The organism is Pseudomonas sp. ARP3 (assembly GCF_001029595.1).
GTDB lineage: Bacteria > Pseudomonadota > Gammaproteobacteria > Pseudomonadales > Pseudomonadaceae > Aquipseudomonas > Aquipseudomonas rhodesiae.
On record NZ_LEKF01000010.1, the window covers coordinates 1 to 55,925 of the forward strand.

Here is a 55,925-nt window from a genome sequence, read left to right on the forward strand (position 1 = left end):
GGGTGGGGGGATGCGACGGATGGACGCGGGTCGTAGGTGGGGATGCATACGGCGGCAGCTCTAGGTCAAGGCTATGAGAAAACCCGTGGGCCGTTTTAAAGTCTTTCGGCTACGTAAAGTCCACGAGCTATTGGTTGATGCCCTCGACTTTGCTTGAGCGTCGGCAGCTCTCTTGATGAACGCCGACCAATCTTATGCTGGGCTGTGGCAGCAGACACAAAGCTTGTTACCGTCAGGGTCTCGAAAGTACGCGCCGTAATAGTCGGGATGGTAGTGAGGCCTTAATCCAGGCGCGCCCTCACACGTTCCGCCTAAGGCCAGTGCGGTTGCGTGGCTTCTTCTTACCGCCTCCCGATTGGGTGCAAGTAGCGCCACCATATTTCCATTGCCGGGCTCGCATGCGTTGCCGTCAAATGGCTTTCCTATGACGAAAAGGGGGCGAGATGAGGTTTTTGAGACCCAACCGGCCCACGGCTTACTCGCTTCGCAGAATTTTAAAGTGAGGTCTAAGTCGGCCATTATTTTTGAGTAGAAACAAAGGCCCGATCAAAATCACCTACGCCTAAACAAACATGGGAAATCATGGTGGCTACCACTGCGGCTATGAATACGCATGAGTCTGGCCCGAAACGACTACCGGTGAAAGGGCCCAATCGGGCTCGCATCGCAGGCTTCACCGCGAAAGGCCCAGGTATCTACATCAGTCTCAAAGACTGAAAAATAAATCTGTGGTGAGCACAGCAAGTCTGCTCATCACAGGAACCTCATCTCTCAGGTGATGTTTTCACCCAGGAGGTGTAGATACCTCTGCCCCGATGGGATCAAAAATGATCCCGTACAACCAAGCTACAACAGTTGCCCGCCCGAGATATCAAACGTCGTCCCATTAGCCCAGGCCATGTCATCGGACAAGATCGCTGCAACCGCAGCGCCTATATCATCCTGCAGACCAACGCGGCCCAGGGAGATACGGCTGGCGATTGGTGGCCCAGCGGTCGTTTTTCCGCAATCCAGCTTGGTATTGCCCGATATCACCCCATAACTATCCCCATATCCACCAAGCGCAAGGACACACCATGACCAACCCAACCGAAACCGCCATCCTCGCCGGCGGCTGCTTCTGGGGCATGCAGGACCTGCTGCGACGCTACCCCGGCGTGCTGCGCACGCGCGTCGGCTACACCGGCGGCGATGTGCCGAATGCCACCTACCGCAACCATGGCAACCATGCCGAAGCGATTGAAATCGTGTTTGACCCGGCGGTGATTTCCTACCGACAGATCCTTGAGTTCTTTTTCCAGATCCATGACCCCAGCACGCCGAATCGGCAGGGCAATGATCTGGGGCCAAGCTATCGTTCGGCGATTTACTACCTGAGCGAGCAGCAACGGGAGATTGCCGAAGACACCGCGGCTGACGTGGATGCTTCCCAGCTATGGCCGGGGCCTGTGGTTACGCAGATAGAGCCTGCAAGGGAGTTCTGGGAGGCGGAGCCGGAGCATCAGGATTACCTGGAGCGGATACCCAACGGGTATACCTGCCACTTCATTCGGCCGAATTGGACGTTGCCCAAGCGGAGCTAAGCGTGAGTAGCGCTGGGGAGAGGCCGTGAATTCCGTGGTGAGCAGGCTTGCCCTGCGTTGGGCTGCGAAGCGGCCCCACTCCAGGCAATGTGGTTTCATCTGACACTCCGAGGTGCCTGGGTTTGGGGCCGCTTCGCAGCCCAGCGCAGGGCAAGCCTGCTCACCACAGCGAGCCCGTTCACCACAGCAAGCCCGCTCACAGGGTTATGCGTCAGCCTTTAAGACTTGTGTGGATACCTGTGTCTATCGGAGCAAGTCGAATCGTCGCTCCGCCCCTTCCACATTTATCCGCTTTACCTGAAGGCTTCAGCGCACCAGGCAAGGCTGCTTATTATCAAACCGCCACCCCGGAATCAGGAACTGCATCGCCACGCTGTCATCCCGCGCGCCGAGGCCCATGCCTTTGTACAGTTCATGGGCGTGGGCCACGGCGTCCATGTCGATGTCTACCCCCAGGCCGGGCCGGGTCGGCACCTTCACATAACCCCCTTCGATTTTCAGCGGCTCGCGGGTCAGGCGTTGGCCGTCCTGCCAGATCCAGTGGGTGTCGATAGCGGTGATGTCGCCCGGTGCGGCGGCGGCCACTTGGGTGAACATCGCCAGGGAAATATCGAAGTGGTTGTTGGAGTGCGAACCCCAGGTCAGGCCCCACTCGTGGCACATCTGCGCCACGCGCACCGAGCCTTGCATCGTCCAGAAGTGCGGGTCGGCCAGGGGGATGTCCACCGATTGCAGCTGGATCGCGTGGCCCATCTCGCGCCAGTCGGTGGCGATCATGTTGGTGGCGGTCTTGAGCCCGGTGGCGCGGCGGAATTCGGCCATGACTTCGCGGCCTGAGTAACCGTTTTCGGCACCGCAGGGGTCTTCGGCATAAGCCAGTACGTGGTGCTGGTCGCGGCACAGGCGGATGGCTTCTTTCAGCGACCAGGCGCCGTTGGGGTCGAGGGTGATGCGTGCCTCGGGGAAGCGTTCGGCCAGTGCGGTGACCGCTTCGATTTCGGCATCGCCGCTTAGCACGCCGCCCTTGAGCTTGAAGTCATTGAAGCCATATTTGGCCTGGGCCGCCTCGGCCAGGCGCACTACCGCCTCGGCGGTCAGGGCGGTTTCATGGCGCAGGCGGAACCACGCATCATCGCTGTCGGCCTCGTTGCGATAGGCCAGGTCGGTGGCCGTACGGTCGCCGACGTAGAACAGATAGCCCAGCATTTTCACCGCATCGCGCTGCTGGCCTTCGCCGAGCAGTGCGGCCACCGGCACTTCGAGAAACTGCCCCAGCAAGTCGAGCAAGGCGGCTTCCATGGCGGTCACCGCATGGATGGTGATGCGCAGGTCAAAGGTCTGCAGGCCACGCCCGGCGGCATCCCGCGAGGCAAAAGTGCTGCGCATGCGGTTGAGGATGCGCTGGTACTGGCCGATGGGTTGGCCGATCACCAGGCTGCGCGCGTCTTCCAGGGTTTCGCGGATGCGTTCGCCGCCGGGTACTTCGCCGACGCCAGTGTGGCCGCTGCTGTCCTTGAGAATCACGATATTGCGCGTAAAAAATGGCCCATGGGCGCCGCTGAGGTTGAGCAGCATGCTGTCGTGGCCGGCCACGGGGATGACCTGAAAGTGAGTGACGATTGGCGTAGTCATGGCAGGTTCCTGGTTGAGCTTAAAGAGGTTTGCTGAGGGCGGCGCTGGGCACGCTGCCGGGCGCGGTCAAGGTGGACGAGGGCGAGGTCTTGGCGAAGAACACCAGGATCGCCGCCAGTACCGAGGTGCCGGCCAGGCCGTAGAGGCCGCCTTGGATCGAGCCGGTGGTCTGCTCCAGGAACCCAAACGTGGTTGGCGCAACAAAGCCGCCCAGGTTGCCGATGGAGTTGATCAGCGCGATCACCGCCGCGGCGATGCGCACATCCAGATAGCCCTGGGGGATCGGCCAGAACAGCGAAGACGCCGACTTGAAACCAATCGCCGCGAAGCAGATCGCCACAAAGGCGAAGATCGGCCCGCCGGTGGTGGACATGAACATGCCCGCCGCCGCAATCAACAGCGCCGCCGCGACCCAGGCCTGCTGGAATTTGAACTTGCCCGACAGCGAGGCGAAGGCATACATGGCGATGATCGAGATCAGCCACGGGATCGAGTTAAAGAAACCCACCTGCACATCGCTGAGGTCGCCCATCTTCTTGATGATGCTCGGCAGCCAGAAGGTTGCGGCGTAAATGGTCAGTTGGATGCAGAAGTACAGCGCGCAGAACAACAGAATCTGGCGGTCTTTGAGCAGTTGGCCGAGGGTCGGCTTGACGCTGGTCAGTGCCTCGCGCTCGCGCTGTTCCTGGTCGATGGCGTCCACCAGTGCGTCCTGTTCTTCGCGGGTCATCCATTTGGCGTCGTGGGGCTTGGAATCGAGCCAGAACCACACGAAGAACCCGATGGCCACCGAGGCCAGGCCTTCGATGGCGAACATCCACTGCCAACCGTGCAGGCCAAACCCTTCGATCTGCAGCAGTGCACCCGACAGCGGGCCGGAGATCAGCGAGGCCACCGCCGAGCCGCTGAGGAAAATCGCGATGGCTTTGCCGCGCTCCACACCCGGCAGCCAGCGTGTGAAGTAGTAGATCACTCCTGGGAAGAAACCAGCCTCGGCCACTCCCAGCAGAAAACGCAGAATGTAGAAGTGGGTTTCGTTCTGGATAAACGCCATCAACGTGGCGACGATGCCCCAGGTGAACATAATGCGGGTCAGCCAGATACGCGCGCCGACCTTTTGCAGCAGCATATTGGAGGGCACTTCGAAGAGGGCATACCCCATGAAAAACAGCCCGGCGCCAAAGCCATAGGCGGCCGCGCCGATGCCTAGGTCATGCTCCATGTGCGTTCGCACGAAGCCGATATTGACCCGGTCGATGTAGTTGAGGATGAACATGATCACGAACAGTGGGAGCACATGGCCCTTCACTTTGCTCACGGCGCGCGCGAGGACCGGACTGCGTTCTGAAGCAACAGCTGCGTGGTTTGAATTGTTCACAATTCAAGACTCCCCCTGATTATTTTTATGCGGGTTTGTGCGTTTTGTTGATAGACATCATACAAGTAGTTTTCTTGGGGTCGCAATGCACTGCTCGGGATTTGTTCTTATAAAGCCCGCCATTCAGTGAGTATTTTGGTTATTTATCAGCTTTCGTTGGGTTTTTTGGCGGTTGTTAAGCCCGGAGTGTAGTCTCTCTCAAAGGACCCTAATAGGTCTTGATGTGTAGTGTTGTCATACAAGTGAGAGGGTTTCGGATTCGTGTCACGCCGAACAGGCAGAATGTTAAGCTTCTCCCCAGCCCAACCCCGTGGACCCGTCGCAATGCCCATCCAACCCCCAGCCACCCCACGCAAACGCTCCACCAACCTGGCTCAAGGCGTGGTCGATGATCTGACCCAGCGCATCCTGTTGGGGCAGTTGAAACCCGGTGAAAAACTGCCGTCCGAATCCACCATCGTTCTCGAACACGGCGTGAGCCGCACGGTGGTGCGCGAAGCCATTTCCAAGTTGCAGGCGTCCGGGCTGGTGGAGACGCGCCACGGCATCGGCACCTTTGTGCTGGAGCCGCGCGCCCAGCAAGGCTTGCGTCTGCATGTGGACACGGTAGCCAGTGTGCGCAACATGCTGGAGCTGCGCCTGGGCCTGGAGGTGCAGGCGGTGGCGTTGGCTGCGGGCCGACGCTCCGACGCGCAACTGGCCCATATGCGCCAGGCCCTGGATGACTATCAGGCGTCCCTGGCCAACAACGACAGTTGTGTGGAAGAAGACAAACGCTTCCACCAGCTGATTGCCGAAGCCACCGGCAATACCTTCTTCACCGAGATCATGCAGCACCTGGGCAGCGCTATGATTCCGCGCAGCTTGGTCAAGGGTGCCGAGCGCGGTGGTGCGGACTTCGCAAAGCTGGGGCAGTTGGCGCACCTGGAGCATGAGGCGATTTTTAACGCGATCAAGCGTCAGGATGCGGACGCGGCCCGCGCAGCCATGGTGCTGCACCTGACCAATAGCCGGGACCGGTTTTCCGGCGAGTAAGACGCTCGAACGCGCCCATAGGACCCTCAATTGAACGAACACACTTTATCCATGCGCCTGGAACGCGTGGCGGCGAACGTGCCGTCGGGCGCGCGCCTGGCCGATATCGGCTCGGACCACGCATACCTGCCGGTAGCCTTGTTACGTCGTGGCGCGATCAGCGCGGCGGTTGCGGGGGAGCTGGCGAGCACGCCGTTCCACGCGGCCCAGCGCACCGTGCGCGATAACGACCTGCAAGCGCACATCAGCGTGCGCCAGGCCAACGGCCTTGCGGCCATCGAGCCCGACGACGGCATTACCGCGATCAGCCTGTGCGGCATGGGCGGCGAGACGATTCGCGACATCCTGGACGGCGGCAAGGCGCGCTTGAGCGGCCGCGAGCGCCTGATTCTGCAACCCAATGGCGGCGAGGCACCGCTGCGCCATTGGTTGATGGATAACGCTTACACGATCCTCAACGAAGAGCTGGTGCACGAAAACCGCTTCTACTACGAAATCATCGTCGCCGAACGCGCCGGGCCGGTGGCCTACAGCGCCGAACAACTGTACTTCGGCCCACTGCAGATGCAGGCACGCAGCCCGGTGTTTTTGGCCAAGTGGCAGCGGGCGTTGCGTCTGAAGCAAAAGGTGCTGGCAGGCCTTGAACAGTCGGAGCAGGGCGCTCTACACGGCAAGCAACAACACATCGCCCGGCAGGTGCAATGGATCCGTGAGCTGCTGGGTTAAGCACACCTCATCGCGTCTTCAAGTTTGCGCGGTAGGCAGCCGATAGCCTGCCTATGACGGCGGATGGTTGAAGCGTGTGCTTGTCCGAACATCCCCGTGCTTGTCGTCCCCGGCGGTGACACCGTCACTGCCAGGACTGAGTGCTTTCGCCCCATTTTCGAGCACGCTACGGCGCGTTTTTGCACATCGCCTGCCCTGTTTCGGGGCTGTGGCTCAACGGCCCGTATCTTGCTAGTCCCAGAATAATCAATGACATGGCGTTTTGCCGTTAGTCATTTCAAGGTTTCCCCCAGCGCTGCACCGCCTGGGTGGTTTGAGGGAGTAGTCGGACATGCACAGTTTGTTATCACCCGGTATCCGCCTGCTCGGACAGTTTGGTTTCGCGCGCAAATTCCAACTGCTGTTTTTGCTGTTCATGCTGCCCTTGGCGGGTAGCCTGTGGATGATCGGTCAGGACTACCGGGACAAATTAAGTGTGATTTCCAGCGAGCGTTCCGGTGTCAGCCAGTTGTTGGCGCTCGATAGCCTGGACGCGCAATTGACCGCCCAGCGCAACCTGGCTGCGCGCTGGAAGGCCGTGGATCTGCTGCGCGAGCCCACACCCGCTGCGAAGGCTGCCATGGCCGCCTTGGATGCCAACTACGCACCGATCCAACAAAGCCTGCAAACCTTGGGTGAAACACTCAAGGCGCAGAACGTCAGCGCGGACATTCAGGCACGCTTCGACACCTTGCAAGGCGCGGTCAAGGGCCTGGACAGCCAATCCCTGCGCGCCGTGGGTTGGTGGCCGGATGGCTACGACCGCTTCACGTCGGCGCTCGGTGCCATGCAGGCATTGCGCGAGCAGATCGCGCTGGATACCGGCCTGATCCTCGACCCCTGGTTGGAAACCTACCTGACGATGCAAATCGCCACGCAGCAGACGCCCGACCTGATCGAGCGCATCGGCCGCATGGCGGGCATCGGCCAGTCGTCCATCGCGTCGGGGCAGTTCACTTTGCAGAGCCGCTTGCAGATGCGTGACCTGCGCAGCCGCATCGGTGATGCGCGGGATCAACTGATCAAGGCCGCCGTATCGCTCAAGGCCAAGCCTTACGCGGGTATGGAGCCGTGGACCGCGCAGTACGACAACAGCCTGCAGGTGCTGGACAACGAACTCAAAGTGCTAGACGACGGCGTGTTCGGCGGCACGATCAAACTCGACACCGCTGCTTTCGAGCGCAGTGTCGACGCCATGCTGAGCAGCCTCGGCGCACTGCGCAACCAGTCGCTCAATTCCCTGGACGCGCGCCTGGCGTATTACCACGATCGCTCACTGCAGCAATTTATCCCGGTGGCGGCGACATTCGGCTTGCTGGCCTTGGCGGCGCTGTACCTGTTTATGAGCTTGCAAGCTTCTATCCGGCGTAGCGCCAGTGGCATCACGACCCTGGCCGAGTCCCTGCGCGACGGCAATCTGTGCGTGGAAGTGGCGGTGCAGGGGCGTGACGAATTGGCGGCGATCAGCACGGCATTGAACGTGGCGGTGATGCAACTGCGCACTAGCCTGTTGGGCGTCAATCACGAAACCCAGCAGCTCGGCTCGGCGGTGATCACCCTCAACACCCAATCGGGTAGCACCCTCAGTGAAGTCGAAGACCAGCAACATCAGATCAGCCAGATCGCCGCCGCCGCCACGCAGCTGGCCGCTACCTCCATGGGGGTCGCCAGAAGTTGCGAACAGGCCTCCGGCAGCGCCCAGCAAACCCGGCGCATCGCCGAGGACAGCAGCCGCGACAGCGAACGCACCACGGCCAGCATCCAGCAGCTCAACCAACGCCTGACCGACACCGCCGCCGCCTTGCAGCAAGTCAGCGATCAGGGCCAGCAGATTCAATCGGTGGTCGACACCATCCGCGGTATCGCCGAGCAGACCAACCTGCTGGCGCTCAACGCCGCCATTGAAGCGGCGCGCGCCGGTGAGCAAGGGCGCGGCTTTGCGGTGGTGGCCGATGAAGTGCGCAGCCTGTCCCAACGCACTCAAGCATCCACCGCGCAGATCGCCGGCACGGTAGACAGCCTGCGCGCCACCGTGACCCAGGCCGTCACCCTGATGGGCGCCGCGTGCGAACAAGCACTGAGCGATGCCGAATCGGTCACCGGGCTGGGCGTGCGATTGGGCGAGATCGCCGGCGCGGTGCAGAACGTCACCGACACCTTGGCGCAAATCGCCACGGCGGTAGAGGAACAAGCGACCACGGCGGATGAAGTCAGCGGCAATATTCAACAAGTCGACCAGGCCGCCGGGCGCTTGCTCGACGGCGCCCGCGCTGTGAACCGCGCGGCGGACACCCTGAGCAAGGGCAGCCAGGCGCTGAGCGATAACACGGCGCGGTTCCGCCTGGATTGAGACAAGCACCTGACGGAGATTGCGCGCCACTCCCACGTTTTAGGCCAGACCGGTACGGCGTGATCACCCACCCAGGATGCAGGCTGAGACCCGCGAACGCATTGTAGTGAGCGGGCTTGCCCCGCGCTGGGCTGCGAAGCGGCCCCAAGACCGGCAACGCGGTGTACCTGAATCAACGCGGCGTGTGTAAGAGGGGCTGCTTCGCAGCCCAGCGCGGGGCAAGCCCGCTCACCACAGAAGACGCGCTCGCCACAAATAAAACGCATGGACGTACACCCTCCCAGATGTTCCAAAGCCCGCTGAGACATCAGAGCCAGGCGGCGTCCCATAACGAAAAATCTCCAACCCGCTCCACCAGGCCGGCCCGCAGGGGATTGGCAATGATGTAACGAGCCATCTTGCACAAATCGTCCTGCGCACGCACCGCCCTGTCGTGATAACCGGGCTGCCAAACCCGCTCCTTGCTTTGGCGGCGTCGGTTGATGGTCAGCGTACTTCGTGACTTCACGCGCCTTATCACATCGGGCAAATTCCGTTGCTTCAACTCAAATAGCCAATGCACATGGTCTGGCATCACGACCCAGGCCAAAGAATCAACTAGGCCCAGTTCATGCGCCTGCCGCAGCTCGGCAACCAGCAGCCGACCCAGATAGAGGTTAGTGAACAAACGGCGACGGTGGTTCACAACGAAGGTCACTAGGTAGCTACGTCCATGGTCGGAATAGCGACCGTGACGCAGGCGATGGGATTGAGGGGGGAAGCGCATTGCGTTGCTCTATATGACTGTTCTGAAGAGCTTTAACGCTAGCCCGAGATGAGTGACGAGCATCTGTCAGTTGATGACCAGATGTATCCAGACTTGCTCGCCTGCAGCCCGGCAAGCTGACCGTAAGCAGCGATGCCCTTTCTGTTGATCAGACTCGTTATGGTGAACGGGGCTTTTTGTGGTGAACGGGGCTCTTGTGGTGAAGGGACTTTTTTGTGGTGAGCGGGTCTTTTGTGGTGAGCGGGCTTGCCCCGCGCTGGGCTGCGAAGCAGCCCCTCATAAGACCACCACGGTCACCCAGACAAACCGCGTCGCTGGTTTTGGGGCCGCTTCGCAGCCCAGCGCGGGGCAAGCCCGCTCACCACAGAAAGCCTAAAGTCCGCTCACGCCATCAAGCTCTCTCAACCAACAAGGCTGTTCATAGCAGCAAGTCCTCTCAGCACAAACAGAGGTTCGGGTGTCGTTTCAGGAACCTTCGAGTCTGAGGGGGCTCACTTGTTGGGTCGCTCTTTTTTGCTGAAAGGACTCCGCATGCCTTCCACCCCGCCAGCGCTCCCTGAGCACGGCCCTATCAAACGCGAGCTGAGCCTGCGCGCCGTCGTCACCGGTACGCTGCTCGGTATCCTGCTCACGCCTTCCAATGTCTACGCCGGGCTGAAGATCGGCTGGTCGTTCAATATGTCGATCATTGCCCTGCTGGTCGGCTACGCGATCTGGCAAGGCCTGGCCCGGCGTTCGTCCCAGGCGCTGCCGTGGACGTTGCATGAAAGCAATATCAACCAGACCGTCGCCTCGGCCGCCGCGTCGATCATCTCCGGCGGGCTGGTGGCGCCGATTCCGGCCTATACCTTGCTGACCGGCAACCAGTTGGACGCGTTGCCGATGATCGCCTGGGTGTTCTCGGTGAGTTTTCTGGGGATCTGGATCGCCTGGTACCTGCGGCCCTCGTTGCTCAATGACAACGCGCTGAAATTTCCCGAAGGCATGGCCACCCTGGAAACCCTGCTGCACATCTACAACCATGGCCGCGAAGCCGCGACGCGCTTTAAAGTGCTGCTGGGCGCTGCGTTGCTGTCCGGGCTGGTCAAATGGGTGGACACGTTTCTATGGACCCTGCCGCGCTGGTCGCCGAGCGCCCACTTGGAGCGCCTGACCTTCAGTGCCGACCCGTCGCTGTTGCTGGTGGGGTTTGGCGGCATCATCGGCATCCGCGTCGGCCTGACCCTGTTGCTCGGCGCCGTGCTCGCCTGGGGTGGGCTTGCGCCATGGCTGCTGGCCGAAGGCTTGGTGATCGTGCCCGCCGGCAGCACCGGCCCGCAGTTTGCCGCGCTGGTGGAATGGCTGTTGTGGCCGGGCGTGAGCCTGATGGTGTGTTCGACCTTGGCGTCTCTGGCCATTCGGTTGTGGGCGCTATATGCTTCCAGCCGCTCTACCGGGGCGCAGGCTTGGCGTGTGCCCAAGCCCGGTCCGGCCGCTGGATTCGTGCTGGCGATTGCCTTGGTGGTCAGCCTGCAGGCGCTGTTGTTCGGCATCAACCTGTGGATGGCGCTGCTGACCATTCCGTTGGCGATCTGCCTGGCCGCGGTGGCCGCGCGCGTGGTGGGCGCCACTGGTATTCCGCCGATTGGCGCCATCGGGCAGTTGTCCCAGCTGAGTTTTGGCATCGTCGCGCCGGGCCAGGTGCCGATCAACCTGATGAGCGCTAACACCGCAGGCGGTTCAGCCGGGCAGTGCACCGACCTGATGAATGATTTCAAGGTGGGCAAGGCGATTGGCGCCACACCGCATAAACAGGTGATCGCGCAAATCCTGGGGATTTTTATCGGCAGCATCGTCGGCGTATTCGCTTACCTGGCGCTGATCCCCGACCCACAAGCCATGTTGTTGACCGAGCAGTGGCCTGCTCCGGCCGTCGCCACCTGGAAAGCCGTGGCGCAAACCCTGACCCATGGGCTTGACTCGTTGTCGATCAGTATCCGCTGGGCGATTGGGTTGGGCGGCGTGATCGGGGTACTGCTCGGCATTCTGGACAGCACCTTGCCCGCGCACCGTGCGCGTTACCTGCCCAGTGCCGCTGCGTTGGGCCTGGCATTCGTACTGCCGGCGTCGGTCTCGCTGATGATGGCCCTCGGCGCCGTGCTGACCTGGCTGGTGAGTTGCCGTTGGCCGAGCCTCACCGAGCGCTTTGCAATCACCGCTGCGGCGGGGTTGATCGCCGGGGAGAGTATCACCGGGGTCGGCGCTTCGCTGTGGGCGATGGTCAACGGCTGAGGTCGATACGGCTCGGCCTGCACCGAGCCGCTCGCCACACTCACGCGGTTGGTTAATGCACGGCACTCGGCCGCGTTGGCGTAGTCTGTTGCTACACACCTACTGTCGCCCGCGGAGTTTGTATGATCACTGTCCACCATCTGAACAACTCGCGCTCCCAGCGCATCCTGTGGCTACTGGAAGAACTGGGCCTGCCCTACGAGATCAAGCGTTACCAGCGCGACTCCAAGACCAACCTCGCGCCGCCTGAACTCAAAGCGGTCCACCCACTGGGCAAGTCCCCGGTGATCGAGGACGGCCCCCATGTGGTGATCGAGTCCGGCGCCATCGTTGACTACCTGATCCGCCGCCACGGCCAGGGCCGCTTGCAGCCCGATCCGGCCAGCGCCACCTATGACGAATACGTGCAATGGCTGCATTTCGCCGAAGGCTCGGCGATGCTGCCGTTGATGCTCAACCTGTATGTCGGCCGCCTGGGCGAGGCCGGCGCGCCGTTGCATCCGCGTATCGAATCGGAACTGGCCAACTACCTGGGCTACCTCAACGACGTGCTGGCGCGCACCCCGTACCTGGTGGGTGAAGCCATCAGCGGCGCGGATATCCAGATGAGTTTTATCGGCGAAATCGCCCAAGCCCAAGGCAAATTGCAGGCTTACCCGCATCTGGCGGCGTGGCTGCAACGCCTGCAAGCGCGCCCGGCCTACCGCAAAGCGGTGGAGCAGGGTGGCGAGTACGCGTTCGCCAAATGACCGTGTGATGCAGGCGGCATTGTCGGCGAGGAATGTTCAGATCCACACATCATTCGTCGCCGTGCGATCGCCGCCTTCATGCCCGGTGTTCAACACGCCACGCGGCTCGATCATCAGCAACCGGGCTTCGCCCTCCGCAGCCGTGCGGTGCTGCATGCCACGCGGTACCACATACAGCTCACCTGGCGCCACATACACCGGCCCGTCCGGCAGATCGATGCGCAAGGTGCCTTCCAGTACCAGAAACGCTTCGTCGGTTTCCGGGTGGGCATGCCAGATGAACTCACCTTCAATGCGCACCACTTTGAACTGGTAGTCGTTCATTTGCGCAACGACCCTGGGGCTCCACTGTTCAGGGATAAGCGAAGCTTTGTGGGCGAGGTTGATCGGTTGTGCGGTGGGGTTTGACTGAGCCATCACGAAGCCTCTGATCATTTATAGGATGACCAGACTATCGACGCGACGGCCACACGGGCTTGCACGATTGTGCGCGTCAGCGCACCCGCGTGCGGCTCTGCACCGCCAGGTCCAGGGCCTTTTGCATGTCCAGGCGGGCCGAGCGTCCTACGTCTTTGTCGTCAAGCTGGTAGTTGCGCTCCGAGGGCAGGATTGGCGCGGTGAGGTCTTGGGCGTCGCTGCGTTCGAAATCATGCTGATCACCGATGGTCATGGCGCTACGGCGCAGCAGCATGCGCAGTTGCTCGGGCTGCAACTGCGGGTTAATCGACAGCATCGCCGCCGCGAGGCCGGCCACCATTGGCGTCGCGTACGAGGTGCCGCAATGCACGGTGCCTTGTTCGTCGGCCCCCGGCGTCGAGGCGCTGGTGCAGGCGATCTGGGGCGTGGCGCCGCAACGGCACGCATTGGAAAGCGTGGCCAGGCCGTTGTCACAGGCCAAGGATTGAAGCGCGGCGGACGAGTCAACGCCGCCGGCGCGATTCAAGCCCTTCGAATACCCCCATGCCCACCAGCATGGCGAGTACGAACACCAGCACCTGCCACTGCCCCGTCAGCACCAGCGCTATCGCCGGCCCGGGGCACAAGCCGGCAATCGCCCAGCCCATGCCGAACAGCAGGCTGCCCAGCACCAGGCGTTTGTCGATGCGGGTCTGCGTGGGCATCTGCATCGGCGCGCCCAGCAACGACATGTTGCGCCGTCGGGCGAAGTAGAACAGCACGCCGCTGACCATCAGCGCACCGCCCATCACCCATGCCAGCGAAGGGTCCCATTCGCCTGCGAGATCCAGAAACCCCATGACTTTGGCGGGATTGGTCATGCCGCTCAGGTACAGTCCCAGGCCGAAGATCAGGCCAGTCAGTAACGCCGTCAGTCGACGCATGTTCAAACCCCCAGCCAATGGCGGATCACATAGACCCCGACAAAGCCACTGCCCATAAAACACCCCACTGCCACCATCGAACGTGGCGACAATCGCGACAGCCCGCAGATCCCATGCCCGCTGGTACAACCGGCGCCATAGCGCGTCCCGATCCCCACCATCAACCCTGCCACCACCAACCCAAAACCGCCGACCGGAAACGACGAAGCCGGCAGTTCACCGAACAGCGACCACAGCCACGGAGAAACCAGCAGGCCGGTCAAGAACAGCGCTTTCTCGCCACGGCCCTCGCCATGGCGTGACAGCAGGCCGCCCAACAACCCGCTGATACCGGCGATGCGGCCGTTAAACAGAATGAACAGCCCGGCCGATAACCCAATAAGGGCACCGCCGAGCAGGGAGGACCAAGGGGTGAAATCTGGGGAGAGGGTCATGGGGTAGGACCAGTGGGGGAGGGTGATGTACCGCTAGCATAGTTTGGATGCTTGAGCCTGTGAAAGCTGGCTTTCGGTCGCATCCTTGAGACGTCGCCAGCAGAGGGGACCTTCACGATGACGGCGCATCAGCCCCCCTGCCTCAAGCGCAGTGCCGACGGTTCAGCAAGCCTGCGCCACCAACCCATTACTGACCCTGCGCCCCAACACCAGCACCGTGGCGAAGCCCAACACCACCAGCCCCGTAGCCATACTGAGCAGCACCGAGCTGCCCATCTGATCAACGATGCGCCCACCAAAGAACGAGCCCAGGGCGATGATCACCTGGAACAAGGCGACGAACAGCGGCATGCCGCGCTCCACGTCCTTGGGGGCGACGACGAACATCCAGATACTCGCGCAGGCCGGAAAGGCGCCGAAGGCGAAGCCCCACAGAGCGATCAGCATGGCGGCGCCGGTCAAGCCGGTGGCGAAGTACGGAAACAGCGCGGTGCTGGTGCCGATCATCAGCGCCACCAGCAACAAAGTGTGGCGCACGCTGCGGTTGGCGGCGAAGCCGGCGAAGATATTGCCCATCACGCCTGCCACGCCATACAGCAATAACAGCGAGCCAATGGTCGGCCCGTCGAAGCCGGAACTGTGCTTGAAGAACGGCGCCACATAGGTGTAAGCGGCAAAGTGCGCCAGGCCGATCAGCAGCACGGCAATCAAGCCGACTCGGGCCTGTGGGTTGATGAACAGCGCAGGTAGATCACTGATGCGAATGGCTTTCTCCGGGGTGAGCCGGGGCAGCAGGAAGATCTGCGCCAGCAGCACCGGCACGCCCACCAACGCGGTAACCAGAAACGTCATGCGCCAGCCCATCAGGCCGCTCAGCCAGGTCCCGACGGGCACGCCCAGCACGGTGGCCAGGGTTATGCCGACCATGATGATCGAAGTCGCCTGCGCCACGCCGACCCCTTTGGGCGCCAGGCGCCCGCTCAGCGCAATGGCCGTGGCCCAGAAGCCGCCGATGCTGATGCCCAGTAACACACGACCGAACAGCAACAAGCTGAAGTCGCTGGCATAGGCCACGACGGCGTTGGCGATGATCATGATCAGCGTCAGGCCGATCAGCAGATAGCGCCGGTCCATCGCGCCGATACTCACCGACAGCAACGGCGCTGCCAGCGCGGCCATGATGCCGGGCAGCGTCACCATCAGCCCGGCGTGGCCGGCGCTGATGCCTAAGTCGCTGGCGACGTCATTGAGCACCCCCACCGGCAGAAATTCGCTGGTAACCAGGGCGAAGGCGCCCACGGCGACCGACAGAATCGCCAACCACTGTTGTTTGACGCTTTGCTGATTATGTTCGGGAAGGCCACGAGGGGCCTGGCTGGCGCTTGGCATAAGTTGGGTTCCGGGAGAGGGCCGACTGAAGTCAGTCGACGGGGACGCGGGGAGGAAAGTGGAGGCGATTATAGGAAGCCGGTCTGGCGATTAAACAGGTCGGTGGTTCGATAGTGATCATCACTGCAATTAATGCGCGCTGCTCAACGAAGCGCTTTAAAGCGATAACGCGTAAATGTTTCGCAAACATCAAGGCGGAACGTACGCAGTTGCTGCTCCACTACAAAGGGACGCTTCGAAAGAAGCGGTTTGTATTTTTCCCGTCAATACAGTGAGTCCCAACACATGACTACGGTTAACAGCACGCCAACGACATCCTCTACCTCCCAGGCCAGTTACGTCACTCCAGGGGTTGACGACTCGACGGCCGCGTCGCGGCTCTTCGACGATCTTAATTCCTCTGTTGCGCTAGAGGGGGGGCTGTACGAGACCGCCAAGCAATCGGCCATCCATGGTTCTATTTTGAACAACTTCAATCCCCTGCCCACGCTTGAACAAATGCGTCTTCAAATCAGTGATTCTGATTGGAACTCAGTGGCAAACGTCCCCAGTGCTCGCCTGGGCGCGCTGCTCCATACGCCTTTGGGCAAGGAGCTGGGCAAAAAACTGGGAGAAAAGCTCAAGAGCCAGCTTGGCGGTGATCAATCTCCGACGAGTTTTGACCTCACGGCGGCGGGGGCCTTCAGTCTGTTGGAGAAAGGCAGCTCCTCCGAAGCGTCAGCCAACCCCACAAGCCCCACTCATTTTGCGGGCATTAAACTGAAGCCATTTGCTTCTAGCACCCCGCAAGAGGTATTCGACAACTTGGCCAGTAATCTCGTGCGCAAGGGCCTCGTCTCGCAAGCGTTGGCGCCTGCCGCGGCGTATTTGGTTTTGTGGAAAACCATGCCCGAATACCTCATTAGAGACATGCCTGCCAACTTCGATTTCAACTCCGCTGAAGGGATGAAGTTCACCGCCCAGGTACGCAAGATGGAGGCCGATGCGCCGGTGTCTGGCATTCAGCGTACGTATCAAGAAATTGAGGACCTGATGTATCCCGAGCGCGCAGAAGCCCGGCGAGCCCAGACGGTGATTTAACTTCGCTTCGCGCCGGGGGATTAGATTTCTGAGATAACGCTGGCATGGTCCTGAATTATCCAATAGGTTCTGGCTTCATTGTCCTGCGCCATCAACTCCTTCGGAATTCGCCCCATGCTTCTGCGTTCCAGCCTGTTATGCCTGTGCTTGTTCAGCGGTCTGTCTCAGGCCGCTGTCGACTGCTCCGCCCTGGCGGAAAAAATCTCCGGCACGGCGCCTGAATTTCATCCTGCGGTGCAGGGCAAGGTTATCGGCACCGGGCGCGCGCATTTTCATACCGCGCCGGATGAGGCTTGTGCCAACAAGAAGCTGTTCGTGATCCCCGGTGACGGCCTGACGGTCTACGCCATGCTGGAAGACCAGACTTGGGTGCAAGTGAATTTCGTCGCCAAGGATGGCGAGGACTACACCGGTTGGCTCAAGGCCGACCGGGTTGAGATTGGGGAGGCGTACGGCGCGCCGTCGGACGAGGTGGAGTGACCGGCGCCATGGAGGGCGCAAGCAGTCTGTCCAGGTAACCGCGAGGAGCTGTGCAATGGTGAACGACTGGAAGGGCCAGGTCGCGCTGGTGAGTGGCGCTGGCAGTGAGCAGGGGATTGGCCTGGCAATTGCGCGGCGGCTGGGAGCGGCGGGGGCAAAGCTGATCATCACCGGCAGCAGTGCCCGCATCCACGAGCGCGTCGCGCAATTGAGCGAGGAGGGTTACGAGGTGCAAGGGCGTGCGGCGGACCTCACCCAAGCCGATCAGGTCGCGCAATTGGTGGCGTGGGCTGAGTCGTGCTGGGGTCGAATCGATGTGCTGGTGAACAACGCGGGCATGGCGATGCAGGGCGACGCCGAAGCTTTCGCTGAGGTGGCCAGCATGAGCCTCGATGCTTGGAATGCGTCAATCGCGCGCAACCTGACCACGGCGTTTCTGCTGACTCGCGCGGTCCTGCCGGGGATGCAGCAGCGTCGTTACGGGCGCATTGTACAGGTCAGCTCCACCACCGGCACCCGGGTCAGCAACCCTGGCGAGGCGGCGTATGCGGCGGCCAAAGCCGGCATGGTGGGTATGAACATGAGCCTGGCGTTGGAAGTCGCGCCCTTTGGCATCACCGTGAACTCGGTGGCGCCGGGGTGGATCGCGACGCAGTCCAGCACCGCCGAAGAAATCGCCGCCGCTCAGTATGTGCCCGTGGGGCGTGCCGGCAGGCCGGATGAGGTCGCGGCAGCGGTGGTGTTTCTGGCGTCGCCGGAGGCCAGCTACATCACCGGCGAACTGCTGGTGATCGACGGCGGCAACTGCCTGTCGGAGAACAAAGGCCCGCGTTGAGGTTCAGGCAAATGCCGCCACCATAAACGCCTCAAGCCCTTGCTCCTCAAGGATTTCGATGGAGAAGTGCCCGAAACGCTTGGGCAGCCAGATGATGCGCGTGCCCGCCGGCGATTGCAGGTCCTCCAGGGCCAACGGTAGGCCGTTTTCGTCCTCGGGCTGCACACCCTTGGCGACCAGTTCGGCGTAAGCCACCTCGATGTCCGGCGTGGTGTAGCAATGCCGGTAAATCATGCCCTCACCGTGAGTGTCCAACAGCATCCGCAGGTTGCCGGCCAACGGCTGTACCAGCATAAAACGCTCCTGGCCCATCAGCGCTATCGCATAGCGCACATGCAGGCCGCCGCGTTCCCAGACCTGGGTCGTGGAGATGCGCGCATTAAGAATGTTGGCGTAATAAGCGCACGCCTCGTCGAGGTCCTCGACCAAGATATCGACGTGACTGAATTTCAGATCCATTGCTGGCCATCCGGCGAAAGAGGGAAGCCCACGACAGTAGCCGATTTGCGTGCCCCAAAACACCTTGTGCCAATTCTAGGATTCAGCCCCCGGCGGATGACCGAAATACGCCTTATAGGCATGGTTGAAGTTGGCAGGGTTGGCGTAGCCCAGGCGGTGGGCAATCTGCGCGACGTGCCATTTGCGCTGGCGCAGTAGGGTGCGCGCCAGTTCCAGGCGTTGTTGGCGCACGTAATTGAGCATCGACTGGCCGTACACGCGGCTGAAGGCGCGTCTCAGGGTGGTTTCGCCCACGCCCAGTTCCCGTGCCAGCGCCAGCGTACCGGGTGGGTTCATCAGGTTGGCGTCGAGCTTGAAGCGTGCCTCGTGTGCCAGGTCCGAATGGCTGCGCAGCGGGACCATGGGCTTGGCTGGCTGCGGCGCCAGATGCGTCGCCAACTCGACCAGCACGGCCAGGCTCAGGCTTTCCTGATTCAGCCGCTCCAACGCCCCTTGGTAGGGCGAGTGATAAAGGCGCTCGAACAAACGCCCGACGGCGCGACAGCCATGCAACTCCGAAAAGTGCATGCCATCGTCGAGCAGCCTGGCCAGCGGTTGCAGTGACGGGTCTTCTTCGGCCAATTCGCGTAGATAGTCGCCGCCGATGCGCAGCCCCGCCATGCGCGCACGGCTGCCGGCAGGCATCTGGTCCATGGCTTCCATGCTTTCGCTCAAGCCCAGTACATGGGGCGCGCCGGGGGTGTATTGATTGAGCCGACCGTCCACCCGATGCTGCCATTGACCACCCAGCACCTGCACGATGCACACGCTGTCGGGCAGCACTTTGTGGATGCGCAACGGCTCGGGAAACTGCAAGTCGCAGTCGAAATATTGCACATGTGGCCGCACCGTCTGCGCGCGGTAATGGCCGATCGCGCTGCCCATGACCTGCCGTGCGCTGTCATCGAATACACCGGCCTGGTCCAGGGCCTCCGGGTGATCGAAGCAGAAGCGGGTGTCCAAGTAGGGGTTGCGGCGGTCCATTGGCAAAAGCGTCCGTTAGAGCTGGTGGGCAGCGTTGCATGATATCGACATCGGGCAGGCCGATCAGTTGTTGTGAGTCACGGCCTTATTGTTGTGCGCCACGGCCGGCCCGCTTGGCAGGCGGCCAAGCGTTGATTTCAATGGTCGGCTTTGAACTGTCGAGGAAGCCGCAAATGTTGATGTATCGCAAGTGGGCAGCGCTGCTGGGCTTGGTTCTGGCCGTGATCGCGGGGCTCGCCCATGCTGACAACCGCCCGGAAGTCGCGGAAAAAGTGCTGGCCTATGCCGGTGAAGGCGGCGTGAAAGTCTGGACCCTGCGTATCGGTGCGCGCAGCGACAATCAGGCGCTGGTGCAGCTAGAGGGCGTGGACCATGACTGGAACATGAAGATCCAGAAGATGGCCGTGGAAAAGACCAGCAAGGACACCCGCTATTCCACCACCGTGGACGGTCAGAAGTTCGTGGTGCTGGTGCTGCAACAAGGTTGGGGCGAACTGTACTTGCCCGGCGAGTCGCAGACGCTGAACGTCGGTTATGACGAGTTCCTGTCCAGCCAAGGCAATGCACAGGCCTTTTTGACCGATTATTTGCAGGCCAACTGAGCCATGGGCCGATTCGCGCGGTGGTCGTGGCCGCTGACGATGTTGCTGCTGCCGCTGGTATTGATGGGCTGGGCCAGTGTGCAAAGCGGGCGTGTCGATGACGTGCTGCGCGAAGCACAGAGTGTCGGCAGTGACTATGCCTGGCTGCGCATGCGTCAGGTGCTGGCTGGGTTGGCCTACTGGCTGGCCCTCGCCGCATTCGTGGCCGGGCCCGCGACGTGGCTCAAGCTGCGGCTGGATGCCTGGCGCGCGCTGAAGTCCAGGGATTTTCTCTACCACCGCCTGTTTCTCTGCTGGCGTGCCTTGGGGCATTGGCTGGCGGCGTACACCGCGCTATTGGTGGGGGCATTGGCCTTGAGCCTGTTGTATGAACTGAGCTGGGGCTGGAGCCACTTCAAGGCCGGTGGCTGGTTCATGCTGCTGGTGGCGGTGCCGGTGGTTGCCGTGCTGTGGGCCGGATGCTTGCTGATCGGGCGTCTGCGCCAGCAATGGCATGCCCTGGATAGCCCGTCCTCGGCGTTTCTGGGGCAAAGCATCGGGCGCGACAAGGCTCCGGCCTTGTGGGCGTGGATTGAACAACTGGCCACCGCCACCGGCGCGCCGGTGCCCGACCATATCGTGGTGGGCATCGACCAATCGTTTTTCGTCACCAGCGTCGATGTGCTCTTGCAACCGGCCGGCGACTCGCTCAGCGGGCGCACCCTTTACCTGCCGCTGACCTACCTCTCGACCCTGAGCCAGGCCGAGACGGCATCCATCATCGGTCATGAGCTGGGCCATTTCAGCAGTCGCGACACCGAGCGCGGCAGCGAAATCGGCGCGCATTTCAGCCTGATGTGTCTGCACTGTGCGTTTATCCGCGCTGAAGATGCCGACCCGGCCTGGATCGAGCGTCCGGCGATCTGGATGACGCAGCGTTTCCTGCACCACTTTCAACTGGCGGTGCATCACTGGGGCCGCGCTCAAGAACTGGTCGCGGATCGGGTGGGCGGCAACATCGGTGGCGAGCGGCTGTTTTGCCAAGCGCTGTTACGGGTGATCGCGCTGGACGCTGAAATCAACACGCTGCTCAGCGAGCGTCACCCCAACCTGATCCAGGCATTGGCCGACCATCTGCGCCATACCCCGCTGCGCCTGAACGAGGCAGCACTGGATCACGCCATCGCCCACCCTTTCGATACGCACCCGCCCACGGCATTACGCCTTCAGCAACTGGGCGTCACGCTGGATGAAGCCCTGCTGGCCGAGGCCACCCGTGTGCCCACCGAACACGACCGACACTGGTTCAGCCAACTCACCCGTACGGCGTCGTCGGCTGCCACACAGCCCGTATCACCGCCGATATCAACCGTCCAAGGAGAATGACCATGACCCAACCCACCGATCCGCTGGCGGATCTCGCCGGTGCACTCAGCCAGGAATATGCCGACTCCCGCGACGCTCAACGCAAGCGTGCGGTCGCCGAACTTGAGCAGGTTATCCAGCGCGTACCCGAGCAGACCGAATTCACCAACTCGCGCCGGTACAAGGTGCGCGGCCCACTGTTTTTACTGATTTCCCTGGCGCTGCTGGGGTTCGCGCTGCACCGGGGCTCCACCGGCCTTGGCGTGTGTGCCGCAGTGATGGCCGTGGTGTTCGTGCTGCTCACCTGGCAGCACCGCAACGCCGGGCAACACGCCTTTATGCGCCTGACCCGCCGCCAGCTGTTTGTGGACACCCTGAGCGCGCCGGTAGATCTGGTGGACATTGTCGACGTCTCCATCAGTGAGGAAGGCTGGCTGACGGTGCAGAAACTGATTTTGCGTGCCGATGCGCCCCTGCCTGTCCATCGCTCCGCGCGACAGCTGTTCGGCAACCAGGCCCTGGCCCTGAAAAAGCCCCAGCCGCAGATCCGCATCCAGTCCGCCGGCCTGATGCAGGGCGGCCGCACCCTGGACTGCGACCAGATCGCAGAGATCCTCAACGCCTATTGCCAGGCCGCCCATGCGCAACGTCACCTCGATGCGTTGCGCCAGGAAACCCAGCGGGCTTGATCGGTCCGCTAGCGCAGCGGCACATACACATCGGTCTGCCATTGATCCTGCGGCGTCTCGGGGTAGACGCTCAGGTAATGGAAGAACAGCGGGTGGTCGCGAAGCTCCTCGCCGCTGGCAGGCAGCCAATCGCGGTAAATCGGATAGATGGTTTCGCCGATATGATCCGGCGAGCCCACATGCCGCACCACCACGCAGCGCCCGGCAGGAATGATGCGCGCATGCACGCCAAACCCATTCGGCGCCACCGTCTCGTCAATCTCGCCACAGATAGCAAAGCGAAACGCCTCGGGCGCAGTGGTATCGGGGTTGTTATAGGGAATGCCAAACGTGCGGCTCGACGCCACCGACGACTGGCCGCTCTGCTTGCGCCATTGGATAAATCGGCTGGTCGTCTGGTTGACCAGCCCGGCGGGCCCGCAATGCTCAAGCGCGGCCACCTGGGTTTGGGGAAATTCTACGATGCGTGATTGCATGATGATCGTCCTGGAAAAGTGAGGGATAGCGAATACCCCATTCCAGTTCTGCCAGTTCGGCGCCTTCCTGAACGCACTCGGCGCCATACCGAACGCCCGCCGGAACGCCCGGCTAAATGCCTCCGGGCTATCGAAACCGGCACAGAGCGCTGCCTCCAGCACCGAATAATCGGCAGCGGTTGCCAGGCTATGGGCCGCACGACGCAGGCGCATCAGTTGCACATAACGCGACACCGGCACGCCGACAAACGCGGTGAACTGTCGATGGAAGTGAAACGCCGAAAAATTCGCCACCCGGCTCAACGTATTCACCGACAGGTCGCCTTCGAGGTTGGCCTGGATATAGGCGAGAACGGCGTTGAAGCGCTTGGTGTAGGCGCGTTGGGTCGGCGTCTCGGACACTGGGAGAAACTCCTGGAAGGGCGGTCGGCGATAGAGTCGACTATAGCGGGGCGCGCGTGCCTAGCCGGGTTTGCTCAAGGTGCGATTGGGGTAAGAGTCTCTACACAACCCGTTCAGTGAAAACATAACCTGAGAACATCAGGTTTTTGTGGTGAGCAGGCTTGCCCTGCGCTGGGCTGCGAAGCAGCCCTGAGACCAAACGCTGAGTACCAACAGAAGAGTTCCAATACCTTTATTGGGCCTGCTTCGCAGCCCAGCGCAGGGCAAGCCTGCTCACCACAGCGTTATTTGTCGGCCTGTGAGATGTGTCGTGTGAATAGCTAAGGCGCGATTGGCGCAATCAAACATCACGCGCCTAGACCTCGTTACAAAAGCGCGTCTTCTCGTCCCAGCTGCGTTCTACCCAACCGGGTTGCCAGTGGATGGTATCGATATGAATCACCGGCAAGCCCGTACGCTGGCCAAGCTTGCGCGCTAACGTACTTTTGCCGGAACCGGGTTGACCGACGATCATCACGCGCTGCATTGGGACTCCTTTTGGGTTGAGCACGTTGAGTGGTTGGTGGGGGATTTTGCGTTAATGGCGGTGTGTGTCAACAAAAGGGAGGTTGGTGGTGTGGGGGGGGCGTTTGACATATGGCGGTTGGGAAAGGCAGCTTTCGGCCGATTCTGTTGAAAAAGTCGGATTTACCGCTCGCCTGAACTCAGGCACTAGAACCAACTCACCACATTGAGTGGTTTCTCGGCCCTTCGTTGACCGTTGCTGCTCAGTTAGTGGGTTAATTTGAGGTTTTTTGCTGAGTGCGGGCGCACCTATCCCGTGGCAGGTGGCCCTTGAGATGTAAATTTAGCCAGCCGTCTCAGGTTCTGCACCGCAGCGGCCAGCGTGAATTCATCCGTCGCGCCACTCATGCCACGTAGTCGCAAGCGATCCAATTTCAGGATGCGCTTGAGGTGGGCAAACAACATTTCGACCTTCTTACGTTCGTGGCGAGAGCGCACGTACGCAGGTGTCGTTGCGATTCGCCGAGCCACATCGCGCGCGGCTTCATGGACGCTGCGGGCGATCTTGCGGAACGCAGTGTTCGGGCAGCACTTGGCTTTCATCGGACAGGCAACGCAGTCGCTCTGCCTGGATCGGAAGATGATGGTGTTGGCTTTGGTGACGTGCGAACGCTCGTTCTTGAAGGCTCGCCATTCGCTACGTAATGCATTGCCAGCCGGGCAGCAGTATTCCTCAGTCTCTTCATTCCAGCGGAAATCGTTGCTCGAAAAACTGTCGTTCTTGCGTTCGGTTTTGTCCCACATCGGCACATGTGGCTCGATGTTCTTTTCCTCCACCATCCAGGCCAGCATCGGCGCGGTACCGTAAGCGGTGTCGCCAATGAGGCGTTCCGGCTTGATGTCGAACTGCGCTTCGACCCGATCGATCATTGTCTTGGTGCTCTCGACTTCTGCGGTTCGATGAGCCGGTGTGGGTTCCACATCCATGATCACGCCGTGCTCGGTATCGATCAGATAATTCGTGGAGTAAGCGTAGAACGCTGGGCCACCTGGAGCTGCGGTCCAGCGGGCCTGAGGATCCGTCAGCGACAGGCGTTTCGCCAGCGTTTCGGCCAAAGCCTCCTCATCGAGGCCTTCAAGGTACTCACGCACAGCGCGAGTGCTCAGGGCCGGATCGCTCCAGTTGATCTGTTCATCACCCGGTACGCCGCGCTGCCGACTCGCATCCGCCTTGATGATGCTGGCGTCCACGGCAAAGCCTTCACCTTTGACCAAGCCTGCGTCCATGCAACGACGCAGCACTTCATTGAACAACCAGCGAAACAGATCGCTGTCCCGAAAACGGCCGTGTCTATTTTTGGAAAATGTCGAGTGGTTGGGGACTTCATCTTCAAGGCTTAACCGGCAGAACCAGCGATACGCCAGGTTCAAATGGGCCTCTTCGCACAGCCGCCGCTCTGAGCGAATGCCGTAGCAATAGCCCACGATCAGCATGCGGATCATCAGCTCAGGATCAATCGACGGACGCCCAATCGGGCTATAGAAATCGGCGAGGTAATGGCGCAGGTCGCTCAGATCGAGACACCGATCAATGCTGCGCAGAAGATGATTGGCTGGGATGTGATCTTCAAGGTTGAACGAGTAAAACAGCCGATCCTGCCCACTCGATAACTGTCCCATCATGCTCTGTGATCCCCCGCCGGCCAATGAAGCAATTTTGCCGCAGGTCAAACAGGGGAGCTACTTTTTCAACAGAATCGGCCAGAAGCGGACGTCTGTGAACCACCATTTACAAGCTGATCCGGTCTTTTGTTGCCTGAGCTTTTGGCAAGCTGGACTATGCTGGGGCTGGCCGGGTCAGTCGGCCTGGTCTTCCTCAAGCCTATTGCGCAGGTGGTTTAGAACCTGATGGGTAGTCTGGATAGCATCGATGTCCAACCCCTCCGCCAGCTCATTAATCCAGGGCGTCTGAAGATTCATCGCCAGATCGAATGCTTCTCTTCCAGCTTCAGTCAGAACAACCAACTGCGCCCTGCGGTGGTGTGGGTTCGGCTGAAACTCCAGCAGTCCATCCTTCACCAGATCGTTAACGATCCGCTGAACGTTTTGCCGATTTGCCCCCATGTCGCGAGCAATCCATGAAACCGGTTGTGCTCGTTCGGCGTACACAATAGTACCCAGTAGTTGCCAGCGGGCGCTTGTCAGACCTAGCTCTGCGACGAGTCGATCGCCTGCAGTAAGCAGACGCGCACTTGCTCGAAAGATCTCAAGAGCCAGATCGCTCATCGCGCGTCCTGGGGGGCTGTAGTTTGTCTTTTTCATGGCGCGAATCCTTCCACGTTGACACCATGATGTCAATCGCAGTAGGTTTGGAACCTGAAACCCAAATTGTCATCATGATTACAATGTAGAGGTCGCCATGCTTTCTATCCGCCCCCTTGATCCGATCGTGCCCATTACTCAACAGCTGCAATGCAGCGAAGCTCCAGTGGTATTGATCAACCTCTTCACTGTCGACGCAGACGATATACCTGACCTCCTTTGCGCATGGGAGCTGGATGCCAACTGGATGAAACAACGTGCCGGTTTCATCTCCACGCAGCTCCATCAGGCCATCGGTGGCAGCAACATGTTCTTGAATTACGCCGTATGGGAATCGGTAGAGCGGTTTCGCGATGCTTTCAATCATCCAGAATTCACCAATGCCTTAGCGCGGTATCCCTCAAGTGCCTTGGCCATGCCGCATCTGTTCACCAAGGTAGCTGTGTCGAATATCTGCACGGCCTGAGTATTAACCAACTGTCTGACGGTATTAGATAAATGCTTAGACGATTACATTTGATCTCCAGCACGCTGGCACTGACCTGCATCGCCACCTTCTTTCTGTCGACTATTTTTGTCGAACTCATCGGATCCGGACACTCGATAGCCTCACTCAAGCACCTGATCGTGAGTCCCGGGCTTTGGATACTGGTACCGGCAATGATTGCGACCGGTGCAAGTGGAGTGCTAATGAGTCGGAAACGACAAGGACGACTGGTCGCTTTGAAGAAGAAACGCATGCCATTCATTGCCGCCAATGGCCTGCTGGTTCTGATGCCGTGCGCCATTGTGCTTAACCAATGGGCGTCGGCGGGAAGCTTCGATACGCGTTTTTACCTCGTACAGGTAATCGAACTGATCGCAGGGGCCACCAATCTCGCATTAATGGGGCTGAATATGCGTGACGGCCTGCGCCTCAGCGGCCGACTGCTGCGGGTTGCACGTCACAGACAGTAAGCTGAATACTTGTTTCTGCTTGTCTTAAAAAGCTGGGCCGAAATCCGCCGTTTGTGACCGCTAGCTATCGGCCAATAGAAGCCGCTGGACAGCTTGGGCAGGTGTTGTCGTTCAGCGTTTGCCTTCAACGTTCGCGGGTTCACACTGGGTTGGGGTAAAGAGAGCATGGCGGCGGCCTTTTCTCTCTCCCGAAGTGCGCGCGTACAGTCTGTCCTGTTATGCTGATTCAGCCGTCCGGCGTGTGGATAAGATGCTATACGGCATTAAGTGACAGGTATGTTGGATAATTGATAGTTAGGGAAAACTAAGTATGCGTCGTTTAATAGCCAACGGGTTTGTGTTTGTCGGCATTGCTATACTCTGTTGCAGCTGCACATCTTATTCGTCCCAGCCGACAATCAACGAACCCGTTGAACCCGAAACACAAGAAATTGTCTCCAGCTTCAGTTACGCAATAAATTCTCCATGGAAAGACAGTCGCTTCGGCAAGGACGCATACGCAGCGACACTCAACGTTATTCCCGGTGCGCAGGATAAGAACTCCAGCCTTGCCGCCCCGAGCCTGCCAGCATTAGAAATAAAGATCTCGGAGTTCTCATCTGGCGGCGCTTGCGGACAAGATTACTTGACGGGGCTGAGTCTGGGTTTGTTCCCCAGTTGGTGTACGCGGACAAACCTTTTCAAGTTTGATTTTATATTGAATAAGGACCAGCGCTTTTGCAGGCAGAAAACCTACTCGATAAACTCCACGTCGTTTTCACATCTCACGATGATTCCGTTTGCACTTCTCAATACGGGCAATCAGCCATTGACGCTCTATCAGGCGGCGCTTAAAGATTTTCTTCGCAGAGGTCAATGTGCCACGCGTTGAGAGGCTGCTTTTGGCCGATTGCTGCCCGTCACTAGCGGCAGTTATCGGCCAATTATTGCCGCCGTCGAGCTTTTGTTATGGGCTGTTCCGATTTTTAAATCGCGGCCTGCGTTTTTAGGAGCGCGAAATACTTGGGGTCGTCGTTGTCAAAAATCTCATCTCCAGCCGCCATGTATGCTCGCATAAGTTCATCGGCGGCTCGATCAGTTTCCTCTTTCTCGTAAAGTGCTTGGCCCAAACGCAAATGCAAAAATGGATTGCCGACTGCATCGGGACAAGTCATCGCATACTCAAGGGCCTCTTTTGCGGAGGTAAAGAATCCTCCCTGAAAACAGGCATCGCCGATAGCGGCAAGCACCCATGTCGCCGCTTCTCAGTTATTTTTGGGTTCTGGAATCAACTCCCACGCTAGGTTGTACTGACCGATGGCAGCCGTGAAATCACCGCCTTCCAGATGTTCATCACCTAATTGGCAAAACGCCTTCATCTGCTCATGGGTCAAGTCATCCAATTCGAAAGTTTCCATCTGAACTCCCTGTCTATAAGGCTCAACCGCGTGAGCCGCCGATTTTGCAACCAAGCTGTGCGATAAACAATCGTAAAAATCACGACGATATATAGCCCAGCTAACGGCCGATGGCCGCCTGTCGTGAGGGGCAGGGCGTCGCTGTATGGACTCATGTCGGTACAAAATTGGTACGCAGCTATCAGGTCGGCTCTGTAGGGCAAGTAGTACGTGCCCTACAGGATTAGCAATTCCAATCCATCACCGAAAAGGCTGATGTTTTTCGCTCATGACCGGCAGCAGTCGACCCAAAGAGGACGTCCGATTCGCTGAAGAAATGATCAGCATGTTACTTTTCCTGGACACACACGGAGTACTGCACCTCTTGTAAGGAAATTACGATGCTCGTCGATACCCGCGAAATCTGCATTCAGTCGCCACGCCTTAGAATTGAGCCATTCCGCGCGCAGGACGCTGTTGAATCCTTCTCTTGTATAACTGCATCGTTGACTCGCTACATGTCGTGGGAACCACCTGCTTCTCTTGAGGACTATGCAAACGTCTGGCGGCACTGGCTGCCTTCAATCGCAGATGGCAGCGACTTTGTGTTCACAATTAGACAACTCGACGATGCTCGTTTTACTGGCCTTGTCGGATTGCACGATACCCACGGTGAAACACCGGAGCTGGGTATCTGGATTCGTGAAGATAAACACGGGCTAGGCTTTGGAGGTGAAGCGGTCCAAGCGGTTGTACAGTGGGCCAGCCAGCGAGTGGTAGCAAAAAGTTTCATCTACCCCGTTGCGACGGACAATCATCCGAGTCGACGTATTGCCGAGGCTCTAGGTGGGGTCATCCTCGAGATGCGCACATCAGCCAAGTACGACTCGGTTGTTTACAAAATACCAACTGTTTAATCATCTTTATCAAACCCGTCGACTGACTGCCTTTGGCCGATTCTGTTGAAAAAGTTGGAATTTCAGACTGGAAGAGATCGAGGCTGGCCGTCGCTTAAGAACCTATTCACCACGTTGAGTGGCTTTTCGGTTCTGCGTTGATCGTTACTGCTTGGTCAGTGGGTTGATTTGAGGTTTTTTGCTAATTCCGGGCGCACCTATCCCGTAGTTGGCGGCCCTTGAGAGGTAAGTTTGGCCAGTCTCCGCAGATTCTGTGCTGCCGCTGCCATCGTGAATTCATCGTTTGCACCGGTCATGCCCCGTAGTCGCAAGCGATCCAACCTCAGGATTCGTTTGAGGTGAGCGAACAACATTTCGACTTTCTTCCGTTCGTGGCGAGAGCACGCATATTGCGGCGTCGCGGCGACTCGCCGAGCAACATCGCGCGCCGCTTCATGGACGCTGCGTGCGATTTTTCGGAACGAAGTGTTCGGGCAGCAGCGCTCTTTCATCGAGCATTTAGCGCAGTCGGTTTGCCGTGATCGGAAGATGATTGTGTCGGCTTTCGTGACATGTGAGCGCTGGTTCTTGAAGGCCCGCCACTCGCTACGCAAGGCATGTCCGGTGGGGCAGCGATACTCCTGCGTCTCTTCATTCCATTGAAAATCGCCGATAGATAGGCTGTCGTTCTTGCGTTCGGTTTTGTCCCAAACTGGCACATGTGGCGCGATGTCTTTTTCGTCCACCATCCAGGCCAACATCGGTGCGGTTCCATAAGCTGTATCACCGATCAGGCGATCCGGCTTGATATCGAAGTGTTCTTCGACTCGCTCAATCATGGTCTTGGTGCTCTCGACCTCGGCTGTTCGATGAGCCGGCGTAGGCTCTACGTCCATGATCACGCCATGTTCGACATCAATCAGATAGTTGGTCGAGTAAGCGAAGAACGCCGCGCCTCCTGGAGCTGCTGTCCAGCGAGCGATAGGATCGGTCAGCGACAGGCGTTTGGGCAGAGTTTCAGCCAAAGCCTCTCCATCCAACGATTCAAAGTACTCACGCACGGCGCGAGTACTTAACGACGGGTCACTCCAGTTGACCTCTTCATCACCAGGTACCCCACGCTGGCGACTGGCATCCGCCTTGATGATGCTGGCGTCTACGGCAAACCCTTCGCCCTTGACCAGACCAGCGTCCATGCAGCGACGCAGCACCTCGTTGAACAGCCAGCGAAACAGCGAGCTATCGCGGAAACGACCGTGTCGATTCTTGGAAAAGGTAGAGTGATTAGGGACTTCATCTTCGAGGCTCAGGCGGCAAAACCAGCGATACGCCAGGTTCAAATGAGCCTCTTCGCACAACCGGCGCTCAGAGCGAATGCCATAGCAGTAGCCCACGATCAGCAGGCGAATCATCAGTTCAGGATCAATTGAGGGACGCCCAATCGGGCTGTAGAAATCGGCGAGGTGATGGCGCAGATCACTCAGATCAAGGCATCGATCAATGCTGCGCAGGAGGTGATTTGCTGGGATGTGATCTTCAATGTTGAACGAGTAAAACAGCCGTTCCTGTCCACTCGACAATTGTCCCATCATGCTGCGAATCCTCCCGCCGGCCGATGATCCAATTTTGCCGCAGGCTAGGCCGCATATCTCCTTTTTAAAAAGAGCCGGTCGAGAGCTGCCTTACCATCCCAACTATGATTTGAGAGGTATCTTGGCTCTGCCTGGGCGCACACCGGTGTCAAACTCCTCCTTCACCCTGACTGATGATTCGGCATTTCCCAGGTCTGCCTCAATTGGGCCAATGCAACCCCAGCAATCACCGCCACAATCGATCGAAAGCGGATCGTCTTTGAGGCCCAGTTTTCGACCGCATATACCGCACACATCTGACATGCCTTGATCCTTCCATAGTTAAAAATTTTCTTACGAACAAAAAGTAAGCACCTGCGATTGAAATCCTGCATGTTGGGTCGGGCTCGGGCTCGGGCTCGACGTAGAAGCGTACTAAAACGCTGCCTTCATCGTTTAATTTCTCACCAATTTGAAAATCCGACTTTTTCAACAAAATCGGCCAAAAGCGGACGGTCACCCAGTGAATAAATCTGCCCCCTTTTCCACCCACCTGGTTTCGTGATGGGGCTGGCTTCACCCGTCCTGACGGAGAGAGCCTGGCTAATTGCCGATGAGACGGAGTACTCGCCATATGGTGAGTGCCCGTCTCATGTCGGATTTACTTATTCATCGCCTGGTAATGCTCTCCATATCCTGACTCTTCGAAAATCAACCTCAAGCCGTCCTTGAATATTTGATGGTCAAATTCTTTGATATCAAAAATATTTTGTCCCAACGAATGGGATTCTCGATTCATATATCTGTAGAACGTCACGAACTTATCGCCTGACAGGGCTGGTTTTTGGAAAACATTATTAAAGTCTTTCTTTTGAACAAAATTAAAGAAGTATTCGACAATGTTGCGCATGCAGTTTGCAATTAGCGCAGGCGGTGAGGCTTGGTCCTTTATAATTGACCAGTAAGACTGGTAATCATTCTGGATTTCCTCATGGCTCATTGAAATTACAGAGCTTCCATTTGCATTTTTGATAATCCTGAAAAGATGCTGCGTCTCGGCCCGTTTCTCTTTGTTAGTGTGCGTTAGCTCATAGAAAAAATACAGGCTATGAGTCAGGACAAAAACTTGGGCATAGCTTTTATCATTGATGAAGTATCTTTTAATCAACTGCCCGACATTGAAAACATAAAGGTGTGAAAGGCTTGAGATCGGGTCATCAATCACCACTACTTTCGTCTGCGGGACGGCATCGGCCGTCTTCTGCCCTTTACAAAGCTCAATGAAGTACAGAAAGCTAATGACTGTTTTCTCGCCCTCACTTAGCGAGTGAAATGCGTTCCCTTGATCACTGGCCCTTGAAACGCGATAGAAGTTCTCGCCATGTGGTATCACAGAAAAACCATCGATGCCGATCTCTACCAGTCCGCGATTTATATTTTCGATAGATTCTTCGATATTAACAGTTTTTTTTCTAAGATTAGAAATTTTGAGATTGGAGGCTCCGATAGATTCATTTATTTTGCTGGCGGCTTGGCTGATTTGGCTGGCCTCATATTTAATGTCAGTGGCCGATTGAGAGTAGGCAGAAATGGTTTGATCGTAGTCCCAACGCATCAAAGCCCAAAAACGAGCCTTTATATCGTCCCGAGTTTTTTCTTGTTCGTGAGTTTGTCATTATGCGATTCGATCAATGTGTTCAGGTCGTTGAGCAAACCGTTAAGCACATCAACAGTTGCCTTGGTGTCGGTAAGACTAACTGCCGCGCTCGGGCTCTTGACCTTGCTGCCAATAAGCAGGACGTTCTCGCGTATTGATGCTCTCAAAGCCTCAGATGCGATATTCCATGTTTCTACTAGTTCTTTACTCGCAAGCGCAGCGTTTGAGATGTCGTGGAGGTTCAAGCTAGAGGTCAGTGTTTCATAGGTACTTTTCATTGACTCCAGCGAGTTAACATCAGCCTTGTAAGCCTCATCAAATACTGAACTTATGGACTCAATAAAACTTTTGGTGACCGTTTCTTGCTGGCAAAAGGGGCATTCCTGCTGATCTTTGTCATTCGAAACGAACTGAAGGCCCTCTTTCACCCAATCAAAATTACCTGCCTTGGCTATGAACTCGGCGACTGAACCTTCTTGACTGCCTACAATGATCTTCGACCAGAGCGAATTGTCCTCAATACTTAGCCAACCAGCAGAAATGTTTGGAATTTTATTATACGTAACAGCACCTTCACCTTCGATTGATGAGGCCTCAGCTTTTAAATCATCGGCCGTGTATTCCGGTGCAGCTTCTGGCAAGGGAAGCCCAAGAACGTGCTGAAAAAGAAGATCTGTCTTTTTCAAACCATCCATGCAGAACTCCAATACACGATCTCCACCAGCATACCTCGTTTTTATTTCCCAGATCTTTGTGCTCGCTTTCGATTTCTCTTGGTCTAATTTGGCAGAGTTTGCTGAAGAGGCTGCGGAGTTTTCCTGTTGCGCAGCACGATGTTTGTCCAGCTCTTTCGTTTCTGCTTCAATTCTTTGGAGTGCCACCTTGTTCTCTTTCGAAAGAGTAAAAATTCCTTTTAAATTATCTTCTTCGTAGAAGTAGTCGTTGAGAAAGCTTTGGTTATAGACTAGAAAATCACACGGCTGACTTAATTTTACACTGCATTTAGCAAACCGCGGCTCACTCTGGTTATATAGAAACTCGGAAATAGTGCTTTTCCCGGCTCCATTAAGCCCATAAATTAGCGATGTCTTTCTGGTTGGAGAGAGAATAGATTTGGATTTGTAGCTAGCGACGCCATCGATATTCAATTCCGTGATCACATCCTGACTCCCTTTTTCTAAGTGGCTTTGGGCCATTATTGTTGACAGCAAGGAGCATAGGCGACGACGGGAACACCTTCCACATCTACTCTAGGCGAGGACAAAGAATTTTGGGCGTGTACAAACCTGGCTTGAGACCGAGCTAGAGCCTCTGCGGGGCGTATCAGACCCCTTTTTTCTAATAGATCATATGCCTAGGCGCTGAGTGGATGTCCACAGCTCTCACCAGCCACCCCTGGCTGCCTTTCACTACTGGCTGATCCGTATAGATCCATCGTTCATTTGCACGGAATAGGGGACAGAGTTACCTATTGGGTAACAGTCCACTTCTGGCCGAAACCGGCCCATCACGCCCGCAATCTGTCTACCATGCACGCCCCGGCAGTGGTTCCACGCGCTACCGTTCTTTTCCTCAATAGGTACCGCAATGTCCATCGAACACATTTCCCTCCCCAAAGGCGTCGGCCCGCAGGCCGCCAAGCTTCTTGACGCCATTACCGGCGCCGCCACCCATGAAGAACTCAACCGCGCCGGGGGTAAAGCCGAAGGGTTTGTGCTTGGGCTGGAAGCCAGCAAAGCGATCAAGAGCCAGGTCGCCGAGTCGTTGTATGTGGCTTACGACGACGCGGCGAGCCATCGGGCGGATGAGTTGAAAGGTTAAGCCGAGCAGGGCGCTTCGCGGTCGAGGAGGCGGGCGGTGAGCAGTACGCCGAGTTCGCTCAGTTGGTGAATGGCCAGGGCGATGTCGCGGTGTTTGCCGCTGAGGTCTTCGGACAGGTCGAGCAGCAGCGTGCTGACGCTGGTGAAAGTTTCGTAGCTGTTGGTGATGAGGCTTTCGGTGCTGGCGTCTGGGGTGACGCTAAAAAGAGGGGGTGAATCTGGCGTGACTTTGTACATACAAGATATCCCGAATGATGCCGTCACCTTGTCGCTACTAAACGATGGGTGGCAGCTGTACGCAGGTTAGTAGACCGGTGGATATCTAAAGCCGGCGCGCCCGGAGGCGCCCTACGCACAGCCACCATCAAGTTCAGACGCAATGTCTGAATGATGTAACTCATGCACTTTTCGATACCCAACTCAGGCTACTAAACCCGGTCCCTGAGAAATTCAGCGACCGGGCAACCTTAGAGACGGCCACCCCAGCGCACAAGCCGGCGGATTCTGACGCAGGCGTAGGCAAGGGAGCAAGGCGTCGCTGGCTATTCGGATTTAGCCTTCAGACGATTTTCGCCAACACCTCCAAGCTCTACGGTCAGAACCCCTGGCTGACACTGACCCCTCGCATGATGAAAAACCGTGGGTCGATCAGCTGTAGGCCCTGCTCACCTTTCACGCGGCCGACCGTCACGTGGTAGGTCTTGGGCGCTTCGGAAAGGTTTTCCGGATGGCGTGTGAGTTTTGCCAGGGCCGGGGTTTTAGCCCAGGCGGCCACGGGCATCTGGCGGATGTCTAGGGTGACCACCCAGGATTTGTCCACGGCGGCGCCCATCGGGTCAGGGTTGGGGCTGACATCCTTGATCTTGGCAATTTCGTAGCCTTGGGAATAACAGAAGCCCGGCGCTTGTTCGGTGTAGGCCGTGCGACCGGATTCGGTGAGGCTGTAGGTTTTGTCGCTTTTGGCCAGAAGGCCGGCGTCGACCAGGGCGTCGAACGCCGGTGCGTTGCCGCTGGAAACGCCGGCGCTGAAGCTCTCGCTCAAGGTCACCGGGAAGCTCTTGAACATTGGCGCGCTGATGCAGGCAGGGCCTTGCAGCCGGGGTTGCAGCGCCGTTTGGATGTCCGTGTCGGACGGGCTGTCGCTGCAGGCGGTGAGCAGCAGGGCGCTGGCAGTGGCGAGGGCCATGGCGTTGAGTCGCATCGTTTTATCCTTGACGATTGAGGGCATGTCGGCACTGAGACTGTCACATTGAGTAAATGTTTCCGCCATTTACGACGGTGCATTATTGTGGCCGCCTTCGCCCGAATAAGCAGCGCCGTCCGCAGGAGCGCCCATGACATTGACCGTCGACACGTTTATCTCCCTGGCCATGGCCAACCCCCTCAATGCCGAAATCACTGCACGCCTACCCGACCTGGGTGTGGCGCAGTGCATGCTTACGGCGGGCTGCCTGTTCCAGGCGGTGTGGAACCATCAGGCGAATCGACCGGCCGATCACGGCGTAAAGGATTACGACGTTTTTTACTTCGACCCGGACCTGTCCTACGAGGCTGAGGACCGGGTGATTCGGGCGGCGCAGGGGTTGTTCAAGGACTTGGGGGTGAATGTCGAGGTCAGGAACCAGGCGCGGGTTCACTTGTGGTATGGCCAGCGTTTCGGTCGGCCTTACCCACAGTTGCACTCGGCCCGCGACGGCGTGGATCGTTACTTGGTGGCCGGCACCTGCATCGCTTTGGAGGTGGCGACGGGCGAGTTGTATGCGCCTTACGGGTTGCAGGATGTGGCCGAGGGCATGCTGCGCATCAACCCGTTGCACTCGGAACCCGCGTTGTTTGCGCAAAAGGCCCTTAGTTATCAGGCGCGCTGGCCCTGGCTCAGGATCGTCGCGCCCGGTTCAGCCGAGTAGGCCACCCAGCACGGCGCAACCTGCCACCACCAGCCACGGCGGCAGCTTCCAGGCCATCAGGGCGACGAGTGCGAGTAACGCCAGGGCGAAGTCGTAGAGGTTGAATATCGCGCTGGTCCACACCGGGTGGTACAGCGCCGCCAGCAACAGGCCGACCACCGCCGCGTTGACCCCCGCCAACGCGGCCTGGGTGCGGGGGCTGTGGCGCAGGCTCTGCCAGAAGGGCAGCGCGCCGAAGATCAGTAAAAACGACGGCGCGAAGATTGCCAGCAGGCACACCACGCCGCCGATCCAGCCGTTGGGGGGCGCATGCATCGAGGCGCCGAGGAAAGCGGCAAAGGTGAAGAGTGGGCCGGGCACGGCTTGTGCGGCACCGTAGCCGGCGAGGAATACGTCGTTGCTCAGCCATTGCGGCGCCACCACTTCAGCTTGCAACAACGGCAGCACCACATGGCCGCCGCCGAACACCAAGGCGCCGCTGCGGTAGAAGGCGTCCACCAACGCCAGGCTGTGGTGGGGCAGCCCCTGCGCCAGCGCCGGCAGGCCCACCAGCAGCACGGCAAACAGCAGCAGCCACAGGGCCCCGGCGCGCCGGCTGAGGGGGATGGGCAGTGCGTCGGGCTCAGCGGCCAGTGCAGGTTTGAATAGCACCAGACCGGCCAATCCAGCGGCGGCAATCACGCCCACCTGCGCCCACGCCGAGGGTTGCCACAGTACTGCTGCGGCCGCGAGCAGCATCAGCAGCACCCGCGCTACGCCCCGGCACAGGTTGCGCGCCATGCCCCACACGGCTTGGGCGACCACCGCCACCGCGACCACCTTGAGGCCATGCAGCACACCGGCGGGCACGGCCGTACCGTAGTGGGCCAAGCCCAGGGCAAACAGGATCAGCAGCAATGCCGACGGCAATGTGAACCCGGCCCACGCCGCCGCCGCGCCGCCGTAACCGGCGCGGGTCAGGCCCAGGGCGATGCCGACCTGGCTACTGGCCGGGCCGGGCAAAAACTGGCATAAGGCGACCAGTTCCGCGTAGCTGCGCTCGCTCAGCCAGCGCCGCCGGGTCACGAACTCATGGCGAAAATACCCCAGGTGCGCAATCGGGCCGCCAAACGAAGTGAGGCCCAGGCGCAGGAAAATCAGGAACACCGTCCAGGGGCTGCTGTGTCGAGCGCTGATGGGGTCGGTCAAGATTGGGCTCTCAGGCGGGTGGAGTGAAGGCACGGTAACCAATTTTAATGACGGCTGAAAGCGAGGGATCCGACGCGAATTTCAGACCTGCATTGAATTTATGCGCGCTTGCTTGAGTCATTTGAAACATGCAGACCGCTTGGTTTTCTTTCCACTCGCCCCGCTGACTTCAGCCAAGGACCGACGATGACCTTCTTTATCTTCCTGCTCGCCTGCGCCGCCGCCGCCAGTACCGGCATCATTTTCAAGCCTGGCGCGTGGTACGACTCCCTGGTCAAACCGAGCTTTACACCGCCCAATTGGTTGTTCCCGGTGGCGTGGACGATCATCTATCTGCTGCTGGCCTGGGCTGGTTACCGCTTGAGCCTGATCCCCGGCAGCCAGATGGTATTGGCGCTGTGGGCGGCGCAGATTGCCTTGAATACCTTGTGGACCCCGGTGTTTTTCGGCGCCCACCGGCTGTTGGCGGGCATGGTGATTATCGTGCTGCTGTGGCTTACCGTCGCCGCGATGGTGGTGCTGGCTGTGCGCCTGGACCTGCTCACCGGTTTGATGCTGTTCCCGTACCTGGCGTGGCTGTGTGTGGCGGCGGCGTTGAATTTTTCGATCTTGCGTAATAACCGCTGATGGCCCTGCAGCCATGGCCCGCCAGTGCGGCCGAACTGGCCCAGATGCGCCGCTTCAACCAGAAACTGGGGTGGATGCCGCGCTTCAAGATCCGCAATCGCGTGACGCCGCGCGTATTGCAGACGTTGTTGCGCATCAGCCAGAAAATCAAGAAAGGCCCAGCCGCTGAAACCCGCTTGATTCGCCAGGACGGCATTCAGGTGCCGGTGCGCATCCTGCGTCCCAATGGCCCACCCAAGGGCGTGGTGCTGGATATCCACGGCGGCGGCTGGGTGATCGGCAACGCGCAAATGGACGACGACCTCAACCTGGGCATGGTGCGCGCCTGCGACGTGATAGTGGTGTCGGTGGACTATCGGTTGGCGGTCGACACGCCGGTGCAGGGCCTGATGCAGGACTGCCTTGCCGCCGCGCGCTGGTTGCTCGGTGAACCGGAGTTTGCCGGGTTGCCGGTGATCGTCGTCGGCGAATCGGCCGGTGGGCACCTGGCGACCGCGACATTGCTCGCGCTGAAACAATGGCCGGCGCTGCTCCAACGGATCAGCGGCGCGGTGCTGTATTACGGCGTCTACGACCTCACCGGCAGCCCCAGCGTGCGGGCGGCAGGCCCCGATACGTTGCTGCTGGACGGGCCGGGCATGGTCGACGCGCTGCGCTTGCTGACCCCGGGACTGAGTGACGAGCAGCGTCGGCAGCCACCGTTATCGCCGCTGTTTGGTGAGGTGGAGGGAATGCCGCCGGCCTTGATGTTTGTCGGCGAGCTGGACCCGCTGCTGGACGATACGCGGTTGCTCGCCGAGCGCTGGCCCCTGGCAGAGGCGCACTTGCTGCCGGAATCGGCCCACGGGTTTATCCACTTTCCAGTGGCCATGGCGGATGCGGTATTGGCGTATAGCCGACAGTGGATCAGCGGTTGCCTCACTGGTGAACAGTCTTCGCGCTAACACAGCGCATCACATCGACAGTGGGCCTGACGACTCTTTTCGAGGTGAGCGGGCTTGCCCTAATGCCAGTCAGTTAAGGACTCAGTGAGTGTTTTTCTGCGCTAGGCTGAGGACGGTTTCGCATGCCGCAAACTTCGCGGTAGTACGCCGTCTGATCCAGCCAGGCGATGACTATCAAAGGTGGGAGGGGGCTTGCCCCCGATAGCGCTGGTGAGTCAGCCCATATGTCACTGACCCACCGCAATCGGGGGCAAGTCGAATCGTCGCACCGCCCCTCCCACATTTTGAGCCGGTTGTTCCAGTTAATACTGAGTAGGCCGTTTAGATTCGCATACTGGCTCTGATTTTTTAGTCTTGCCCATCTCGCCTTAACTGGCTGGCATTAGGGCAAGCCCGCTCACCTGAGTGCACTTACAACCGCCGTTGCATATGAGTGGTCCGCCAAACCGGGTCTGACTCGATATCCACCACTTCAAAGCCCTGGCGTATCAAAATAGTTGCTTCGAAACACGCTAGATCGGCGGTTAGACCGGCGGTGCTGAGGGACGGGACCAACTCGGCGCGGGCCTGCAGGACGAAGGTCATTACGACTCTTTTCGTGGTGAGTCGACGTGATGTGATGAGCGTTTTTTGTGGTGAGCGGGCTTGCCCTAATGCCAGTCAGTTAAGGACTCAGTGAGTGATTTTCTGCGCTAGGCTGAGGACGGTTTCGCATGCCGCAAACTGCGCGGTAGTACGCCGTTTGATCCAGCCAGGCGATGACTATCAAAGGTGGGAGGGGGCTTGCCCCCGATTGCGGTGGGTCGGTGGCAGATGGGCTGACTCACCAGCGCTATCGGGGGCAAGTCGAATCGTCGCACCGCCCCTCCCACATTTTGAGCCGGTTGTTCCAGTTAATACTGAGTAGGCCGTATAGATTCGCATACTGGCTCTGATTTTTTAGTCATTGCCCATCTCGCCTTAACTGGCTGGCATTAGGGCAAGCCCGCTCACCTGCCTGGACTTACAACCGCCGTTGCATATGAGTGGTCTGCCAGACCGGGTCTGACTCGATATCCACCACTTCAAAGCCCTGGCGTCTCCAGAAATCAATCGCCCCCGGCAGAAACGGGTGAGTGTGCAGGTACATCATCTGCACTTCATCGGCTCGGGCCTGTGCCTCCAGCGCCCGATACAGCCTGCTTGCCAGGCCAAAGCCACGGAACGCCGGCAGCACGTACAGGCGCACCACTTCCACGGTGTTCAGGCCTCGGTAGTTCAACTGGGGAAAACGTCCGTCGTAGGGGAGGTAGCCGATGGCGGCAACGATCGCACCGGCTTTACGCACGATCATGAATTGACCTCCACCCTGAAGGTACGTTGCTTCGAAACTCGCTAGATCGGCGGGTAGACCGGCGGCGCTGAGGGACGGAAACAACTCGGCGCGGGCCTGCAGGACGAAGGTCAGTACATCGGGGATGTCGGCGGTGGTTATCGCTGTTGGTGTAAGAGTGAGTGCCGGCAGCATCGTGGTGCTTTTATCAAGTTTCACAGGGTGTCCTTGACTGGTTGAGCTGAGATAGAGAACTGGAAAATTACTCGTCTACGCAGGCTGAATCCGCCCCACGCCCTGGCTGTCTGATCAGTTGGGCCGCAACCGCAGTATTTGCGCCCCATCGAACGGGTCGGTCAGGTAGTGCGCCTGCACGCCAAAGGTGTCTTGCAGGCGTTGCGGGGTGAGCACCTCCAGCGGTTTGCCCAGCGCCACCAGCCGCCCGCGATCCAGCACGGCGAGGCGGTCGCAGGTCAGGGCCTGGTTGAGGTCATGCAGGGCGATCAGGGTGGTCACCGGTAGCGCTTGCACACCTTTAAGGATCGCCAGTTGGTGCTGGATGTCCAGGTGGTTGGTCGGTTCGTCCAGCAGCAGAATCCTGGGCCGTTGCGCCAGGGCGCGGGCGATGTGTACGCGTTGGCGTTCACCGCCGGAAAGGCTGCGCCAGGCGCGCTGGCTCAGGTGGGTGGCGTCCACGTCGACGAGGGCCTGGCGCACGATGGCGTCGTCCTCGGCGCACCATGGGCTCAGCGCCGACAGCCAGGGTGTGCGCCCCAGGGCCACGGCGTCGAACACGCGGATGGCGTCGTCGGTGTCGGCCTGTTGTTCCACCACGGCCAGTTGCTGGGCGATGGCGCGGCGCGACAAGTCGTGCAAGCGCTGCTCGCCCAAGCGCACTTCGCCGCTGGCCGGAGGGCGCAGGCCGGCGAGCAGCTTGAGCAGGGTGGATTTGCCCGAGCCGTTCGGGCCGACGATGCCCAGGGTTTCTCCCTGGGCCACCTGCAGATCGATCCCGCGCAGCAGCTCGGCGTCGCGCACTTTGAAGCCCAGGTTGGTGCAGCTCAACACCGTCATCGCGCGTTTCTCCGGCCGATCAGGATCAGCGCAAACACCGGCGCGCCCACCAGCGCCGTGACCACACCGACCGGAATCACCTGGCCCTTGATCAAGGTGCGCGACAGCACATCGGCGGCGATCAGAAACAGCGCGCCGCCCAACGCACTGGCCGGCAGCAGGCGCGAGTGCCCGGTGCCCAGCAACAGGCGCACGGCGTGGGGGATCACCAGGCCGACAAAACCGATGGAGCCCACAATCGACACCATCACCGCCGTGACCAGCGCCGCGCAGCCCACCAGCACGATCTGCACTCGCCGCACCGGGATGCCCAGGGATGCCGCCGAGTCGCTGCCGAAGGTAAACGCATCCAGCGCGCGACGGTGCCACAGGCATACCGCCAACCCCAACAGCGCCACCGGCACCGCCAGCCACACCGATGGCCAGCGCACGCCGCTGAGGTTGCCCAGCAGCCAGAACAGAATGCCGCGCGCCTGTTCGGAGCTGGCCGACTTGGTGATCAGGTAGGCGGTGAGGGCGTTGAACAACTGCGAGCCGGCAATGCCCGCCAGGATGATCTGGCCGGTGCCGCTGGACGAACCGCTGGCCCGCGCGAGCAGGATCACCAGGGCAAACGCCGCCATCGCGCCGACGAATGCGCCGGCCGACAGCGACACCAGCCCGCCACCCACGCCCATCAGCGCCACCAGCACCGCGCCGGTCGAGGCGCCGGCGCTGATGCCCAGCAAATACGGATCGGCCAGCGGATTGCGCAGCAACGATTGCAGGATCACCCCACAAGTGGCCAGCCCGGCACCGCAGGCGGCGGCGACCAGGGCGCGAGTCAGGCGGTAGTTCCACACCACGCCCTCGTCGATGGGGTCGAGCACATAACCGGCGTGCCACAGTTTGTTGGCGAGCACCTGCAACACCACCTGGGGTTCGATGGCGGTTTCGCCGATGGCCACCCCGGCGAGTACGGCAGCGAGCAGCAGCGCCAGGGCGAGGAGGGTGCGTAGCAGACTGGCGGTCATTGCGGCAGGTCGTAGCCGTCGATGGCGCTGGCCAGTTGTTCCAGGCCATCGAAGGTGCGCACGCTGGCCTGCAAGGCCAGGGCGTCGAGGATGATGATGCGGTTATGTTTGACCGCGTCCATGTTGCGCGTGACCGGGTCGCTGCGCAGGAAAGCGAGTTTCTTTTCGTGGTCGTCGGCGGGGTAGCGGCGGCGGTCCATGCGGGCGATTACCAGAAAGGTCGGGTTGGCCTTGGCGATGGTTTCCCAGCCGACGGCCGGCCACTCTTCGTCGGACTGCACCACGTTGCGCAGGCCGAGGGTCTCCAGCATGAATTCAGGCACGCCTTTATGGCCGGCCACGTACGGGTCGCTGGCCATCTCGGAGCTGGAGAACCACACCAGCGCACTGGCCTGCTTGAGACCCTTGCCCTGCGCCGTGGCGACGGCCTTGGCCAGGCGCGCCTTGAGGCTGTCGTTCAGTTGTTGGCCGCGATCCTGGACGTCGAAAATGGCTGCCAGTTGGCTGATGCTTTTGTAGATGGTGTCGATGCGAAACGGCTCCAGCCGCGTGCCGTCGGCGCCCACCAGGTTGTCCTTGCCTTCGCAATCGGAGGGCAGCAGGTAAGTGGGGATGTTCAGCTCATGAAACTGCTCGCGTGTGCCCACCACGCCTTGGGGGCCGACCACCCATTCCAGCTCGGCGGCCACCAGTTGCGGGCGCTTGGCGATCACGGCTTCGAAGCTCGGTTCGTTATTGGCCAGGCGCTCGATGGTGTCGTTCTGCGCCTTGAACTGCGGCAACACCGGGTTGAACCACAGCGAGGTGCCGACCACTTTGTCGCCTACACCGAGGGTGTAAAGCATCTCGGTGGCGGTCTGGCCGATGGTCACACTGCGCGCGGGGGCCTGGGCAAAGGTCAGCGTGCTGCCGCAGTTCTGCACCGTCAGCGGGTAGTGAGTGGGCGCGGCGTGAGCCAGGGTGGCCAGGCCGAAACTGGCGAGCAGGGCGGTAGCGCGTGGCAGCATGGGGCGTTCTCCGTGTGGACCGTACGTGCGACTGGGGAGCTACGGTCATGGAAACACGCCCTTGAACACCGCCGCCAAGGGCCGGGCAAGGAAGTCCTTCCCGGACACCCCGCCGGTTAGTGATGTTGCTGGGCCGGCAGGTCTCCTGACTGATGCGTCGTCGCCTCGCTCCAGCCTTCCCGGACGCGTCCAGTGGCAGTGGGGAGCAGGCTCGGCACCTACAGTTGCGGGGGCAGTTCCGATTGGCGCGGCGTACCGCGCTTCGGATTCCCTATTAGTCCCGTTCGGGAACCGGCGCGGTATGGTAGTCGATCAGGGCGAGGCGATATAGCCCGAAGAGCGCGCGGTCACAGACGAATGTCTTGCGGGCCCCGGATGAGTGCCTCAATCCGCGTGCCGGTAGCGCGCTCTTCGTTGCTGAAGCCGTCGTAGTCAGCCAGGTTGGCGAAGCGAATGCCGGTCAACTGTTCAATTTGCAGCACGCTGCGCCGGTAGGTCCTGAGTGGGCCGAAGATCAGGTCGAGCTGCCCCAGCTCGCGGCTTTGATCGATCATGTAGGCACTGGCCGAGGGTTTGCCGTCATCGCCCAGGTAAGCCACCACTTTCCAGAATGCCTTGGGGATTTTCACGCCACGGTACACGCGGTCGTCATCGGCAAACACTGGGCCGCTGAACACGGTGGCGCGGGCTTGCCAGCGTTGGGTGTTATCCAGGATGTAGTCTTCCAGCTCCAGCCAGGTCTTCTGGTTGAACCCGCTCATTTGCGGCGAACAGTTGGTGAAATGGAAGGTATCGACATTGGCGGTGGCGGCCTGCTCGCCCCAGTTGGGGTCTTGGCGCCGTACCAGGTGGCCGCGGTCCAGGCCATTGTTGGTGTAGAGCGCTTCGCCCACCTGCGCGCTGATCGGCAGGCGACCGTCGTAGGCCCAGGTGTCGTTGCTGCGGGTAATGTCTACGTGCTTGGCGCCGTCGATATTGACGCCCACGTAGAGCGCCAGTCGCCGCGAGCGCGACATCGTTATCGAAAAGTGCGTGTAGTCCAGGCGCAGTGGTTCCACATCATCCTGCAACGCCTCGTCTGTAGTGGGCCAAGGCACGACGAAGCGGCTGAGAAAATCCGTGGCGTAACCTTGGCGGTCCTGCAGATCCTTGGCGGCGGTCACCCGTGGGGTTGCTGCCCGGGCTTCCAGCAGACTCGCGCTTGGCGCGATCAGTGGGCGCAGATCGGCCAGGCGCGGGCGATGGGACAAATCGATAGGGGGATTGCGGGCTGGCATGGGGTGTTCCTCTCGGTCCTTGAATACACACCAGTGCAGCATAGGCTCATGACAATTTCAGCCTGGCCGCTATCGCGATTGTGAGGGCGGCGCTTGTCACGTCGCCGCCAGCAGCCTTCTCACTTCGGCGACGATCAGATCGATCTTGAAGGGCTTGGCCAGCACGGCGTCAAACAGGTCCGAGCGCTCCATACCGATGTGTGCCTGCGCGCCGCTCATCAGGATGATCGGCAGGTGATTGACGCTCGGCAGGGCGCGCACCGCTTCGGCGAGCTGTTGACCGTCCATCACCGGCATCATGAAGTCGGTGATGATCAGCGACGGGCGTTCGCGCTCCAGCACGTCCAGTGCCTTGCGTCCGTTGCTCGCTGTGACGACCATGAACCCCTCATCCTCCAGCGCGAAGCCAAGGATGTCGGCGATCAGATATTCGTCATCGACGACCAGGATGGTGGTCATGTCAGTCCAACCCACACAAAGACTTAAAAAGCTGAACCAGGCAGCGCTGAATTGGACACCACTGAGGGGGCATTTCTTGAAACCTTTCTTAGATCAACGGCTTGGTCGCGGATGACCACTTCCAGAAGCGAGGGGTCATAGAAGCTGTCTCTGACCTTAAGAATGGAAAGCGTCCTTCTAAGTTCAGACTGAATCTCGAAGAAACGCATCAACATCAAGTTGTCGGCAATGCTCGACAGCTCGGATGCCGGTGAACTGACCTCGGAACCGAACAGATCGTGCATTTCCCAGGTCGCGAATACCGTGACGCCACGGGCGCGCAGTTCGTTCATCAGCGCGCTGTAGAAATCGGTGATGCGCGCCGGGTTGGTGGACACGCGGGTCATGCCGCTGAGGCTGTCGATAAACAGACGCTTGATGCCTTTTTCTTCCACCAGGCCCAGCAGACGCGCGCCCAGACCGTCGAGCAAGCCTTCGGTGGTGGGCTGCCAGGCGATGCTCAGGGCGCCGCTGTCCTGCATCTGTTGCAAGTCGATGCCGAGGGACAGGCCCTTGAGTTGCAGGCGCTGCGGGCTTTCGTAAAAGCCGAAGTGCAGACCCGGCGCGTCCACCGTGGACTCGGACAAAAACTTGAGGCCCAGGGTGGTTTTGCCGATGCCCGACGGGCCCATCACCAGGGTCACGCTGGAGCTGTGCAGGCCGCCGCCGAGAATCGCGTCCAATGAAGTGATGCCGCTGGGGATGCGCGTCAGGTCGGCGCTGTCCGGTGCGGAAGGGCGGCCATAGAGGCTTTCCAGGCGCGGGTACACCACCAGGCCGTCGTTGGTGATTTCGCATTCGTGCAGGCCGGTGAGCGCGCCGCTGCCGCGGGTCTTGCGCAATTGGATACGGCGGACCGAGCGGGTGCCGAACAGTTCTTCGCCCATTTCGATCACGCCGTCGACCATGGTGTGTTCGGGGCTGCCGTCGTCCAGGCGCGAGCTGGTTAGAAACAGCACGGTGCAACCGGCGAAGGCGGCATGGCCTTGCAGTTCGGAGATGAATTTTTTCGTGTCGATGGGTGAGTCAGCTTTGGAGCGCGCATTGAGCAGGCCGTCCACCACCATGACGGTAGCCTTTTGCCGACTGATTTCGCGCCGGAGCAACTTCACCACCTCGTCGAGACCTTCGTTTTCCAGGGTGTCGAAGGCGCTGACGAATTGGATTTCGGCGCCGACGCGGGAGGCATCGAAAAAGCTCAGGGTGGACAGAAACTGGAAAAGGCGGTCGTGGGATTCCGCCAGCAACGTAGCGACCAAGACACGGCCGCCGTTGCGCGCATGATGAAACCCCAGCTGGTTGGCGAGGATGGTTTTACCGGAGCCGGGGCGCCCCTGGATGATATAGGACGCCCCAGACACCAGCCCTCCCTTGAGCAGAGCATCCAGCCCTTCGATTCCGCTTTGAAGGCGATTTAGCTTTTCCACAGTGCGATCCTGACCCTAAAAACATGCTGTTAAGCCGAGTGGACAGGATGCTAACGCCATTTGTTCAATGGGGCTACTTACGATCCAGCCACACCGTCTGTGCATTACAGAACTCTCGTACGCCAAAGTGCGACAACTCGCGGCCGAACCCGCTCTTTTTCACACCGCCAAAAGCGACGCGCGGATCGGAAACGCTGAACGCATTGACGAAGATACCGCCAGTCTCCAGTTGGTCGGCGATCTGGCGCGCCTTGGCCGGATCCTCGGTGAAAATGCTGGCGGTGAGGCCGAACTCGCTGTCATTGGCCAGGGCCACGGCGTGGTCGGCATCGCGGGCAGTGATGATCGAGGCTACCGGGCCAAACAGTTCTTGTTTGAAGGAGGTCATCTGATCGGTGACATCCGCCAGGACCGTCGGCTGATAATAGTTGCCGGCCCCCTCGACTTTGTCGCCGCCCAGCAGCAGGGTGGCGCCTTCGTTCAGGGTCGCCTGGACTTGCCCATGCAGTTCGTCGCGCAGGTCGAAGCGCGCCATCGGGCCGACGTAAGTACTGTCGGCGGTCGGGTCGCCCATGACCAGGGCGCGAGTGGCTTCGACGAACTTCGCGGTGAAGGCTTTTGCCACCCCTTCCTCAATGATCAGGCGCTTGGCGGCGGCGCAGACCTGGCCGCTGTTCTGGAAGCGGCCGATGACGGCGGCCTGCACGGCGGCGTCGAGGTCGGCGTCGTTGAGCACGATAAATGGGTCGGAGCCGCCCAGTTCCAGCACACATTTTTTCAGCGCGGCGCCGGCCTGTGAGCCGATGGCGATGCCGGCCCGCACACTGCCGGTGAGGGTGACGGCGGCGATGCGTGGGTCAGCGATGGCGTTGGACACGCCATCCTGGGTCACGTTGAGCACTTCGAACAGGCCATCAGGGAAACCGGCTTGCTGGAACGCTGCTTTGATCAGGTACGCGCAGCCCATCACATTCGGCGCGTGCTTGAGCACGTAGGTATTGCCAGCGAGCAAAGTCGGCACGGCACCGCGCAGCACCTGCCAGACCGGGAAGTTCCACGGCATCACGGCGAGGATCGGCCCCAGCGGGCGGTACTCGATGTGCGCCGTGCCGTTGTCCACCAAGGTCGGTTCCGGGACGAGCATGGCCGGGCCGTGGGCGGCGTACCACTCGCTGAGTTGGGCGCATTTTTCGATTTCGGCACGGGCCTGGGCAATGGGTTTGCCCATTTCCAGGGTGATCATCTGCGCCATGGCTTCGGCCTGCTCGCGCAGAGCAGTGGCCAGGGCCAGCAGCAGCTCGGCACGCTGGCAGACCGGCTGGCGACGCCAAGTGCGGAACGCCCGGGTAGCGCGATCAAGCGCCGCGTCCAGTTGCGGTGCGGTTTCGTAAGGGTAGCTGCCGACGGTTTCGCCGCTGGCCGGGTTGATCGAGAGGGCGTGGGTCTGGGAAGTGATTGCGTTCATGGCGCCGTCCTGCTGAATGGGAGGAATGGGTTCAGCGTACGGGGCTGGCTCTTTTCTGAGAACTGAATAATATTGAGCGATACATTCACGAATGGAGAATGACTTGGATCTGGTGCAGTTGGAAATCTTCAAGGCCGTGGCCGAGCAGGGCAGTATCAGTGCCGCGGCACAGCTGATCCATCGGGTGCCGTCGAACCTGACCACGCGCATCAAGCAGTTGGAGCAGGACTTGGGCGTCGAGTTGTTTATTCGCGAGAAGAGCCGTTTGCGCTTGTCGCCAGCTGGGTGGAATTTCCTCGGCTATGCGCGGCGCATTCTCGATCTGGTGCAAGAGGCCCGCGCCACGGTGGCGGGGGAGGAGCCCCAGGGTGCGTTCGCCCTGGGCTCGCTGGAAAGCACGGCGGCGGTGCGCATCCCGGCCTTGCTGGCGGCCTATAACCAGAAGCACGCCAAGGTCGAGTTGGACCTGAGCACCGGGCCATCGGGCACCATGATCGAAGGTGTGCTGTCGGGGCGCCTGACGGCCGCGTTTGTCGACGGGCCGGTGTTGCACTCGACCCTGGAAGGTGTGGCGGTGTTCGAGGAAGAGATGGTGGTGATCGCGCCGCTGCACCACGCGCCGATCACCCGAGGGCAAGACGTGAATGGCGAGAACATCTATACGTTCCGCTCCAATTGCTCTTACCGGCATCACTTTGAGCGCTGGTTTTCCCAGGATGGCGCGGTGCCGGGCAAAATCTTCGAAATCGAGTCGTACCACGGTATGTTGGCATGCGTCAGCGCCGGTGCCGGGCTGGCGTTGATGCCGCGCAGCATGCTGGAAAGCATGCCGGGGTCGGCGGCGGTGAGTGTGTGGCCGCTGGCCGATACCTTCCGCTTATTGAATACCTGGCTGATCTGGCGGCGTGGCACGGTGTCGCAGAGTTTGAACAGCTTTGTGAAGCTGCTGGAGGAGGGCGGCCTGGTTGCCGCCTGAGTTATCGATAGGGGAGTGGATTTGCCCTCTCCCACATGTTGGTCTTCATCAGCCGCCGAACTGGAAGGTGCCCATGGCCAATTTCGCCATGATCGCCGTTGCCCCCAGTTGCACCAGCCACAGTGCCAAACCACCGAGGAACACACCGAGCGCCACTTGCAGCACCAGGCTTTTTTCACGCTTGGGGTGGTGGGTGGCACGCGGGGGGAAGGGGTCCATGTCGTCGGGGTCGGCGCGCAGGTCCAAGTCATCGTTTCGCATAGGGCTCTCACAGCAAAGGGGCGGTGGGGTTCAGTCTAGGGGCTGGATACGAAAAAGGGGAAGCCATCGGCTTCCCCTCCTTATGCAACCAGCAGGTTTACAGGACCTGAACGATTGCCTTTGTGACCGCATCGATGTTGGCCTGGTTCAACGCTGCCACGCAGATCCGCCCGGTATCCAACGCGTAGATGCCGAACTCGGTGCGCAGGCGGGTGACTTGCTCAACGGTCAGGCCGGAGTAGGAGAACATCCCGCGCTGGCGACCGACGAAGCTGAAGTCGTGGCCCGGTGCAGCCTTGGCCAGTTCGGCGACCATCTGCTCACGCATGCCACGGATGCGCAGGCGCATTTCGGCCAGTTCGGCTTCCCACTGAGCACGCAGCTCCGGGTTGTTGAGTACCGCCGCGACGATGGCCGCGCCGTGGGTCGGTGGGTTGGAGTAGTTGGTGCGGATCACACGCTTGACCTGGGACAGGATGCGCGCGCTTTCTTCCTTGGACTCGCTGACGATCGACAGCGCGCCTACGCGCTCGCCATACAGCGAGAACGACTTGGAGAACGAGCTGGACACAAAGAAGGTCAGGCCCGACTCGGCGAACAGGCGCACGGCGGCGGCGTCTTCGTCGATGCCATCGCCAAAGCCTTGGTAGGCCATGTCGAGGAACGGCACCAGGTTTTTGGCCTTGACCACGTCTAGGACTTTTTGCCAGTCGTCCGGGCTCAGGTCGACGCCGGTCGGGTTGTGACAGCAGGCGTGCAGTACCACGATGGACTGCGGCGGCAGGGCGTTGAGGTCTTCGAACAGGCCGGCACGATTTACGTCGTGGGTGGCGGCATCGTAGTAGCGATAGTTCTGCACCGGGAAACCGGCGGTTTCGAACAGCGCGCGGTGGTTTTCCCAGCTCGGGTCGCTGATGGCCACCACGGCGTTAGGCAGCAGCTGCTTGAGGAAGTCTGCGCCGATCTTCAGCGCGCCGGTGCCGCCAACGGCTTGCACGGTGACCACCCGCTCAGCGCTGAGCAATGGCGACGCTTGACCGAACAGCAGGGTCTGCACGGCCTTGTCGTAGGCGGCGATACCATCGATCGGCAAGTACCCGCGAGCGGCATGTTGCGCCACGCGAATGGCTTCCGCTTCGGCAACGGCACGCAAGAGTGGAATCTTCCCCTCCTCGTTGCAGTAAACGCCTACGCCAAGGTTGACCTTGGTGGTTCGGGTGTCGGCGTTGAATGCTTCGTTGAGGCCCAGGATTGGATCGCGTGGTGCCATTTCGACAGCGGAGAACAGGCTCATTTTTGCGGCAGCTCTATGGGGGGTAGGAGGGACGTGTCGCGCTCCAGCCGAATGCACTAGAGCGGTGCACAAACGGGGAGCTAGTATAGAGCCCATCATCGCCGAGGGCGACCACCGAAACGGCTTTTCGGCCAAGTTTTTCGGTTTATTTACCGACCGTTAGTCATATTGCAACCTTGATCGAAAACCCAGGGTCAGACGATTGCCTTGAAAGCCGTCACATTCGCCTCCACTTGTATGGCTATCATGATTATTTCCTACGGCCCGCTCTGTATTTTCGCGGATGGTGGTCTATTTCTTCCCCGACCGCTTTACAGTCTGGGGTGACTTCAAGAGGTACGTTATGTCGGATTTCCAACTAGTCACCCGCTTCGAACCCGCCGGCGATCAGCCCGAGGCCATTCGCCAGATGGTCGAAGGCATTGAAGCCGGCCTGGCCCACCAGACGCTGCTTGGGGTGACCGGTTCAGGCAAGACTTTCAGCATCGCCAACGTCATCGCCCAGGTGAACCGCCCGACCCTGGTGCTGGCGCCGAATAAAACCCTGGCCGCGCAGTTGTATGGCGAGTTCAAGGCGTTTTTTCCGAACAACGCGGTGGAGTACTTCGTTTCCTACTACGACTACTACCAGCCCGAAGCCTACGTGCCGTCCTCCGATACCTTTATCGAGAAGGACGCCTCGATCAACGACCATATCGAGCAGATGCGCCTGTCCGCGACCAAGGCGCTGCTGGAGCGCAAGGACGCAATCATCGTTACCACGGTGTCGTGCATCTACGGCTTGGGCAGCCCGGAAACCTATCTGAAGATGGTGCTGCACGTCGATCGCGGCGACAAACTCGACCAGCGCGAGCTGCTGCGTCGTTTGGCGAGCCTGCAATACACCCGCAACGACATGGACTTCGCCCGGGCCACCTTCCGCGTGCGCGGCGATGTGATTGATATTTACCCGGCCGAATCGGACCTGGAGGCGATCCGCATCGAGCTGTTCGACGATGAAGTCGAGAGCCTGTCGGCGTTCGATCCGTTGACCGGCGAGGTAATTCGCAAACTGCCGCGCTTCACCTTCTATCCGAAAAGCCACTATGTGACGCCTCGCGAAACCCTGATGGGCGCGATTGAGGGCATCAAAGTCGAATTGGCCGAACGCCTGGAATACCTGCGCGCCAACAATAAGCTGGTGGAAGCCCAGCGCCTGGAACAGCGCACCCGCTTCGACCTGGAGATGATCCTGGAGCTGGGTTACTGCAACGGCATCGAAAACTACTCGCGCTACCTCTCAGGCCGCGAGTCCGGCGCGCCGCCGCCGACCCTCTATGACTACCTGCCGCCGGATGCGCTGCTGGTGATCGATGAATCCCACGTCAGCGTGCCGCAGGTGGGCGCGATGTATAAGGGTGACCGTTCGCGCAAGGAAACCCTGGTGGAATACGGTTTCCGCCTGCCGTCGGCGCTGGATAACCGGCCGATGCGCTTCGATGAGTGGGAGGCCATCAGCCCGCAGACGATTTTTGTCTCGGCAACGCCTGGCAACTACGAAGCCGAGCATGCCGGGCGGGTGATCGAGCAGTTGGTGCGTCCCACCGGCCTGGTGGACCCGGAAATCGAAATCCGCCCGGCGCTGACCCAGGTCGACGACCTGCTGTCGGAAATCAACAAGCGCGTGGCCCTGGAAGAGCGGGTGCTGGTCACTACGCTGACCAAACGCATGTCCGAAGACTTGACCGACTACCTGGCCGACCACGGCGTGCGTGTGCGCTACCTGCACTCGGACATCGACACCGTGGAGCGCGTGGAGATCATCCGCGATCTGCGCTTGGGCACCTTTGATGTGCTGGTGGGCATCAACCTGCTGCGCGAAGGCCTGGACATGCCGGAAGTGTCGCTGGTGGCGATCCTGGATGCAGATAAAGAAGGCTTCCTGCGCTCCGAGCGTTCGCTGATCCAGACCATCGGTCGCGCGGCGCGTAACCTCAATGGTCGTGCGATTTTGTACGCGGACCGTATCACCGGTTCTATGGAGCGGGCGATCGGCGAAACCGAGCGTCGTCGCGACAAGCAAATTGCCTTCAACCTGGAACATGGCATCACGCCCAAAGGTGTGTTCAAGGACGTTGCCGACATCATGGAAGGCGCCACCGTGCCCGGCTCGCGCAGCAAGAAGCGCAAGGGCATGGCCAAGGCCGCGGAGGAGAGTGCCAAGTACGAAAACGAACTGCGCTCGCCGAGTGAAATCACCAAGCGGATTCGGCAGTTGGAAGAGAAGATGTACCAGTTGGCGCGCGACCTGGAGTTTGAAGCGGCGGCGCAGACGCGTGACGAGATTGGCAAGTTGCGTGAGCGATTGCTGGCGGTTTGATCTGCGCTGAATTGACTGGCCTTATCGGGGGCAAGCCCCCTCCCACAGTTGAAATGTGTTCACAGATCCAAGTGTGGGAGGGGGCTTGCCCCCGATAGCCGCGCCGCGGTTTTCCAGAAAACCCCCTGGGCTGTTACCATTCGCCCCTTGTTTCAATTTTCAGTTATATCGCCCATTCGAGACCTGCCATGACCACCGTCCGCACGCGCATCGCGCCATCGCCCACTGGGGATCCCCACGTCGGTACCGCTTACATCGCCTTGTTCAACTACTGCTTCGCCAAGCAGCACGGCGGTGAATTCATTCTGCGGATCGAAGACACCGATCAACTGCGCTCCACCCGCGAGTCGGAGCAGCAGATTTTCGATGCGCTGCGCTGGTTGGGCATTACCTGGGCCGAAGGCCCGGACGTGGGCGGCCCCCACGGCCCGTATCGCCAGAGCGAGCGCAGCGACATCTACAAGCAGTACACCCAGCAACTGGTCGACATGGGGCATGCGTTCCCATGCTTCTGCACCGCCGAAGAACTCGACCAGATGCGCGCCGAACAACAGGCCCGGGGCGAAACGCCGCGCTACGACGGTCGCGCGCTGTTGCTATCCAAAGAAGAAGTGGCACGTCGCCTGGCTGCCGGCGAACCCCATGTGATCCGCATGAAGGTGCCGAGCGAAGGCGTGTGTGTGGTGCCGGACATGCTGCGCGGTGACGTCGAGATCCCGTGGGACCGCATGGACATGCAGGTGCTGATGAAGACCGACGGCCTGCCCACGTACTTCCTGGCCAACGTGGTCGACGACCACCTGATGGGCATCACCCATGTGCTGCGCGGCGAAGAATGGCTGCCGTCGGCGCCGAAGCTGATCCTGCTCTACGAATACTTCGGCTGGGAGCAACCGCAACTGTGCTACATGCCGCTGTTGCGTAACCCGGACAAGAGCAAGTTGTCCAAACGCAAGAACCCGACTTCGGTGACCTTCTACGAGCGCATGGGCTTTATGCCCGAAGCGATGCTCAATTACCTGGGTCGCATGGGCTGGTCGATGCCGGACGAGCGCGAGAAGTTCTCGCTGCAGGAGATGGTCGACAACTTCGACTTGTCCCGTGTGTCGCTGGGTGGGCCGATCTTCGATATCGAAAAGCTGTCGTGGCTCAACGGCCAATGGCTGCGTGACTTGCCGGTGGAAGAATTCGCCAGCCGTGTGCAGCAGTGGGCGTTGAACCCTGAATACATGATGAAGATCGCACCGCTGGTGCAGGGCAGGGTGGAGACCTTCAGCCAGGTCGCGCCGTTGGCCAGTTTCTTCTTTGCGGGGGGCGTGAACCCGGATCCGAAGCTGTTTGAATCCAAGAAGCTCTCGGGTGATCAGGTTCGCCAGTTGATGCAGTTGATCCTGTGGAAACTGGAAAGCCTGCGTCAGTGGGAGAAGGACGCCATCACCGCGACGATTCAGGCGGTGGTCGAGTCCCTGGAGTTGAAACTGCGCGACGCCATGCCGCTGATGTTTGCGGCGATCACGGGGCAGGCCAGTTCGGTGTCGGTGCTTGATGCGATGGAAATTCTCGGCCCTGACCTGACGCGTTTCCGTCTGCGCCAAGCGCTTGATTTGCTGGGTGGTGTGTCGAAGAAAGAAAACAAAGAGTGGGAAAAGCTGCTGGGCACTATCGCTTAAGCACGCGGTTGTAACGACGAAACCCCGGTTTTCCGGGGTTTCGTCGGTAAGTGATTGTTATCCCGGCAAAAAATTTTGGAAATTGTTGAAAATAAATTTGACACGTTTCCAAACCGCCATTAAGATTCGCCCCGTCCTCACCGATGAGGGGCTATAGCTCAGCTGGGAGAGCGCTTGCATGGCATGCAAGAGGTCAACGGTTCGATCCCGTTTAGCTCCACCAATTTGCAGGTTCAAGGTCTGGCCACACCGTCCTTGAATCGATCAGAACTCAGCTCTGATCCGTTGTACAGAAGGTTTTGTCCCCTTCGTCTAGTGGCCTAGGACACCGCCCTTTCACGGCGGTAACAGGGGTTCGAGTCCCCTAGGGGACGCCAGTTTCAACAAGCAGCTCGCAAGGTCTGCTGCGCCGCGAGGCGAAAAATCTGGGGCTATAGCTCAGCTGGGAGAGCGCTTGCATGGCATGCAAGAGGTCAACGGTTCGATCCCGTTTAGCTCCACCAATTTACAGGTTCAAGGTTCCGGCCACACCGTCCTTGGATCGATCAGTCTCAGCCTGATCAATTGTATAGAAGGTTTGTGTCCCCTTCGTCTAGTGGCCTAGGACACCGCCCTTTCACGGCGGTAACAGGGGTTCGAGTCCCCTAGGGGACGCCACGATTACCCGCTCTGCGGGATTTTTAAGGGTCATTCAATTATTGAATGGCCCTTTTGTTTGTCTGGCGTTTGGCCAATTCCTCCTTCCCTTTCTTCTTGTCGTTCTGACCAGTGGTCATACCCGTCGCTTGCGGAATATTATTATGGTAATAATATTCAACCCATGAACCACGGAGGCAACGATGAGCGACAAAAAAGCGCAAACCCGCGAACGCATTCTGCAGGCTGCCAGCGCTGCGTTGATTCAGCGTGGCCCGGCTGAGCCTAGCGTCGGTGAAGTCATGGGGGCGGCGGGGCTGACCGTGGGTGGCTTCTACGCACACTTTGAAAGCAAGGACGCGCTGATGCTGGAGGCATTCAGTCAGTTGCTGGCTCAGCGCCGCGCGTCCATCAATGACCTGGACGAGCAGATCACCGGCGAAGAGCGCCGCGCCCTGGCGGCGGCGTTTTATCTGTCGCGCAAACACCGCGACTCAACCTCCCAGGCCTGCCCGCTACCCGCCACGGTCGGGGAGATGGGGCGCTTGCCAGAGGCGTTCCGCCAGGTGCTCAGCGAACATGTTGAATTGATGGCTGCACAGTTGGCGACGTGCCCGGAAGACATCGACAAAGCTTTGGCGGACATGGCGTTGATGGTGGGTGGACTGACCCTGGCGCGTGCGCTCGGGCCGGGTGAATTGTCGGATCGGGTGATGCGCGCGGCCAAGTCGGCGGTGCGCTGAAAAGGAGCGGGTTATGGGTGCGTTAACCTGGGTGCGAGGTGTCAACGGTACATTGGGGTACG

At 59.8% G+C, this 55,925-nt stretch carries 54 protein-coding genes, 4 tRNA genes, 4 pseudogenes and 1 riboswitch (1 of these 63 running past the window's edge); of the genes and pseudogenes, 29 read left to right on the forward strand and 33 right to left on the reverse strand.

The genetic code is table 11. The annotated features are described in order from the left end of the window. Positions 1-846: 846 nt before the first annotated feature. A pseudogene (locus ABX75_RS28420) lies at positions 847-981 on the reverse strand (3-oxoacyl-ACP reductase); the annotation flags it as partial. Between the two features lie 95 nt (positions 982-1,076). Here ABX75_RS28420 and msrA point away from each other — a divergent pair. Further along, positions 1,077-1,583: a peptide-methionine (S)-S-oxide reductase MsrA gene (msrA, locus tag ABX75_RS13255; protein ID WP_034114605.1), complete on the forward strand. Its 507-nt coding sequence runs from the start codon at positions 1,077-1,079 to the stop codon at positions 1,581-1,583. Between the two features lie 306 nt (positions 1,584-1,889). Here msrA and gudD read toward each other — a convergent pair whose 3' ends face one another. Together gudD and ABX75_RS13265 are read right to left on the reverse strand one after the other, a co-directional pair. Continuing rightward, positions 1,890-3,215, reverse strand: a complete 1,326-nt coding sequence (gene gudD / locus ABX75_RS13260; RefSeq protein WP_034099269.1) for a glucarate dehydratase — start codon at positions 3,213-3,215, stop codon at positions 1,890-1,892. A 19-nt stretch (positions 3,216-3,234) separates the two neighbouring features. After that, entirely contained in the window at positions 3,235-4,593 is a 1,359-nt protein-coding gene (locus tag ABX75_RS13265) for an MFS transporter (protein WP_034099268.1), read from the reverse strand. A gap of 324 nt (positions 4,594-4,917) precedes the next feature. Between ABX75_RS13265 and ABX75_RS13270 the strand changes: the two genes are divergently transcribed. The 3 genes from ABX75_RS13270 to ABX75_RS30000 all read left to right on the forward strand — a co-directional run bounded on the left by ABX75_RS13270 (position 4,918) and on the right by ABX75_RS30000 (position 8,743). After that, complete coding sequence (locus ABX75_RS13270) at positions 4,918-5,628, forward strand: FadR/GntR family transcriptional regulator (protein ID WP_034114601.1); 711 nt, start codon at positions 4,918-4,920, stop codon at positions 5,626-5,628. Between the two features lie 30 nt (positions 5,629-5,658). After that, on the forward strand, positions 5,659-6,354 hold the full coding sequence (locus ABX75_RS13275; RefSeq protein WP_034099265.1) for a tRNA (adenine(22)-N(1))-methyltransferase TrmK: 696 nt from the start codon (positions 5,659-5,661) through the stop codon (positions 6,352-6,354). A 1,696-nt stretch (positions 6,355-8,050) separates the two neighbouring features. Further along, positions 8,051-8,743: a methyl-accepting chemotaxis protein gene (locus tag ABX75_RS30000; protein WP_371263991.1), complete on the forward strand. Its 693-nt coding sequence runs from the start codon at positions 8,051-8,053 to the stop codon at positions 8,741-8,743. A 307-nt stretch (positions 8,744-9,050) separates the two neighbouring features. On the opposite strand, the gene ABX75_RS13285 is transcribed toward ABX75_RS30000, so the two are convergent. Next, entirely contained in the window at positions 9,051-9,509 is a 459-nt protein-coding gene (locus ABX75_RS13285) for a transposase (protein WP_047882069.1), read from the reverse strand. Between the two features lie 531 nt (positions 9,510-10,040). On the opposite strand from ABX75_RS13285, the gene ABX75_RS13290 reads away from it, so the two are divergent. Next, positions 10,041-11,780 (forward strand): OPT family oligopeptide transporter, encoded by a 1,740-nt coding sequence (locus tag ABX75_RS13290; protein WP_047882070.1) that lies wholly within the window; start codon positions 10,041-10,043, stop codon positions 11,778-11,780. A gap of 122 nt (positions 11,781-11,902) precedes the next feature. Further along, positions 11,903-12,529 carry a glutathione S-transferase family protein gene (locus ABX75_RS13295; protein WP_034099258.1) on the forward strand — a complete coding sequence of 209 codons (627 nt, stop codon included), beginning with the start codon at positions 11,903-11,905 and terminating at the stop codon, positions 12,527-12,529. Between the two features lie 36 nt (positions 12,530-12,565). Here the strand turns inward: ABX75_RS13295 and ABX75_RS13300 are convergent, their stop codons facing one another. The 5 genes and pseudogenes from ABX75_RS13300 to ABX75_RS13320 all read right to left on the reverse strand — a co-directional run bounded on the left by ABX75_RS13300 (position 12,566) and on the right by ABX75_RS13320 (position 15,692). Then, entirely contained in the window at positions 12,566-12,946 is a 381-nt protein-coding gene (locus ABX75_RS13300; protein WP_040268914.1) for a cupin domain-containing protein, read from the reverse strand. Positions 12,947-13,022: 76 nt separating this feature from the next. Next, a pseudogene (locus tag ABX75_RS13305) lies at positions 13,023-13,361 on the reverse strand (S8 family serine peptidase); the annotation flags it as partial. An 88-nt stretch (positions 13,362-13,449) separates the two neighbouring features. Further along, positions 13,450-13,869 carry a YeeE/YedE family protein gene (locus ABX75_RS13310; RefSeq protein ID WP_047882072.1) on the reverse strand — a complete coding sequence of 140 codons (420 nt, stop codon included), beginning with the start codon at positions 13,867-13,869 and terminating at the stop codon, positions 13,450-13,452. A gap of 2 nt (positions 13,870-13,871) precedes the next feature. Next, positions 13,872-14,303 carry a YeeE/YedE family protein gene (locus tag ABX75_RS13315; RefSeq protein WP_034099251.1) on the reverse strand — a complete coding sequence of 144 codons (432 nt, stop codon included), beginning with the start codon at positions 14,301-14,303 and terminating at the stop codon, positions 13,872-13,874. Between the two features lie 162 nt (positions 14,304-14,465). Beyond that, positions 14,466-15,692 carry an MFS transporter gene (locus ABX75_RS13320; RefSeq protein ID WP_047882073.1) on the reverse strand — a complete coding sequence of 409 codons (1,227 nt, stop codon included), beginning with the start codon at positions 15,690-15,692 and terminating at the stop codon, positions 14,466-14,468. A 285-nt stretch (positions 15,693-15,977) separates the two neighbouring features. Here ABX75_RS13320 and ABX75_RS13325 point away from each other — a divergent pair, with 285 nt between their 5' ends. The 3 genes from ABX75_RS13325 to ABX75_RS13335 all read left to right on the forward strand — a co-directional run bounded on the left by ABX75_RS13325 (position 15,978) and on the right by ABX75_RS13335 (position 18,087). Further along, positions 15,978-16,772, forward strand: a complete 795-nt coding sequence (locus tag ABX75_RS13325; protein WP_047882074.1) for a hypothetical protein — start codon at positions 15,978-15,980, stop codon at positions 16,770-16,772. Between the two features lie 114 nt (positions 16,773-16,886). Continuing rightward, entirely contained in the window at positions 16,887-17,252 is a 366-nt protein-coding gene (locus ABX75_RS13330) for a hypothetical protein (RefSeq protein ID WP_034136833.1), read from the forward strand. A gap of 55 nt (positions 17,253-17,307) precedes the next feature. Continuing rightward, positions 17,308-18,087 carry an SDR family NAD(P)-dependent oxidoreductase gene (locus tag ABX75_RS13335; RefSeq protein WP_034114587.1) on the forward strand — a complete coding sequence of 260 codons (780 nt, stop codon included), beginning with the start codon at positions 17,308-17,310 and terminating at the stop codon, positions 18,085-18,087. Positions 18,088-18,090: 3 nt separating this feature from the next. On the opposite strand, the gene ABX75_RS13340 is transcribed toward ABX75_RS13335, so the two are convergent. After that, positions 18,091-18,546 carry a VOC family protein gene (locus ABX75_RS13340; protein WP_047882075.1) on the reverse strand — a complete coding sequence of 152 codons (456 nt, stop codon included), beginning with the start codon at positions 18,544-18,546 and terminating at the stop codon, positions 18,091-18,093. 75 nt (positions 18,547-18,621) lie between these two features. Further along, positions 18,622-19,569, reverse strand: coding sequence for an AraC family transcriptional regulator (locus tag ABX75_RS13345; protein WP_034114583.1), 948 nt, complete (start codon positions 19,567-19,569; stop codon positions 18,622-18,624). A gap of 173 nt (positions 19,570-19,742) precedes the next feature. Between ABX75_RS13345 and ABX75_RS13350 the strand changes: the two genes are divergently transcribed. Genes ABX75_RS13350 through ABX75_RS13360 form a run of 3 tightly spaced genes read left to right on the forward strand, consistent with a single transcriptional unit; the run spans position 19,743 to position 22,204 of the window. Then, positions 19,743-20,171 carry a hypothetical protein gene (locus ABX75_RS13350; RefSeq protein ID WP_034114580.1) on the forward strand — a complete coding sequence of 143 codons (429 nt, stop codon included), beginning with the start codon at positions 19,743-19,745 and terminating at the stop codon, positions 20,169-20,171. A 3-nt stretch (positions 20,172-20,174) separates the two neighbouring features. Then, the gene (locus tag ABX75_RS13355; protein ID WP_053060083.1) at positions 20,175-21,536 is read left to right on the forward strand and encodes a M48 family metallopeptidase; all 1,362 of its coding nucleotides are present in this window, start codon (positions 20,175-20,177) and stop codon (positions 21,534-21,536) included. A 2-nt stretch (positions 21,537-21,538) separates the two neighbouring features. After that, entirely contained in the window at positions 21,539-22,204 is a 666-nt protein-coding gene (locus tag ABX75_RS13360) for a hypothetical protein (protein ID WP_053060084.1), read from the forward strand. 8 nt (positions 22,205-22,212) lie between these two features. Here the strand turns inward: ABX75_RS13360 and ABX75_RS13365 are convergent, their stop codons facing one another. The 4 genes and pseudogenes from ABX75_RS13365 to ABX75_RS13380 all read right to left on the reverse strand — a co-directional run bounded on the left by ABX75_RS13365 (position 22,213) and on the right by ABX75_RS13380 (position 25,908). Beyond that, complete coding sequence (locus ABX75_RS13365) at positions 22,213-23,082, reverse strand: GyrI-like domain-containing protein (RefSeq protein ID WP_047882077.1); 870 nt, start codon at positions 23,080-23,082, stop codon at positions 22,213-22,215. A gap of 358 nt (positions 23,083-23,440) precedes the next feature. Then, a pseudogene (locus tag ABX75_RS13370) lies at positions 23,441-23,608 on the reverse strand (AAA family ATPase); the annotation flags it as partial. Positions 23,609-23,895: 287 nt separating this feature from the next. Continuing rightward, positions 23,896-25,269 (reverse strand): IS1182 family transposase, encoded by a 1,374-nt coding sequence (locus tag ABX75_RS13375; protein WP_047882078.1) that lies wholly within the window; start codon positions 25,267-25,269, stop codon positions 23,896-23,898. A 174-nt stretch (positions 25,270-25,443) separates the two neighbouring features. Next, entirely contained in the window at positions 25,444-25,908 is a 465-nt protein-coding gene (locus tag ABX75_RS13380) for a MarR family winged helix-turn-helix transcriptional regulator (protein WP_034114568.1), read from the reverse strand. 97 nt (positions 25,909-26,005) lie between these two features. Between ABX75_RS13380 and ABX75_RS13385 the strand changes: the two genes are divergently transcribed. The 3 genes from ABX75_RS13385 (at position 26,006) to ABX75_RS13395 (ending at position 27,736) form a co-directional block, all read left to right on the forward strand. Further along, entirely contained in the window at positions 26,006-26,374 is a 369-nt protein-coding gene (locus ABX75_RS13385) for an antibiotic biosynthesis monooxygenase (protein WP_034114566.1), read from the forward strand. A gap of 32 nt (positions 26,375-26,406) precedes the next feature. Next, positions 26,407-26,865 carry a hypothetical protein gene (locus ABX75_RS13390; protein WP_034114564.1) on the forward strand — a complete coding sequence of 153 codons (459 nt, stop codon included), beginning with the start codon at positions 26,407-26,409 and terminating at the stop codon, positions 26,863-26,865. A gap of 310 nt (positions 26,866-27,175) precedes the next feature. Then, a complete protein-coding gene (locus ABX75_RS13395) occupies positions 27,176-27,736 on the forward strand; it encodes a hypothetical protein (protein ID WP_034114463.1) in 561 nt (186 codons plus the stop codon). Between the two features lie 94 nt (positions 27,737-27,830). Here ABX75_RS13395 and ABX75_RS29675 read toward each other — a convergent pair whose 3' ends face one another. Both ABX75_RS29675 and ABX75_RS29680 read right to left on the reverse strand, forming a co-directional pair. Then, on the reverse strand, positions 27,831-28,094 hold the full coding sequence (locus ABX75_RS29675; protein ID WP_236238665.1) for a hypothetical protein: 264 nt from the start codon (positions 28,092-28,094) through the stop codon (positions 27,831-27,833). A gap of 15 nt (positions 28,095-28,109) precedes the next feature. After that, positions 28,110-28,262: a hypothetical protein gene (locus tag ABX75_RS29680; protein WP_236238666.1), complete on the reverse strand. Its 153-nt coding sequence runs from the start codon at positions 28,260-28,262 to the stop codon at positions 28,110-28,112. A 380-nt stretch (positions 28,263-28,642) separates the two neighbouring features. On the opposite strand from ABX75_RS29680, the gene ABX75_RS13405 reads away from it, so the two are divergent. After that, a complete protein-coding gene (locus ABX75_RS13405) occupies positions 28,643-29,158 on the forward strand; it encodes a GNAT family N-acetyltransferase (RefSeq protein ID WP_047882079.1) in 516 nt (171 codons plus the stop codon). Between the two features lie 197 nt (positions 29,159-29,355). On the opposite strand, the gene ABX75_RS13410 is transcribed toward ABX75_RS13405, so the two are convergent. Beyond that, a complete protein-coding gene (locus tag ABX75_RS13410) occupies positions 29,356-30,729 on the reverse strand; it encodes an IS1182 family transposase (RefSeq protein WP_047882080.1) in 1,374 nt (457 codons plus the stop codon). Between the two features lie 640 nt (positions 30,730-31,369). Continuing rightward, positions 31,370-33,561 (reverse strand): annotated as a pseudogene (locus ABX75_RS29685) (AAA family ATPase). Between the two features lie 391 nt (positions 33,562-33,952). Between ABX75_RS29685 and ABX75_RS13420 the strand changes: the two are divergent. Then, complete coding sequence (locus tag ABX75_RS13420) at positions 33,953-34,186, forward strand: hypothetical protein (protein ID WP_034099224.1); 234 nt, start codon at positions 33,953-33,955, stop codon at positions 34,184-34,186. On the opposite strand, the gene ABX75_RS13425 is transcribed toward ABX75_RS13420, so the two are convergent. After that, positions 34,183-34,422, reverse strand: coding sequence for a DUF6124 family protein (locus ABX75_RS13425; protein WP_034099222.1), 240 nt, complete (start codon positions 34,420-34,422; stop codon positions 34,183-34,185). The genes ABX75_RS13420 and ABX75_RS13425 overlap by 4 nt on opposite strands. Positions 34,423-34,780: 358 nt before the next feature. After that, complete coding sequence (locus tag ABX75_RS13430; RefSeq protein WP_047882081.1) at positions 34,781-35,386, reverse strand: hypothetical protein; 606 nt, start codon at positions 35,384-35,386, stop codon at positions 34,781-34,783. A 133-nt stretch (positions 35,387-35,519) separates the two neighbouring features. On the opposite strand from ABX75_RS13430, the gene ABX75_RS13435 reads away from it, so the two are divergent. After that, the gene (locus tag ABX75_RS13435) at positions 35,520-36,092 is read left to right on the forward strand and encodes a nucleotidyltransferase family protein (protein ID WP_047882082.1); all 573 of its coding nucleotides are present in this window, start codon (positions 35,520-35,522) and stop codon (positions 36,090-36,092) included. Here the strand turns inward: ABX75_RS13435 and chrA are convergent. Then, positions 36,081-37,280 carry a chromate efflux transporter gene (chrA, locus tag ABX75_RS13440; protein WP_040268894.1) on the reverse strand — a complete coding sequence of 400 codons (1,200 nt, stop codon included), beginning with the start codon at positions 37,278-37,280 and terminating at the stop codon, positions 36,081-36,083. The two genes, ABX75_RS13435 and chrA, sit on opposite strands and share 12 nt — an antisense overlap. A gap of 186 nt (positions 37,281-37,466) precedes the next feature. Here chrA and ABX75_RS13445 point away from each other — a divergent pair, with 186 nt between their 5' ends. Further along, positions 37,467-37,907, forward strand: coding sequence for a TspO/MBR family protein (locus ABX75_RS13445; protein WP_034099216.1), 441 nt, complete (start codon positions 37,467-37,469; stop codon positions 37,905-37,907). Next, positions 37,907-38,851, forward strand: a complete 945-nt coding sequence (locus tag ABX75_RS13450) for an alpha/beta hydrolase (protein ID WP_047882083.1) — start codon at positions 37,907-37,909, stop codon at positions 38,849-38,851. Before ABX75_RS13445 ends, ABX75_RS13450 begins: the two co-directional genes overlap by 1 nt. Before the next feature lie 411 nt (positions 38,852-39,262). Here the strand turns inward: ABX75_RS13450 and ABX75_RS29400 are convergent, their stop codons facing one another. The 9 genes from ABX75_RS29400 to ABX75_RS13495 all read right to left on the reverse strand — a co-directional run bounded on the left by ABX75_RS29400 (position 39,263) and on the right by ABX75_RS13495 (position 47,924). Then, the gene (locus ABX75_RS29400; protein WP_177329682.1) at positions 39,263-39,436 is read right to left on the reverse strand and encodes a hypothetical protein; all 174 of its coding nucleotides are present in this window, start codon (positions 39,434-39,436) and stop codon (positions 39,263-39,265) included. Between the two features lie 418 nt (positions 39,437-39,854). Then, positions 39,855-40,358, reverse strand: coding sequence for a GNAT family N-acetyltransferase (locus tag ABX75_RS13455; protein WP_034099849.1), 504 nt, complete (start codon positions 40,356-40,358; stop codon positions 39,855-39,857). 114 nt (positions 40,359-40,472) lie between these two features. Then, the gene (locus tag ABX75_RS13460; protein ID WP_034136852.1) at positions 40,473-41,237 is read right to left on the reverse strand and encodes an ABC transporter ATP-binding protein; all 765 of its coding nucleotides are present in this window, start codon (positions 41,235-41,237) and stop codon (positions 40,473-40,475) included. Beyond that, complete coding sequence (locus ABX75_RS13465; protein WP_169869018.1) at positions 41,234-42,238, reverse strand: iron ABC transporter permease; 1,005 nt, start codon at positions 42,236-42,238, stop codon at positions 41,234-41,236. The genes ABX75_RS13460 and ABX75_RS13465 overlap by 4 nt, the downstream gene beginning before the upstream one ends. Before the next feature lie 8 nt (positions 42,239-42,246). Beyond that, entirely contained in the window at positions 42,247-43,257 is a 1,011-nt protein-coding gene (locus tag ABX75_RS13470; protein WP_034114455.1) for an ABC transporter substrate-binding protein, read from the reverse strand. A gap of 117 nt (positions 43,258-43,374) precedes the next feature. Next, positions 43,375-43,568, reverse strand: a riboswitch (cobalamin riboswitch). Between the two features lie 36 nt (positions 43,569-43,604). Continuing rightward, positions 43,605-44,534 (reverse strand): DNA/RNA non-specific endonuclease, encoded by a 930-nt coding sequence (locus tag ABX75_RS13480; RefSeq protein WP_034136856.1) that lies wholly within the window; start codon positions 44,532-44,534, stop codon positions 43,605-43,607. Positions 44,535-44,630: 96 nt separating this feature from the next. Then, on the reverse strand, positions 44,631-44,993 hold the full coding sequence (locus ABX75_RS13485; protein ID WP_034099201.1) for a response regulator: 363 nt from the start codon (positions 44,991-44,993) through the stop codon (positions 44,631-44,633). 23 nt (positions 44,994-45,016) lie between these two features. Next, positions 45,017-46,459 carry an ATPase domain-containing protein gene (locus tag ABX75_RS13490; protein WP_034099199.1) on the reverse strand — a complete coding sequence of 481 codons (1,443 nt, stop codon included), beginning with the start codon at positions 46,457-46,459 and terminating at the stop codon, positions 45,017-45,019. Between the two features lie 73 nt (positions 46,460-46,532). Continuing rightward, complete coding sequence (locus ABX75_RS13495; RefSeq protein WP_047882084.1) at positions 46,533-47,924, reverse strand: aldehyde dehydrogenase family protein; 1,392 nt, start codon at positions 47,922-47,924, stop codon at positions 46,533-46,535. 103 nt (positions 47,925-48,027) lie between these two features. Here ABX75_RS13495 and ABX75_RS13500 point away from each other — a divergent pair, with 103 nt between their 5' ends. Continuing rightward, positions 48,028-48,900: a LysR family transcriptional regulator gene (locus ABX75_RS13500; RefSeq protein ID WP_034099848.1), complete on the forward strand. Its 873-nt coding sequence runs from the start codon at positions 48,028-48,030 to the stop codon at positions 48,898-48,900. A 48-nt stretch (positions 48,901-48,948) separates the two neighbouring features. Here the strand turns inward: ABX75_RS13500 and ABX75_RS13505 are convergent, their stop codons facing one another. Continuing rightward, complete coding sequence (locus tag ABX75_RS13505; RefSeq protein ID WP_034099195.1) at positions 48,949-49,161, reverse strand: hypothetical protein; 213 nt, start codon at positions 49,159-49,161, stop codon at positions 48,949-48,951. A 97-nt stretch (positions 49,162-49,258) separates the two neighbouring features. Continuing rightward, entirely contained in the window at positions 49,259-50,455 is a 1,197-nt protein-coding gene (locus ABX75_RS13510) for an amino acid aminotransferase (RefSeq protein WP_047882085.1), read from the reverse strand. Between the two features lie 343 nt (positions 50,456-50,798). Here ABX75_RS13510 and uvrB point away from each other — a divergent pair, with 343 nt between their 5' ends. The 8 genes from uvrB to ABX75_RS13550 form a co-directional block, all read left to right on the forward strand. After that, positions 50,799-52,814, forward strand: coding sequence for an excinuclease ABC subunit UvrB (uvrB, locus tag ABX75_RS13515; protein ID WP_034099192.1), 2,016 nt, complete (start codon positions 50,799-50,801; stop codon positions 52,812-52,814). A gap of 188 nt (positions 52,815-53,002) precedes the next feature. Then, positions 53,003-54,484 carry a glutamate--tRNA ligase gene (gltX, locus tag ABX75_RS13520; RefSeq protein ID WP_034114447.1) on the forward strand — a complete coding sequence of 494 codons (1,482 nt, stop codon included), beginning with the start codon at positions 53,003-53,005 and terminating at the stop codon, positions 54,482-54,484. 147 nt (positions 54,485-54,631) lie between these two features. Beyond that, positions 54,632-54,707: transfer RNA gene (locus tag ABX75_RS13525), tRNA-Ala, on the forward strand. Positions 54,708-54,785: 78 nt separating this feature from the next. After that, a tRNA-Glu gene (locus ABX75_RS13530) sits at positions 54,786-54,861 on the forward strand. A gap of 50 nt (positions 54,862-54,911) precedes the next feature. Then, positions 54,912-54,987, forward strand: a tRNA-Ala gene (locus tag ABX75_RS13535). Between the two features lie 78 nt (positions 54,988-55,065). Beyond that, a tRNA-Glu gene (locus ABX75_RS13540) sits at positions 55,066-55,141 on the forward strand. Positions 55,142-55,323: 182 nt separating this feature from the next. Continuing rightward, positions 55,324-55,863 (forward strand): TetR/AcrR family transcriptional regulator, encoded by a 540-nt coding sequence (locus ABX75_RS13545; protein ID WP_034099190.1) that lies wholly within the window; start codon positions 55,324-55,326, stop codon positions 55,861-55,863. Positions 55,864-55,876: 13 nt separating this feature from the next. Further along, positions 55,877-55,925: the 5' end (the start) of an alpha/beta hydrolase gene (locus tag ABX75_RS13550; protein ID WP_034099189.1), read on the forward strand. 785 nt of this gene lie beyond the right edge of the window; the window shows 49 of its 834 coding nt (coding positions 1-49); it begins with the start codon at positions 55,877-55,879; its stop codon lies beyond the right edge, outside the window.

Coding starts and splice junctions, on each gene's coding strand:
- msrA (WP_034114605.1), top strand. CDS start 1,077: ATGACCAACCCAACCGAAACCGCCATCCTCGCCGGCGGCTGCTTCTGG.
- gudD (WP_034099269.1), bottom strand. CDS start 3,215: ATGACTACGCCAATCGTCACTCACTTTCAGGTCATCCCCGTGGCCGGC.
- ABX75_RS13270 (WP_034114601.1), top strand. CDS start 4,918: ATGCCCATCCAACCCCCAGCCACCCCACGCAAACGCTCCACCAACCTG.
- ABX75_RS30000 (WP_371263991.1), top strand. CDS start 8,051: ATGGGGGTCGCCAGAAGTTGCGAACAGGCCTCCGGCAGCGCCCAGCAA.
- ABX75_RS13285 (WP_047882069.1), bottom strand. CDS start 9,509: ATGCGCTTCCCCCCTCAATCCCATCGCCTGCGTCACGGTCGCTATTCC.
- ABX75_RS13290 (WP_047882070.1), top strand. CDS start 10,041: ATGCCTTCCACCCCGCCAGCGCTCCCTGAGCACGGCCCTATCAAACGC.
- ABX75_RS13295 (WP_034099258.1), top strand. CDS start 11,903: ATGATCACTGTCCACCATCTGAACAACTCGCGCTCCCAGCGCATCCTG.
- ABX75_RS13300 (WP_040268914.1), bottom strand. CDS start 12,946: ATGGCTCAGTCAAACCCCACCGCACAACCGATCAACCTCGCCCACAAA.
- ABX75_RS13310 (WP_047882072.1), bottom strand. CDS start 13,869: ATGCGTCGACTGACGGCGTTACTGACTGGCCTGATCTTCGGCCTGGGA.
- ABX75_RS13315 (WP_034099251.1), bottom strand. CDS start 14,303: ATGACCCTCTCCCCAGATTTCACCCCTTGGTCCTCCCTGCTCGGCGGT.
- ABX75_RS13320 (WP_047882073.1), bottom strand. CDS start 15,692: ATGCCAAGCGCCAGCCAGGCCCCTCGTGGCCTTCCCGAACATAATCAG.
- ABX75_RS13325 (WP_047882074.1), top strand. CDS start 15,978: ATGACTACGGTTAACAGCACGCCAACGACATCCTCTACCTCCCAGGCC.
- ABX75_RS13330 (WP_034136833.1), top strand. CDS start 16,887: ATGCTTCTGCGTTCCAGCCTGTTATGCCTGTGCTTGTTCAGCGGTCTG.
- ABX75_RS13335 (WP_034114587.1), top strand. CDS start 17,308: ATGGTGAACGACTGGAAGGGCCAGGTCGCGCTGGTGAGTGGCGCTGGC.
- ABX75_RS13340 (WP_047882075.1), bottom strand. CDS start 18,546: ATGGATCTGAAATTCAGTCACGTCGATATCTTGGTCGAGGACCTCGAC.
- ABX75_RS13345 (WP_034114583.1), bottom strand. CDS start 19,569: ATGGACCGCCGCAACCCCTACTTGGACACCCGCTTCTGCTTCGATCAC.
- ABX75_RS13350 (WP_034114580.1), top strand. CDS start 19,743: ATGTTGATGTATCGCAAGTGGGCAGCGCTGCTGGGCTTGGTTCTGGCC.
- ABX75_RS13355 (WP_053060083.1), top strand. CDS start 20,175: ATGGGCCGATTCGCGCGGTGGTCGTGGCCGCTGACGATGTTGCTGCTG.
- ABX75_RS13360 (WP_053060084.1), top strand. CDS start 21,539: ATGACCCAACCCACCGATCCGCTGGCGGATCTCGCCGGTGCACTCAGC.
- ABX75_RS13375 (WP_047882078.1), bottom strand. CDS start 25,269: ATGATGGGACAGTTATCGAGTGGGCAGGATCGGCTGTTTTACTCGTTC.
- ABX75_RS13380 (WP_034114568.1), bottom strand. CDS start 25,908: ATGAAAAAGACAAACTACAGCCCCCCAGGACGCGCGATGAGCGATCTG.
- ABX75_RS13385 (WP_034114566.1), top strand. CDS start 26,006: ATGCTTTCTATCCGCCCCCTTGATCCGATCGTGCCCATTACTCAACAG.
- ABX75_RS13390 (WP_034114564.1), top strand. CDS start 26,407: ATGCTTAGACGATTACATTTGATCTCCAGCACGCTGGCACTGACCTGC.
- ABX75_RS13395 (WP_034114463.1), top strand. CDS start 27,176: ATGCGTCGTTTAATAGCCAACGGGTTTGTGTTTGTCGGCATTGCTATA.
- ABX75_RS29680 (WP_236238666.1), bottom strand. CDS start 28,262: ATGGAAACTTTCGAATTGGATGACTTGACCCATGAGCAGATGAAGGCG.
- ABX75_RS13405 (WP_047882079.1), top strand. CDS start 28,643: ATGCTCGTCGATACCCGCGAAATCTGCATTCAGTCGCCACGCCTTAGA.
- ABX75_RS13410 (WP_047882080.1), bottom strand. CDS start 30,729: ATGATGGGACAATTGTCGAGTGGACAGGAACGGCTGTTTTACTCGTTC.
- ABX75_RS13420 (WP_034099224.1), top strand. CDS start 33,953: ATGTCCATCGAACACATTTCCCTCCCCAAAGGCGTCGGCCCGCAGGCC.
- ABX75_RS13425 (WP_034099222.1), bottom strand. CDS start 34,422: ATGTACAAAGTCACGCCAGATTCACCCCCTCTTTTTAGCGTCACCCCA.
- ABX75_RS13430 (WP_047882081.1), bottom strand. CDS start 35,386: ATGCGACTCAACGCCATGGCCCTCGCCACTGCCAGCGCCCTGCTGCTC.
- ABX75_RS13435 (WP_047882082.1), top strand. CDS start 35,520: ATGACATTGACCGTCGACACGTTTATCTCCCTGGCCATGGCCAACCCC.
- ABX75_RS13445 (WP_034099216.1), top strand. CDS start 37,467: ATGACCTTCTTTATCTTCCTGCTCGCCTGCGCCGCCGCCGCCAGTACC.
- ABX75_RS13450 (WP_047882083.1), top strand. CDS start 37,907: ATGGCCCTGCAGCCATGGCCCGCCAGTGCGGCCGAACTGGCCCAGATG.
- ABX75_RS29400 (WP_177329682.1), bottom strand. CDS start 39,436: ATGACCTTCGTCCTGCAGGCCCGCGCCGAGTTGGTCCCGTCCCTCAGC.
- ABX75_RS13455 (WP_034099849.1), bottom strand. CDS start 40,358: ATGCTGCCGGCACTCACTCTTACACCAACAGCGATAACCACCGCCGAC.
- ABX75_RS13460 (WP_034136852.1), bottom strand. CDS start 41,237: ATGACGGTGTTGAGCTGCACCAACCTGGGCTTCAAAGTGCGCGACGCC.
- ABX75_RS13470 (WP_034114455.1), bottom strand. CDS start 43,257: ATGCTGCCACGCGCTACCGCCCTGCTCGCCAGTTTCGGCCTGGCCACC.
- ABX75_RS13480 (WP_034136856.1), bottom strand. CDS start 44,534: ATGCCAGCCCGCAATCCCCCTATCGATTTGTCCCATCGCCCGCGCCTG.
- ABX75_RS13485 (WP_034099201.1), bottom strand. CDS start 44,993: ATGACCACCATCCTGGTCGTCGATGACGAATATCTGATCGCCGACATC.
- ABX75_RS13495 (WP_047882084.1), bottom strand. CDS start 47,924: ATGAACGCAATCACTTCCCAGACCCACGCCCTCTCGATCAACCCGGCC.
- ABX75_RS13505 (WP_034099195.1), bottom strand. CDS start 49,161: ATGCGAAACGATGACTTGGACCTGCGCGCCGACCCCGACGACATGGAC.
- ABX75_RS13510 (WP_047882085.1), bottom strand. CDS start 50,455: ATGAGCCTGTTCTCCGCTGTCGAAATGGCACCACGCGATCCAATCCTG.
- uvrB (WP_034099192.1), top strand. CDS start 50,799: ATGTCGGATTTCCAACTAGTCACCCGCTTCGAACCCGCCGGCGATCAG.
- gltX (WP_034114447.1), top strand. CDS start 53,003: ATGACCACCGTCCGCACGCGCATCGCGCCATCGCCCACTGGGGATCCC.
- ABX75_RS13545 (WP_034099190.1), top strand. CDS start 55,324: ATGAGCGACAAAAAAGCGCAAACCCGCGAACGCATTCTGCAGGCTGCC.